Origin of the sequence: Microcoleus sp. Pol10D4 (assembly GCF_036701555.1) — a bacterium.
GTDB lineage: Bacteria > Cyanobacteriota > Cyanobacteriia > Cyanobacteriales > Microcoleaceae > Microcoleus.
Genome location: NZ_JAUBRA010000012.1, coordinates 57672 through 115342, shown reverse-complemented (window position 1 = coordinate 115342; position 57671 = coordinate 57672). Strand labels below are relative to the sequence as shown.

53 protein-coding genes (2 of these 53 cut by a window edge) are annotated in these 57671 nt (G+C 47.0%); 23 read left to right on the top strand and 30 right to left on the bottom strand.

The features are described from left to right. From QUA36_RS09570 to QUA36_RS09550, 5 genes are all read right to left on the bottom strand, one after another. Nucleotides 1-214, bottom strand: the beginning of a protein-coding gene (locus QUA36_RS09570) for a nitrate ABC transporter ATP-binding protein (protein ID WP_333082180.1). The gene continues 632 nt to the left of window position 1, outside the view; only the first 214 of its 846 coding nucleotides appear in the window; it begins with the start codon at nucleotides 212-214; its stop codon lies beyond the left edge, outside the window. A 186-nt stretch (nucleotides 215-400) separates the two neighbouring features. Continuing rightward, the gene (locus QUA36_RS09565) at nucleotides 401-2401 is read right to left on the bottom strand and encodes a nitrate ABC transporter ATP-binding protein (RefSeq protein WP_333457054.1); all 2001 of its coding nucleotides are present in this window, start codon (nucleotides 2399-2401) and stop codon (nucleotides 401-403) included. A 274-nt stretch (nucleotides 2402-2675) separates the two neighbouring features. After that, nucleotides 2676-3518, bottom strand: coding sequence for a nitrate ABC transporter permease (gene ntrB, locus QUA36_RS09560; RefSeq protein ID WP_333309946.1), 843 nt, complete (start codon nucleotides 3516-3518; stop codon nucleotides 2676-2678). Nucleotides 3519-3597: 79 nt separating this feature from the next. After that, nucleotides 3598-4983, bottom strand: coding sequence for a CmpA/NrtA family ABC transporter substrate-binding protein (locus tag QUA36_RS09555; RefSeq protein ID WP_333309944.1), 1386 nt, complete (start codon nucleotides 4981-4983; stop codon nucleotides 3598-3600). A 763-nt stretch (nucleotides 4984-5746) separates the two neighbouring features. Beyond that, entirely contained in the window at nucleotides 5747-8512 is a 2766-nt protein-coding gene (locus QUA36_RS09550; protein WP_333457051.1) for an HAD-IC family P-type ATPase, read from the bottom strand. A gap of 417 nt (nucleotides 8513-8929) precedes the next feature. Between QUA36_RS09550 and QUA36_RS09545 the strand changes: the two genes are divergently transcribed. Next, a complete protein-coding gene (locus QUA36_RS09545; RefSeq protein WP_333457049.1) occupies nucleotides 8930-9112 on the top strand; it encodes a hypothetical protein in 183 nt (60 codons plus the stop codon). A gap of 81 nt (nucleotides 9113-9193) precedes the next feature. On the opposite strand, the gene QUA36_RS09540 is transcribed toward QUA36_RS09545, so the two are convergent. Then, nucleotides 9194-10651 (bottom strand): CHASE3 domain-containing protein, encoded by a 1458-nt coding sequence (locus QUA36_RS09540; protein ID WP_333457047.1) that lies wholly within the window; start codon nucleotides 10649-10651, stop codon nucleotides 9194-9196. Between the two features lie 455 nt (nucleotides 10652-11106). Between QUA36_RS09540 and QUA36_RS09535 the strand changes: the two genes are divergently transcribed. The 6 genes from QUA36_RS09535 (at nucleotide 11107) to QUA36_RS09510 (ending at nucleotide 15586) form a co-directional block, all read left to right on the top strand. Further along, nucleotides 11107-11385 (top strand): hypothetical protein, encoded by a 279-nt coding sequence (locus QUA36_RS09535; RefSeq protein WP_333457046.1) that lies wholly within the window; start codon nucleotides 11107-11109, stop codon nucleotides 11383-11385. Nucleotides 11386-11529: 144 nt separating this feature from the next. Then, nucleotides 11530-12939: an HD domain-containing phosphohydrolase gene (locus QUA36_RS09530; protein WP_333159428.1), complete on the top strand. Its 1410-nt coding sequence runs from the start codon at nucleotides 11530-11532 to the stop codon at nucleotides 12937-12939. A 101-nt stretch (nucleotides 12940-13040) separates the two neighbouring features. Then, nucleotides 13041-13634: a pentapeptide repeat-containing protein gene (locus tag QUA36_RS09525; RefSeq protein WP_333159426.1), complete on the top strand. Its 594-nt coding sequence runs from the start codon at nucleotides 13041-13043 to the stop codon at nucleotides 13632-13634. Nucleotides 13635-13762: 128 nt separating this feature from the next. Next, the gene (locus QUA36_RS09520; protein WP_333159424.1) at nucleotides 13763-14518 is read left to right on the top strand and encodes a DUF2993 domain-containing protein; all 756 of its coding nucleotides are present in this window, start codon (nucleotides 13763-13765) and stop codon (nucleotides 14516-14518) included. 235 nt (nucleotides 14519-14753) lie between these two features. Then, on the top strand, nucleotides 14754-15044 hold the full coding sequence (locus QUA36_RS09515; protein WP_333159422.1) for a DUF1816 domain-containing protein: 291 nt from the start codon (nucleotides 14754-14756) through the stop codon (nucleotides 15042-15044). Nucleotides 15045-15310: 266 nt separating this feature from the next. Continuing rightward, entirely contained in the window at nucleotides 15311-15586 is a 276-nt protein-coding gene (locus QUA36_RS09510; RefSeq protein WP_333370602.1) for a DUF1816 domain-containing protein, read from the top strand. A gap of 171 nt (nucleotides 15587-15757) precedes the next feature. Here QUA36_RS09510 and QUA36_RS09505 read toward each other — a convergent pair whose 3' ends face one another. Next, entirely contained in the window at nucleotides 15758-16774 is a 1017-nt protein-coding gene (locus tag QUA36_RS09505) for a J domain-containing protein (RefSeq protein WP_333457043.1), read from the bottom strand. Between the two features lie 86 nt (nucleotides 16775-16860). Continuing rightward, nucleotides 16861-17088: a hypothetical protein gene (locus tag QUA36_RS09500; RefSeq protein ID WP_333457041.1), complete on the bottom strand. Its 228-nt coding sequence runs from the start codon at nucleotides 17086-17088 to the stop codon at nucleotides 16861-16863. Nucleotides 17089-17664: 576 nt separating this feature from the next. On the opposite strand from QUA36_RS09500, the gene QUA36_RS09495 reads away from it, so the two are divergent. Further along, nucleotides 17665-17868, top strand: coding sequence for a hypothetical protein (locus QUA36_RS09495; protein WP_333159416.1), 204 nt, complete (start codon nucleotides 17665-17667; stop codon nucleotides 17866-17868). Between the two features lie 224 nt (nucleotides 17869-18092). On the opposite strand, the gene QUA36_RS09490 is transcribed toward QUA36_RS09495, so the two are convergent. Beyond that, a complete protein-coding gene (locus QUA36_RS09490; protein WP_333159414.1) occupies nucleotides 18093-19382 on the bottom strand; it encodes a glucose-1-phosphate adenylyltransferase in 1290 nt (429 codons plus the stop codon). 767 nt (nucleotides 19383-20149) lie between these two features. Between QUA36_RS09490 and QUA36_RS09485 the strand changes: the two genes are divergently transcribed. Further along, nucleotides 20150-21616, top strand: coding sequence for a glycoside hydrolase family 13 protein (locus QUA36_RS09485; protein WP_333457039.1), 1467 nt, complete (start codon nucleotides 20150-20152; stop codon nucleotides 21614-21616). 189 nt (nucleotides 21617-21805) lie between these two features. Here QUA36_RS09485 and QUA36_RS09480 read toward each other — a convergent pair whose 3' ends face one another. After that, a complete protein-coding gene (locus QUA36_RS09480; protein ID WP_333457037.1) occupies nucleotides 21806-22219 on the bottom strand; it encodes a fasciclin domain-containing protein in 414 nt (137 codons plus the stop codon). Between the two features lie 165 nt (nucleotides 22220-22384). Continuing rightward, a complete protein-coding gene (locus QUA36_RS09475) occupies nucleotides 22385-22810 on the bottom strand; it encodes a DUF2358 domain-containing protein (protein WP_333457035.1) in 426 nt (141 codons plus the stop codon). 58 nt (nucleotides 22811-22868) lie between these two features. On the opposite strand from QUA36_RS09475, the gene QUA36_RS09470 reads away from it, so the two are divergent. After that, nucleotides 22869-23447: a hypothetical protein gene (locus tag QUA36_RS09470; protein ID WP_333457033.1), complete on the top strand. Its 579-nt coding sequence runs from the start codon at nucleotides 22869-22871 to the stop codon at nucleotides 23445-23447. A gap of 62 nt (nucleotides 23448-23509) precedes the next feature. On the opposite strand, the gene QUA36_RS09465 is transcribed toward QUA36_RS09470, so the two are convergent. From QUA36_RS09465 to QUA36_RS09455, 3 genes are read right to left on the bottom strand one after another with little or no spacing between them, the layout of a single operon-like run. Beyond that, entirely contained in the window at nucleotides 23510-24133 is a 624-nt protein-coding gene (locus tag QUA36_RS09465; RefSeq protein WP_333457031.1) for an Eco29kI family restriction endonuclease, read from the bottom strand. A 17-nt stretch (nucleotides 24134-24150) separates the two neighbouring features. Continuing rightward, on the bottom strand, nucleotides 24151-25362 hold the full coding sequence (locus QUA36_RS09460) for a DNA cytosine methyltransferase (RefSeq protein WP_333457029.1): 1212 nt from the start codon (nucleotides 25360-25362) through the stop codon (nucleotides 24151-24153). A gap of 36 nt (nucleotides 25363-25398) precedes the next feature. Further along, nucleotides 25399-26577, bottom strand: a complete 1179-nt coding sequence (locus QUA36_RS09455; protein ID WP_333457027.1) for a histidinol-phosphate transaminase — start codon at nucleotides 26575-26577, stop codon at nucleotides 25399-25401. Nucleotides 26578-26869: 292 nt separating this feature from the next. On the opposite strand from QUA36_RS09455, the gene QUA36_RS09450 reads away from it, so the two are divergent. Continuing rightward, nucleotides 26870-27154, top strand: coding sequence for a WGxxGxxG family protein (locus tag QUA36_RS09450; protein ID WP_333159396.1), 285 nt, complete (start codon nucleotides 26870-26872; stop codon nucleotides 27152-27154). 179 nt (nucleotides 27155-27333) lie between these two features. Here the strand turns inward: QUA36_RS09450 and QUA36_RS09445 are convergent, their stop codons facing one another. The 5 genes from QUA36_RS09445 to QUA36_RS09425 form a co-directional block, all read right to left on the bottom strand. Then, nucleotides 27334-28041: an ROK family protein gene (locus QUA36_RS09445; RefSeq protein WP_333159394.1), complete on the bottom strand. Its 708-nt coding sequence runs from the start codon at nucleotides 28039-28041 to the stop codon at nucleotides 27334-27336. A 32-nt stretch (nucleotides 28042-28073) separates the two neighbouring features. After that, entirely contained in the window at nucleotides 28074-28766 is a 693-nt protein-coding gene (locus tag QUA36_RS09440) for a YqiA/YcfP family alpha/beta fold hydrolase (protein ID WP_333159392.1), read from the bottom strand. A 500-nt stretch (nucleotides 28767-29266) separates the two neighbouring features. Further along, nucleotides 29267-29563 carry a hypothetical protein gene (locus QUA36_RS09435; RefSeq protein ID WP_333451046.1) on the bottom strand — a complete coding sequence of 99 codons (297 nt, stop codon included), beginning with the start codon at nucleotides 29561-29563 and terminating at the stop codon, nucleotides 29267-29269. Next, nucleotides 29544-29885, bottom strand: a complete 342-nt coding sequence (locus tag QUA36_RS09430; RefSeq protein WP_333451048.1) for a hypothetical protein — start codon at nucleotides 29883-29885, stop codon at nucleotides 29544-29546. Before QUA36_RS09430 ends, QUA36_RS09435 begins: the two co-directional genes overlap by 20 nt. Before the next feature lie 660 nt (nucleotides 29886-30545). Beyond that, nucleotides 30546-31160 carry a hypothetical protein gene (locus QUA36_RS09425; protein WP_333042238.1) on the bottom strand — a complete coding sequence of 205 codons (615 nt, stop codon included), beginning with the start codon at nucleotides 31158-31160 and terminating at the stop codon, nucleotides 30546-30548. 1184 nt (nucleotides 31161-32344) lie between these two features. Between QUA36_RS09425 and QUA36_RS09420 the strand changes: the two genes are divergently transcribed. The 7 genes from QUA36_RS09420 to QUA36_RS09390 all read left to right on the top strand — a co-directional run bounded on the left by QUA36_RS09420 (nucleotide 32345) and on the right by QUA36_RS09390 (nucleotide 39578). Beyond that, nucleotides 32345-33913 (top strand): serine/threonine-protein kinase, encoded by a 1569-nt coding sequence (locus tag QUA36_RS09420; RefSeq protein ID WP_333457025.1) that lies wholly within the window; start codon nucleotides 32345-32347, stop codon nucleotides 33911-33913. Between the two features lie 520 nt (nucleotides 33914-34433). After that, nucleotides 34434-34766, top strand: coding sequence for a DUF6825 family protein (locus QUA36_RS09415; RefSeq protein ID WP_333159384.1), 333 nt, complete (start codon nucleotides 34434-34436; stop codon nucleotides 34764-34766). 111 nt (nucleotides 34767-34877) lie between these two features. Further along, complete coding sequence (locus QUA36_RS09410) at nucleotides 34878-36644, top strand: AarF/ABC1/UbiB kinase family protein (RefSeq protein ID WP_333159382.1); 1767 nt, start codon at nucleotides 34878-34880, stop codon at nucleotides 36642-36644. Between the two features lie 241 nt (nucleotides 36645-36885). Next, nucleotides 36886-37083 (top strand): hypothetical protein, encoded by a 198-nt coding sequence (locus tag QUA36_RS09405; protein WP_333457023.1) that lies wholly within the window; start codon nucleotides 36886-36888, stop codon nucleotides 37081-37083. After that, complete coding sequence (locus tag QUA36_RS09400; RefSeq protein WP_333457021.1) at nucleotides 37061-37792, top strand: PP2C family serine/threonine-protein phosphatase; 732 nt, start codon at nucleotides 37061-37063, stop codon at nucleotides 37790-37792. Before QUA36_RS09405 ends, QUA36_RS09400 begins: the two co-directional genes overlap by 23 nt. Nucleotides 37793-37845: 53 nt before the next feature. Then, nucleotides 37846-39048, top strand: a complete 1203-nt coding sequence (locus QUA36_RS09395) for an anhydro-N-acetylmuramic acid kinase (RefSeq protein WP_333457019.1) — start codon at nucleotides 37846-37848, stop codon at nucleotides 39046-39048. An 80-nt stretch (nucleotides 39049-39128) separates the two neighbouring features. Then, nucleotides 39129-39578, top strand: coding sequence for a hypothetical protein (locus QUA36_RS09390; protein ID WP_242722026.1), 450 nt, complete (start codon nucleotides 39129-39131; stop codon nucleotides 39576-39578). Nucleotides 39579-39769: 191 nt separating this feature from the next. On the opposite strand, the gene QUA36_RS09385 is transcribed toward QUA36_RS09390, so the two are convergent. The 9 genes from QUA36_RS09385 to grpE all read right to left on the bottom strand — a co-directional run bounded on the left by QUA36_RS09385 (nucleotide 39770) and on the right by grpE (nucleotide 48920). Then, nucleotides 39770-39943: a hypothetical protein gene (locus QUA36_RS09385; RefSeq protein WP_333457017.1), complete on the bottom strand. Its 174-nt coding sequence runs from the start codon at nucleotides 39941-39943 to the stop codon at nucleotides 39770-39772. A 67-nt stretch (nucleotides 39944-40010) separates the two neighbouring features. Continuing rightward, complete coding sequence (locus QUA36_RS09380) at nucleotides 40011-40208, bottom strand: NblA/ycf18 family protein (protein WP_006635253.1); 198 nt, start codon at nucleotides 40206-40208, stop codon at nucleotides 40011-40013. 607 nt (nucleotides 40209-40815) lie between these two features. Next, nucleotides 40816-41544, bottom strand: coding sequence for a biopolymer transporter ExbD (locus QUA36_RS09375; RefSeq protein WP_333457015.1), 729 nt, complete (start codon nucleotides 41542-41544; stop codon nucleotides 40816-40818). 15 nt (nucleotides 41545-41559) lie between these two features. Then, nucleotides 41560-42345: a MotA/TolQ/ExbB proton channel family protein gene (locus tag QUA36_RS09370; protein WP_333159371.1), complete on the bottom strand. Its 786-nt coding sequence runs from the start codon at nucleotides 42343-42345 to the stop codon at nucleotides 41560-41562. Between the two features lie 241 nt (nucleotides 42346-42586). Beyond that, the gene (rsgA, locus tag QUA36_RS09365; RefSeq protein WP_333457013.1) at nucleotides 42587-43837 is read right to left on the bottom strand and encodes a ribosome small subunit-dependent GTPase A; all 1251 of its coding nucleotides are present in this window, start codon (nucleotides 43835-43837) and stop codon (nucleotides 42587-42589) included. Next, on the bottom strand, nucleotides 43834-44124 hold the full coding sequence (locus QUA36_RS09360) for a sulfurtransferase TusA family protein (RefSeq protein WP_333138040.1): 291 nt from the start codon (nucleotides 44122-44124) through the stop codon (nucleotides 43834-43836). Before QUA36_RS09360 ends, rsgA begins: the two co-directional genes overlap by 4 nt. 291 nt (nucleotides 44125-44415) lie before the next feature. After that, nucleotides 44416-45546 carry a molecular chaperone DnaJ gene (gene dnaJ / locus QUA36_RS09355; protein WP_333159363.1) on the bottom strand — a complete coding sequence of 377 codons (1131 nt, stop codon included), beginning with the start codon at nucleotides 45544-45546 and terminating at the stop codon, nucleotides 44416-44418. Between the two features lie 145 nt (nucleotides 45547-45691). Further along, nucleotides 45692-47833 (bottom strand): molecular chaperone DnaK, encoded by a 2142-nt coding sequence (gene dnaK / locus QUA36_RS09350; protein ID WP_333457011.1) that lies wholly within the window; start codon nucleotides 47831-47833, stop codon nucleotides 45692-45694. Nucleotides 47834-48125: 292 nt separating this feature from the next. Continuing rightward, entirely contained in the window at nucleotides 48126-48920 is a 795-nt protein-coding gene (grpE, locus tag QUA36_RS09345) for a nucleotide exchange factor GrpE (protein ID WP_333451060.1), read from the bottom strand. 1291 nt (nucleotides 48921-50211) lie between these two features. Between grpE and QUA36_RS09340 the strand changes: the two genes are divergently transcribed. The 3 genes from QUA36_RS09340 (at nucleotide 50212) to QUA36_RS09330 (ending at nucleotide 54610) form a co-directional block, all read left to right on the top strand. Then, on the top strand, nucleotides 50212-52218 hold the full coding sequence (locus QUA36_RS09340) for a GspE/PulE family protein (RefSeq protein ID WP_333159357.1): 2007 nt from the start codon (nucleotides 50212-50214) through the stop codon (nucleotides 52216-52218). Nucleotides 52219-52293: 75 nt separating this feature from the next. Beyond that, the gene (locus QUA36_RS09335) at nucleotides 52294-53388 is read left to right on the top strand and encodes a type IV pilus twitching motility protein PilT (RefSeq protein WP_190660384.1); all 1095 of its coding nucleotides are present in this window, start codon (nucleotides 52294-52296) and stop codon (nucleotides 53386-53388) included. A 94-nt stretch (nucleotides 53389-53482) separates the two neighbouring features. Further along, the gene (locus QUA36_RS09330; protein ID WP_333457009.1) at nucleotides 53483-54610 is read left to right on the top strand and encodes a type II secretion system F family protein; all 1128 of its coding nucleotides are present in this window, start codon (nucleotides 53483-53485) and stop codon (nucleotides 54608-54610) included. Between the two features lie 709 nt (nucleotides 54611-55319). On the opposite strand, the gene QUA36_RS31320 is transcribed toward QUA36_RS09330, so the two are convergent. Next, entirely contained in the window at nucleotides 55320-55439 is a 120-nt protein-coding gene (locus QUA36_RS31320; protein ID WP_445251274.1) for a hypothetical protein, read from the bottom strand. Nucleotides 55440-55649: 210 nt separating this feature from the next. Between QUA36_RS31320 and QUA36_RS09325 the strand changes: the two genes are divergently transcribed. Further along, the gene (locus QUA36_RS09325) at nucleotides 55650-56771 is read left to right on the top strand and encodes a glycosyltransferase family 4 protein (protein ID WP_333457007.1); all 1122 of its coding nucleotides are present in this window, start codon (nucleotides 55650-55652) and stop codon (nucleotides 56769-56771) included. 11 nt (nucleotides 56772-56782) lie between these two features. Continuing rightward, nucleotides 56783-57016, top strand: coding sequence for a hypothetical protein (locus QUA36_RS09320; protein ID WP_333457005.1), 234 nt, complete (start codon nucleotides 56783-56785; stop codon nucleotides 57014-57016). 123 nt (nucleotides 57017-57139) lie between these two features. On the opposite strand, the gene QUA36_RS09315 is transcribed toward QUA36_RS09320, so the two are convergent. Continuing rightward, nucleotides 57140-57671, bottom strand: partial view of an exopolyphosphatase gene (locus tag QUA36_RS09315; RefSeq protein WP_333159348.1) — the 3' portion only. It continues 404 nt past the right edge of the window; only the last 532 of its 936 coding nucleotides appear in the window; its start codon lies off the right edge, out of view — the gene reads right to left on this strand; it ends in the stop codon at nucleotides 57140-57142.

Here is a 57671-nt window from a genome sequence, read left to right as displayed (position 1 = left end):
CCATATTTAACAGTGTTGATTTGCCACAGCCCGAGTGTCCAATCAGAGTAATAAACTCTCCCTCAGCTACATTCAGATTGACGTTTTCTAAAGCCCTGTAACCGTTTGGGTATACTTTATAAACATTGTCCATCACCAAAAAAGGTTGGCGGCGGCCTTTTCCCGGCTGGATTTGAGTTTTGGTGTTCGTCTGGTTTTTAGTGGTGTTGAGCATGGGTTTAGGAAATTGTGATTGGGTGATTTGCGAGGAAAGTTCGGCAACGGATTATGTAACGGATGTAACGGATGTAACGGATATAACGGAGGTCATGAAGAGGGAATTGCTCACTAGCAATTAGCACTTAAAAACTAACAACTAACAATTAGCAATTACCCTGTTTTTATCTAACTAAAAACCGCTCTAAGCAGCTCGGCGGCCGGAATCGAGTACAACTTCCGCCATCGTGAAATCGCGTTTAATCGCCAGATTGTTGAGATAGCCGATCGGATCGTCAGCATTAAACACCGAGCCGTCAAACAAGCTGAGAGAACCGCGAGTATAAGTAATATCAGCCATCCCCAGCTCTCGCGCAGCCGTGCTGAACGCACCGACTCGCACCACCCGCTCCAGAACTTCCACCCAGTTGCGCGGGAACACAGTATCGCCCCAGCGCGCCATCTGCACCATGTGCCAGAGTTGTTCGGTGCGGCTTGGGCGATTCACCCCATCTCCAGAAAACAAGTGGTGGGCGTATTCCCGCATCGGAGTATCGAGGTTGCAAGCAACAGATCTCGGGTCGCCTAGTTGGATGTAACTCTTATCAGTAGCGACGTACTCCCTTCCCGCGACAATTTCCGAAACCTCGGCGGCGTGATTTGGATCGGCGCAGTAGTGACAAGCTTCCAGCAAAGCTTTGACTAGAGCAATGTGAGTGTTGGGATAAGCATTTGCCCAGTCTTCCCGAACTCCGAGAATTTTGCCGGGGTGTCCGGGCCACAGTTCCAAATCTGTAGCCACTGTAAAGCCGACTCCTTCCATCGATGCCCGCAAGTTCCAAGGTTCGCCGACGCAGAAACCGTCAATAGTGCCGCCCTGCAAGTCAACGATCATTTGAGCTGGTGGGATATTTTTCAGCAACACATCGCGATCCGGGTCAATGCCACCGGAAGCCAGCCAGTAACGCAGCAACAGGTTGTGCATCGAAGAAGGGTGAACGATGCCCATACGGTGGGTTTGCGCGGGCGTTCTCTGGAGCATTTTTTTAAAGTCTGCCAGAGTGTAGATCCCTTGGTCGTAAAAGCGCCTCGCGAGGGTAATTCCGTTACCATTGCGGCTCATGGTGAGGGCTGTAACCGTCGGAATCGGCTGCTCTTGGTGGCCCCCCAAGCTCAACCACATCGCCATCCCAGAGGGCATTTGGGCTGCGTCTAAGTAACCTGCGGCGATGCCGTCTACGATGCCGCGCCAGCTTGTTTCCCGCACGAGGTGGACTTCATCGAGACCGTGCTTGGCAAAAAAGCCTTTTTCTTTAGCGACAGCGAGGGGAGCACAGGCTGCCAGAGGAATAAAGCCGAGTTCGAGGTTGACTTTTTCTAGGCCGTGGCGGGCGATCGCGGGTACTTTCCGCGCCCGCAGTTTTTTGACGCGCTTCTGCTGGTTGAGGAAGTAAATCATTTCGCTACGTAGAGCGTAGTAGCTGGGGTGTGAGACGACTTCCATCCGTTTGCGGGGGCGGGGGATGTCTACTTCGAGAATCCCGCCAATCTTCGATTCTGGGCCGTTGGTGAGCATGACAATGCGATCGCTCAGCAACACCGCCTCATCCACGTCGTGAGTCACCATCAGAGCACTAATTTCGTACTCTTGGCAAATTTCCATCAACTTTTCTTGCAAGTTGCCGCGAGTCAAAGCATCCAAAGCGCCGAAGGGTTCGTCTAAGAGTAACAGTTTGGGGCGCAGGGCCAGAGCACGGGCGATCGCCACCCGCTGTTTTTGTCCGCCTGATAGCAGTGCGGGTTGCTTCTCGGCGTGGGGCGTCAAGCCCACCATATCGATGTGTTTTTGAATGATTTCGAGGCGTTCGGCTTTGGGTAAGCCGCTCATTACCGAGTCTACGGCTAGGGTAATATTTTCTCTGACCGTCCGCCAAGGTAGCAGCGAATAGTTTTGGAATACTACCATGCGATCGGGGCCTGGCTGGGTGATTCTTTGTCCGTCGATCGTCACCAATCCTTCTGTGGGTAGATCCAAACCTGCCACCATATTTAATAGCGTAGATTTACCGCAGCCGGAGTGTCCGATTAAGGAGATAAATTCTCCTTTTTTAATTTCTAAGTCGATGCCTTTGAGGGCTATGTATGTGCCACCGTCTGTTAAATTAAATACTTTTCCGACTTGTTCTACTGCAATCAAAACAGACATGATTTTCTTGCCTTTTTTGTAAGTTTGTTATTTGACTGTTGACTGTTGACTGTTGACTGTTGACTGTTCGCTGTTGATATATAACAGCTAATAGTTAATATATGACTGGAGACAGCAACCTGTTTCTTAAATCAACCAAAAAACTTTTTTTAATCCATTAACAACAGTTAAAAAAAAAGGTTTCTCAGCCAGGGAGTTCGTAATTGCTGTAACCGTGAACCGTCAACAGTCAACTGTGAACAGTCAACTGTGAACAGTCAACATATCTAATTAGCTACTTTCCTTGAGAAGGAGCAATCTTTTGCTGCAACCAAGCCATCATGCGATCGAGCAATAAACCAACAGCCCCAATGTAGAACACCGCTAACAGAATTTCGCTGATGTAGTTTTGCTGGTAAGCATTCCAAATAAAGAAGCCGATACCCGTAATCCCAGACATCACGATTTCCGCAGCAATAATCGCCAGCCAAGCCAAACCGATCGCAATTCTCAATCCTGTGAAGATGTAAGGAAGCGCCGACGGAAACAAAATATTCATGTAATATTCCTGACGAGAAAGTTGCAGCACTTTCGCCACGTTGTTGTAATCGTCGGGAATTTGGCGAACACCTTCAGCCGTGTTGATTAAAATCGGCCAAACTGAAGTGATAAAAATCACGAACAAAGCAGCAGGTTCGTTTTGTTGCAGTGCAGCCAGGGCAATGGGTACCCAAGCCAAAGGAGCCACCATCCGCAAAAACTGAAAAAGCGGATCTAAAGCGCGGTTTAGAAAAGGATTTGTACCTACCAAAACACCCGTACCAATTCCCACAATGGCCGCGAGAGTGTAGCCTTTTGCCACCCGTTCCAAACTCGCCAAAGTCTGCCAAAATAATCCAATTCCGTAGGTTTTGGAGTTCATGAAAGGATACAGCAACAAAATCCGCGTCCGTTCGTCCGTCCAAATGCTGATCGGCCCCGGCAGTTTGATCAGTCCCGTACTTGACAAGAATTGCCAAACCAACAGAAAGCCCAAAACTCCTAAAATTGGCGGCAAGATATTTGGGGAATTCTTCTTCCAAAATTCGCCAAATGCTCCTTGTGCATTGCCGCCTCTCCGACTTGTACTTACAGCCATGCTGCTAATCTCCTATGTCTGGTGCTGTGTATTTTCGAGACTAAACTTTGAGAGTAAATTATGGGAAGCTAAGACCCCATCACACTTTTTTAATTGCCAAACTCTTGAGATAAGCTTCTGGATTTTCCGGGTTGAATTCTGTGCCGTCAAAGAACTTCTCAACACCCCGAGACGTACTTTTCGGAATGTCAGCATCAGCAACTCCGGCTAATTTGGCTGCGGCTTTCCACAAATCTTCTCGGTTGACTTTATCGATGATTGTCTTAGAATCGGCCAAGGTGTTAGTTGGCAAGAAACCCCAGCGCACGCTTTCGGTTAAGAACCACAAATCGTGACTCTTGTAGGGATAAGAAACGTTGCCGAGGTCGTCTTTCCAGTACAGCGGACTCATCTTGAAATCGTCGATCGCTGGTTGGCCGTCACCCATGAGGTACTTGCCTTGGTAGGGAGGTGTCAAAACTGCCGGAGCTACGTCAAAGTAGTTTCTGCCAGAAGTAATGGCTACTAATTCTGGGCGATTTTCTGGTTTGTCGCACCACTGCTGCGCTTCGATCAGTCCTGCTAGCAGGGCTTCTGTGGCCTTGGGGTGTTTGTCTACCCAGTCGCCACGAATAGCGAGATATTCCTCTGGGTGATCTTTCCAGATTTGGCCAGTCAGGGCGGACATGAAGCCGATGTCCTCTGTGACGATCCGCAGGGGCCAGGGGTCGCCGGTACTGAAACCGTCCATGCTGCCGGTTTTCATGTTGGCTACGGTTTGCGCTGACGGTACTGTTAGCAACTCGGCTTCTGTGTCGGGATCGATGCCGTTAGCTGCTAGCCAGTAGCGAATCCAAAAGTCTTGATTGGCTTTGGGAAAGGTGTAGGCTGCTTTGAAGGGCGTGCCTGCTTTTTTGAGGCCTTTCATGTAGTCTTGGGCCGCTTGGTCTAGTTTAAGCCCGATGCCTTTGCCTCGGTGTTTGGCTGCGATCGCAATTCCATTTCCTTGAGTGTTCAACTGGGCTAGAACATACATGGGGATTTGGACGCTGTTTTTGGTAATCAACCCTTTACTAATTTGATAAGGCATCGGCATTTGCCACTGGCCACCGTCAATGCCGCCGCCTGCCGATCCAATTTCTAGGTTATCTCTGGCAGAACCCCAGTTGGCTTGCTTAGCAACTGTTACCTCAGTCATGCCGTATTTGGCAAAAAAGCCTTTTTCTTGGGCAATGATTAAAGGTGCTGCTTCGACGATCGGGATGTATCCCAATGTGATTTTAGTGCTTTCAATTCCTTCGACTCTTTTCTCGTTGGCAACAGCCATTACTGAGGTAGCTGCGGGTATCGCGCCGTCAGCACCAGCAGTGGCACCGGGTTCTGGAGGATTTCCCAAACAGCCTTTGAGCAGTATTGAACTGACAGCAGATGCACCTGCTGTAACGATAAATTTACGCCGAGAAAATTGCTCTGAAAATTTTGTCATAGTCTAGCCTCGCTGCAATTCATAATCTTCTGTAACGACATCACTGAAGTTTATCAATGCGCTTTTTTTCTGTTCGTTAATGGAATTTAGCGAACTGTTTTGGGCGCTGGTTCGCAGGAGGGATCAAAAGATTTATAGCTAGCATAAGTCTTTAAACTATCCCTGCTGATTTTACACTTTTGATTAACTCAATATCTCGACGATCGGCCGAGCGGTGCGATCTCCCAAAAAGCGAGCAGCACATTTTCTTGGCTTGATAATTAACTCTACCGTACTATTGCAGAAATTCTAAAACAATTATTAAATTTGATTGATAAGTAAATCTTTTAGGATCACGCTATCGATAACGAACCGTTGGAAAGGGCGAGCTGGTTGGCTTATCAAAACTGCTTCAAACTAAGACTTGCTGGGTAAAGGTTGTAACGAAGGCCGATCGGGCAGCCTTCAACTCTATTGTCAATAAGTTGCCAACATCGCAGCTACCGCACATTTACTTTGTTAATATATGTCTATTTTTCTTCAGAGCTATTGTAGTCTTTTATACAGAAAAAATTAACATTGTACGATTCGCCTATTTTCAAAGGGTTAACTGGTTTTCAGTGGTGGACTAAAATTGGCGCTTAATCGTAAGTAATTTACCGGATATGATATGACGTGGGCTTTCAGTTGCGATTTCTGTAAAACAGAGAAACCGGGTTTCTTCAAGAAACCCGGTTTCTAAGCACCCGAAATTACTAATCGGTCGCAGTACCTACAAGTTCGATTAGTTCGGTGGATCAAAGCGGTTGACGGAGAGAGCAACACCGATCATTGGCAGAGCGACACCGAAGCAAATCAGCCACTGATCCAGATTCATCGGAGCCGTCTCAAATATGCGATTGACAAAGGGAGAGTTAGCAAAGATAATCTGCAAAATTATCGCCAGAACAATTCCCACACCGAGGGCGGGGGCGCCACTAACTTCTTCCTTAGAACCGCTAAATTTAGCAATCAAAGAAGGCAACAACTGGCTGAGACTCAACAGGTAAAAAATTCTCCCCATTACCAAAGCTTGAATCGCCATCGTGCGGGCCAGTTCCAAGGTTCCCCAAGGAGCTTGGCGTACCCATTCAAACATTCCGAAAATCAGAGTCCAGTTGTAAAGAGAAATAGCGATGATCCGCTTGATCCGATTTTGAGTCAGGAAAGGTTCGTTTACCGGTCGGGGCTGCTGTTTCATGACTCCCGCTGACTTGGGCTCGAAAGCCAGAGGCACTGTCATGGTGATCGAGTTGAGCATATTCAGCCAGAGAATTTGTAGCGACAAAATCGGCAATTCTCGACCTAGGAGGGTGCTGAGCAAAATTGTCATTGATTCTCCGCCGTTGACTGGGAGAATGAAGCTGATTGCTTTGAGCAGATTTTTGTAAACCGAGCGCCCTTCTTCGACAGCAGATTCGATCGACGCAAAGTTATCATCGGTAAGAATCATGTCGGCGGCTTCCTTAGAAACCTCAGTACCGCTGCCCATCGCAATACCGATATCCGCTTGTTTCAGCGCCGGCGCGTCGTTAACGCCGTCTCCCGTCATCGCCACAATTTCGCCTTTTTGCTGCAAAGCTTCTACCAGGCGGAGTTTTTGTTCGGGGGCGACGCGGGCAAAAACTGAGCCGGCTTCTACGGCTTCGCCGAGTTCCTGCTTGCTCATTGCTGCGAGTTGAGCGCCGGTGTAGGCTACAAGTTCTCTGTGGTGTTTAGTTTTGCGGAATCCCATGCGGCGGGCGATCGCCTTGGCTGTAGCGATGTGGTCGCCGGTAATCATTTTGACTTGGATGCCGGCGGTTTGACAAGCTTGGACGGCTGCGATCGCTTCTGCGCGCGGCGGGTCAATCATGCCTTGGAGTCCCAAGAAAACCAGCCCTGACTCCAAATCCGAGTGATCGACGGAATTTTGGCTTTCGGGTACTGGCTTTTTCGCTAAAGCCAAGACGCGCAAGCCTTGCTTTGCCATTTCATCGACTTGGTGGTGGATTTGTTCGCGATCGACTTCTACCGGATTTCCTTGGGTATCGAGACTGGAACCGCAGCGGCCGAGAATTGATTCTACGGAACCTTTGACGTACAAAATTTTGCCAGTGGGAGTTCGGTGCAGCGTCGCCATGTATTGAAACTGAGATTCAAAGGGAATTGAATCCAACCGCTGCATTGACTTGGACAAAATTTGCTGGCTCAAATCAGCTTTTTTGCCTGCAGCAATTAACGCTCCCTCTGTCGGATCTCCGACGACTATCCAATTATCGTCTTTGAATTCCAGATGAGAGTCGTTGCAAAGGAGTCCAGCTTGTAAACATTCTTGCAAAGTTGGAGCTTGGCTGACAGTAATTGGCAGTTGGTTGAGTTGAATTTCACCTTCGGGGCTGTATCCCGTACCCGTAACCGAGTAGGATTCGCCGCCAGAATAGATTTCTTGCACCGTCATTTGGTTTTCCGTCAAGGTTCCGGTTTTGTCGGAACAGATGACTGTAGCGCCGCCGAGGGTTTCCACTGCGGGCAATTTGCGGACGATCGCGTGGCGATTTGCCATCCGGGAAACGCCTACGGCTAGGGTGACGGTAATGACGGCGGGTAAGCCTTCGGGAATTGCGCCGACAATCAGCGCGACAGCGGGTTCGACTGCTTCTTTAAAGGCTGAAACTCCCTCTGGGACAGGTCTGCCCAATCTGACGGCGAAGGTCAAGGTTGCCATTCCCAACACGAATAACAGCCAGTTTTGACTGAATTGGTTGAATTTGCGGGTTAAGGGGGTGGTGAGGTCGATGTGCCGATCTAATAGTTGGGAGATTTTGCCGGTTTCGGTTTTATTGGCGATCGCAATTACGATGCCGCTAGCTTGGCCAAATGTGACAAAACTGCCGGCATAGGCCATGTTATCCCGTTCTGCTAGTGGCGTTTCTTTTGGCAGAACTATGTCTCCAGACTGTCCTAATTCTTTTTCGACAGCAACTGATTCCCCGGTGAGTCCCGATTCGTCGATTTGCAAGTCGCGGACTTTCATTAAGCGCAAGTCTGCCGGTACTTTGTCGCCGGAAGTCAGGGTTACTAAGTCGCCGACAACGAGTTCTTTGGAGGGAATTTTTAATTTTTTGCCGCCCCGAATAACTGTGGCTTCAGTGGTGACAGCTTGGGCTAGGGCTTCAATTTTTTTCTCTGCTCCAGCTTCTTGGATGAAACTAATAGTAGCGTTGGTGGTGGTTACGCCCCAAATTACACTAGCGTTTAGCCATTCTCCGATCACTGCTTTGATTAAACCTGCACTCAACAAGATGATCAGGAGGGGTTGATTAAATTGCAGGAGAAATTTTAACCAGGCTGGTTTCCCTGCTTTAACGGTTAGTTCGTTGGACCCGAATTTCTGTTGGCGATGGTTGGCTTCTGTTGGTTCTAAACCGCTTTCCAGGTTGGTTTCTAAGATTGTTGCAACCTTGGATATTTCTAGGTAGTGCCAATATTGCTCTGCTACGTCTACATCGTTGGCGGATCTTGATGGCATGATTCTTCCTGAATATTTGGGGTGTGTGAGGAGCTTCGATCGCTCATTAATAGGCACGCTCAATACAACTCAGCGCTCGTTGGAGCGTGAATATATTGAGCGGCTTAATTTTTGGTTGATTACTTTAACGGGCTGTGACTTACATCTATAATACAACGGATGTGGCCGTTTGTGGCAAGATATTTGGGGGATTTTTTCCGGCGCTAAATCTTGTTTGGGACTTGGTGGCTAAGGTGGGGAAAAGTCGATCGAATCCCTTGACATTTTGCAAATTTTAGGTGTGGTTGAAGACAGAGGGAAGAAGGCAGAAGGCAAAAGAAAAATGCTGCCATTCCCCCACTCTCTCCTCCTCCTCCGCTGCCCCACGGACGATCGCATAAATGTTACAACCTAGTTAAGCGACCATATTCTGAACTTATGGAAATAGTAGTGACGCTGGTGCTGGGTTCGGTGCTGTTAGTCTGGGGAATGCGCTTCGGGCGGGTGTTAGTTCGATCGTCCGTTACAGAAGAGGATTTGTTTAAAGGCAGAAATTCGATCGCCCTGGCTTTCGCTATGCCCTCGCCTGCGATCGTTTTGACTTGGATGCCGACTGTTTGACAAGCTTGGACTGCCGCGAGATCAATTCATGACTCAATGCTATAAATTGCTAATCTGCTAGCCCAAAAGATTGAGCGCCCTTTAGACAATTGAATTGAGATTTTGGGCTGCCTCGTTCAATTGTTGAGTGCCTAATTTGGTTTGAGTAATACCACTAGCGGTTTCTTTTGCCGCTAGGTTGAGGCTGTTCATCGCCTCCACTACTTGTTTAATAGCAACTGCTTGTTGTTGAGCAGTTAGAGAAATTTGTTGATTGTTCAATACCACATTGTTAACAGCATTTGCTACTTCCGAGAAAGCTGCTGCTGTTTCTTGACTGATTTTGGTTCCTTTTTCTACTGTTTTAGTACCTTCCTTTGTCACCGTTACGGTGGAATTTATCGCTGTCTTGATATCATCGACAAGTCGATTAATTTTCTCGGCTGATTTCTTACTTTGGTCTGCTAGTTTGCGGATTTCTGTGGCTATGACAGTAAAACCTTTGGCGTTTTCACCCGCTCGGACTGCTTCTACTGAGGCATTTAGTGCCAGCATATTTGTTTGATTTGCTAAATCTGTGACATCAGTAGAGATATTGCCAATTTGATCGGTTTGTTCGCTCAATTTCAGAATTTGGGCCGCCATTGCCCCGACATTTTCTTTCAATATTATCATCGATTCCAGGGTTTGCTCCACTGCTAGGGTTCCCCTTTCAGTGCTCTTTAAAGCTTGCCGTGCAGATTCCGCACCAGCTTGGGCTTGCTGGGCTGATTGTTGGGAAGCCGCGCCCAACTCATCCATTGTGATTGTAGTTTGATTTACAGAGCTCGATTGCTGTGCGGCTGTGCGTTCCTGCTGTTCTACTGTGGCCGCAATTTCTGTGGAAGAACTGGCGATCGTATTTGCTACCTGATTGATTGGTCGGATAATTTTATTAAAAATAAATAATACAATAAATGAACCCAATACTACAGCAACAACCGTACCTCCTATAGAAACAATCACCGCTAATTGCTCCGACTGTTTTGCTAATTTTGTTCGTTGAACCAGTAAAGCATCTTCTACCTTAAGCATTTCTCCCAGCTTATCCCTAATTTCATCCATTAACATCCTGCCTTTACCTGAAATCACCAATGCTCTTAGCTCTGCTTCTTTACCAGCCCTTTTCAGGGATATAGTTTCCGCTAATTCATCGAGTTTTTGCTGACCCAAATTTTCAACTTCCTCCAAAGTTTTAACTTGTTTAGGGATATCTTTTACTAAGTATTTGGTCTCATTTACTGTTTTATAAAAAGCGACTGTCCCCTTTTTGTAAGGTTCTAAAAATTCTTCCTTTCCAGCGAATATAAACCCTCGCTGTCCTGTTTCAGCATCCAATAAAGTTTTTTCTAGGGCTTGCAAATTTGTCTGGACTACATAAGTGTGCGTTTGCCACTCAATAGCTTTTGCTAACTTATCCATACTCAATTTAGTGGCAAATCCGATGCTAATCATTAACAAAAAAATGGAGCCGAAGCCCAAGGGAACTACTTTACTAAGCCGAATAATATTTTGCCACATATCACTTTTACTCCTTGATTCGTTGTTGACTTTTGTGGGGAAATTTACAGCATCAATAATTTGCTGATCTTTTTTACCAAAGTAGTTATTTAATCCCTAATACTAATTCATAATTAATGCCAGTTTTTTCGTAAAAAAATCCAGCGCTTCTTTTTGCTTTCTTTGCTTTACCAACTCAACCATTGACTCAGACTCATCAATAAAAATCTGGCAAAACTTAATGTCAAGCAAGCGATGCAGGTCAAGCCTTTAGGATTAAGAGTTGTTTGGCCTGCTTGGATTTGGGATAAATCCTGTTTATTCGATTGTAGCGGGAAATTCAGGAACGAAACCCAAACATCGTCAACTTCTCTCCCCCACTCTTCCTCTCTCTCATTATTGATTGGGGTTCAAGTCGATCGCATAAATGTTAAAACCTAGTTAAGCGACCATATTCTGAACTTATAGAAATAGTAGTGACGCTGCTGCTGGGTTCGCTGCTGTTAGTCTGGGGAATGCGGTTCGGGCGGGTGTTAGTTCGATCGCCCGTTACACAAGAGGATTTGTTTAAGGGCAGAAATTCGATCGCCTTGGCTTTGGCGATGCCATCGCCTGCGATCGTTTTGACCGACAGCATCCAGGATACAAGCCCCCGGATTCATTCCTTCGGAGACTCAGGACCCAGAAATAAAAAACCTGTATCCGATAAAAAAGTCGCCGAATTTATCGGTGGGGTCAATGCTTCAATTATTTAATCTAAAATCTAAAATCTAAAATCTAAAATCGATTGACTCGGTGGCGAAGCGGTGAAAAATCAAAAACTCGGATTTTTGCCAAAAGTCTTTTCGAGAAGTTCGATCGCCCGCTACAATAAGTAAGAGCCGGCACCGCTTTTTGCAATGAATTCAGAATCAACTCTCGCTAGACTACAAGCTACACTTCCCGACGGAAAACTGCCTTCTAGCTACGGGGTATACTTCAAAAACACCCTAGTAGCCCTATGTCACGCCCTAGAAGACCACATTTTGCAAACCAGTGGCGGGGACAAAAGCGAACTCCAACCCTTAGTTTTGGTAACGTTTCAGCAGGGTAAATGGTATTTACAGGAAGCCGATCGCTACCTAGATATTGCTAATGCCTCTCGGCGCGTTGTCATCGGTGCAGTAGCCGACAGCGGTTTCGCTACCCACAAAACCGGGCAATTAGAAAATGTATCTTTAATAAATCTCGATGAGATCGACCCCTTAATCCAAGAATGGAATTTAATCATCCTCGCCCCGACATACAAAGCAATGGTGCTTTGCCGCGAACTTTCAGACCAGGAATACTTGCCAGAAGGCAAGCCGGAAGTAGATACAGAACGAAAGTTCTACGGTTTGTGGTCGTTTGACCAGTCTTTGGTGTCGGCTGCTGCAGAAATTTTTATAGAACAGACGCGACATTACAACTCCCCCCTGGCCGACAGTTTGCTGGAAATGTACCACGAAATCCTGGCTACCAAAGGCCCGCCCTTGGCAGACATTAGTGGCGTGGTATCGCGGATAGTCACTTACCTGCAAAGTTCTCAGCAGCAAATGGTAGCAATTAACCGCCAAACCCGCGAGTTGTGGGAATTGGAAGGTCAAGCTTTGCGCGTCAGCCGCAATTTGAACGCTAACAAACTTCAAGCTTTTCTGCGGATGGCCCAGCGCGTGGACGAACGCGATACCGCAAATCCTACAGCGTCTTTGCAGGTGGCGGCTTTGTCGGAAACTTTGGGTCAACTGCTGGATTTGCCGGCTTTGCAGTTGCGGAGGCTGCGGCTGGCTGGATTGCTATTTCGAGTCGGCTTAGTTTCTGCCCCGAATGAGGTGTTCGATCGCACTCCCGATGCTTTTGACCAAGCAACTTTCTCATTTTGGCGCGATCGCAGTTTCATCGGTTCCCAACTGCTGCAAGCAATGCCGGAGTTAGCACCTGTTGCCGAAATTGTCAAGTACAAACTTGAATATTGGGACGGCAGCGGCAGGCCAGAGGGTTTGCGAGCGGAAGCGATACCGATTGCTTCGCGGATTTTGGGGTTGGTCGCTTATTTTCAAGAACTGACTCAACCGCGTGGCGATCGTGCGGCTTTGAGTTTGAGCGAAGCTTTGGAAGAGTGCCGCGAACTGTGCGGCACTCGCTTCGATCCGGCTTTGGTGGAAACTCTGGGCAACGTCGTCAGGCTGGCAGAAATGGGTTTGATGGAGTTACCAACTCGCCCAAGCCAACTGCCTAACGTGTGGTTGGAGGAGGGCGATCGAACGACCTCGGCCGCTCCGGCATTATAAAATAACTCGACTGTTGACTGTTGACTGTTGACTGTTGACTGTTGACTGTTGACTGTTGACTGTTAACCAACAACTGACAACCAACAACTGACAACTGACTAATGACTAATGACCTCGAAGCCATACGCAAAGGCAAAATTTTGATGTTGGCCGGCGCTGATTTAGCCGGCAAAGACTTAGCGGGAGCCGATCTCGCCGGTGCTAACTTGTCTCAAGCCAACTTGAGTGGAGCTAATCTCGCCGGCGCTAACTTGCAGCGGGCCGTATTGCGAGCCAACCTCCGAGGTGCTGACTTGAGCGGTGCTGACTTGCGAGGCGCAGATTTTCGCAATGCCGATTTGCGGGGCGCTTCCTTCGCTAACGCTTTAGTCCGCGACGCAAGTTTTGGGGGTGCTTTTTTGACGGCGGCATCCATCGGCAATTTGGATTTGAGCGGTGTCGATTTGCGCGGTGCCGATTTGCGGGGCGCTGCTTTGGCTAGGGCAATTTTGCTTGGTGCCGATTTGAGCCATGCCAATTTGTCCGGCGCTGATTTGTCGGGAGCTGACTTGGAAGAAGCGATCCTGAATGGAGCCGTACTGCGGGGCGCTAACCTGACAGGGGCTAATTTGCTTTGCGCCAGGATCGAACAAACCCTTTGGGATGGAGCGTTGCTCGATCGCGCTTGTCTCGAAGGCACCCCCCTGAGCCTTTAAATTTCAACAATGTTGTTTTGAAGACAGACAAAAAAACAAGATCTGCTTATAGAGTGAATAAGCACAAGCGATTTTTACATTTCTTAATATAGGGTTATAATGGCGACTGTAGATGAGCAAACGAATAAATGGTAGCAGCTTTGTTTAGCGGTACATCCTTTCAAGGTCAAAGTGGCGATCGCCTTGTTAGTAAAGTAGCAGGAGCTGCGATCGCAGCCTTATTCAAGCGTTCTGAAAAGGCCGAGGCCAACATCCGAGTCGAACCAGTAGCCAAACTCTTGCAGGGAAGCATCGACGGTTTCGACTTTGTTGGCAAAGGTATGTTGATGTACAACGGCCTCCGCATAGAAGTGATGGAACTCTATCTGCAAGCAGTCTCAATTGATTTTGGGGCGATTTTTGCAGGTCAAGTGAAATTGCGGCAGCCTACCCAGGCAAATATGCGAGTAGTCTTAAGTCGATCGGATTTAACCACCTCATTCAATACACCTTTTGTAGTTGAAAAACTCCAGAAGCTGAAGTACCAAGAGCAATCTCTGCACTTTCAAAACACTGAAGTCAGCTTCGGAACCGACAAATCAATTCGGCTTCAGTCCGAAATTACCGTAGGCGATGCCAGCGAACCGGTCACAATAGATATTACAGCTCAGTTGCAAGTAGAAGACAGACGCAAAATCCAATTTGTCAGCGTTACTTACGGCGGTGACGAGCAAGCAGTAGACTTGGGCCAAGCTATAATTGCCCACGTAAATAACTTGCTAGACTTAGACAAATTTGCCTTAGAAGGCACTCAACTGCGAGTAGACCGCTGCCGAGTTCAGAACGACGAGCTGGTTTTCTACGGTTGGGCTGGTATCGAACAGTTCCCCAAAGGCAAGCGCTAAACCTCAGCAGGCTGAGGTTTGCCCAGCCATCTAGTTTGGAAAAAGAGCATTTTTCAGTTAGCAAACAACCCGCACCGGCGGGTTTTGCTTTAGATTTTAGATGGGAAGAAAAATCTCAGATCTAAAATCTCACATCTAAAGTCGATCGACGCAAAATCAGCACTGAGGTTGATTCGGTCGGGCAAATTATTTTGATATATTTAAATAATAAATTAAACCACCCTCAAGAATAAAGATGCTCGGATTTTATTTATTTTGTATCTACGTCGCAGTCTTGTCCGTATTTGCCGGGTCGAACCACCGCCGGTCTGAGAAATGGTGGGTAGAAATTGTCACCGATTTGCCCCACTGTACCTACTATTTTGGCCCCTTCGACACCGACAAAGAAGCTTCCAGCAATACTCCCGGCTACATAGAAGACTTGGAAAGCGAGGGAGCCAAAAGGCTTAGCATCCGCATCAAACGCTGTCAGCCTTCGCATCTTACCATTTGCGAAGAAGAATTCTCAGAAACTGTAGCGATTTAAGGATGTTGAGTTTTGAGTTAACTCAAACCTCAACAATAATATAAACACACTCTTCTTCTACTCCTTACCTTGCCGACTTTGTATGTCTAGCAGTCACTTACAGCCACCCAGTCTAAAACTCTTCTCCACCGAAATGCTGATTTTAGACAGCACCAACTCTCAAAAATTACCTGCGTCAAATCAGCACTAAGGACGAGCCGATCGAGTTATTTGCCCGGATAAGTTGAGAAGAGTAAACACTGCTTAACTTGTTGCAGAGGTGAATTATGTTTGAAATTTATATGTTCGGTATGTTCCTGGCGGCGGTTTCGATACTGACTCAACCGATGGCCAGCGGTAGAGGTCGCGAGTGGTGGGTGGAAGTTGACACAGATTCGCCCAAGCACACCTATTACTTTGGCCCCTACGACAGCAAGGATGAAGCTTCTAATAACACTAACGCCTACATCACAGACTTGGAAAAGAAAGGAGCTAAAAACATTAGCATCAACATCAAGCAAGGTCGCCAACCAAGTCAGCTAAAAGCTAGCGAAGAGTCTTGAGAAAGTGGAATGCTCAACTATGAATAGGTTTATCAACCTAAATCTCCTCGGGCGCGGGTTCACCAATAATATCGATGAGTTCAGAGCCAGGATATTTGTAAACCCGCCTAAACCCAAGGGATGATTCGCTCCTCTTCCTAATTTTGTTTTGTACGAGCAATGCAAGTTTTTTCAAAGTAGCGCTTGGTTTAAATTGCTCCGGGGATTAAAAGTGCGATTGGCTTTGATTTTTTCATAGCATTCGCGTTCTACAGTGCTAATTTCTTTCGGTGTCACGATCGCAATTTTTACTAACAAATCAGTCCGCTCGTCTTTCTTCGGTTTCGGCCATCCTTTGCCCCGCAATCGCAAAGACTGACCCGAACGAATCCCGGCTGGAAATTTCACAGTGATCATACCTTCAGGCGCCGGCACTTCAATGGAAGCTCCCAACACCGCTTCGTCGGGAGTTATCGGCACTTCGCAGACCAAATTCTCTCCCTCAAACTGGAAGAAAGCGTGAGGCAACACTTCTAATTTTAGGTACAAATCTCCCTGTTGCTTGGTGTACGGGTCAACTTGGCCTTTGCCTTTTACCCGAATTTTACTGCCGGTTTTCACTCCGGCTGGAATCGAAACTTCGCCCGTGGCGACTCGCTTAGAAGTTCCCCGAAATGCTTCCCCTAGAGTCAGGGAAATGGCGACCTCGGTGTCGAGAGAGCTTCCGGCGGTGCGGTTTTCGTACCCCGCGAAATCTTCAAATCCGCCAAACCCGGTGGGCCCGCCGCTGCTAGTGCGGTAGTTACTGTAATTCCACTTACCGTTGCGACCACCACTAGCGCCCGGGCTACCTGCGCGGCCGAGCAAGGCATTGATAAATTCGTCAAAACTGCCGTACTCGCTGAAGTCAACCCCGCCAAAGTCTACAGTCGTACCGCCCCCGCCTGGTGGCCATCCGCCTGGAGTTGTGGCAGCTTGCTTCCAGTATTGACCGTATTGGTCGTATTTTTTGCGTTTTTCAGGGTCAGAGAGCACTTCGTAAGCTTCGTTTACTTCTTTAAAACGAGCTTCGGCTTCTTTGTTGCCGGGGTTCATGTCCGGGTGATATTTGCGGGCTAGTTTGCGGAAAGTTTTTTTAATTTCGTCAGAACTGGCACTTTTGTTGAGTCCCAAAATAGCGTAATAGTCTTTAAAATCTGTTGCAGACATTAACCAATCCCCTCTTTATTAGTTGTTATTTGTTAGTTGTTAGTTGTTAGAAAGAATAAATCCCAAATTAGCCGCAGGATGGCGCATTAGTATAATGTCAGGAGCCGAAGTGCCTGCGGCATCTCATTCAAATTATAGGTTATCAAAGGTTTGGACTCGATCGAGTTCGGTTGTTGCTTGGCGTTCGATCGCAATTTCCGCACTCCGCTGCTGTTTAAGATTTTATAGCATTCGGCTCTCTCATGCACAAGGGAGCCGGAGCAGCCGCTTCTAGAAATGCTTTTGGCATTCGACAGCAAAAACAATGCTTTCATCAATTAAGAACGTCCTTACCATCTGGGCCGTTGCTATACCTGTGACCTTTGAGACGGTGAAACTCCTGCGGCGCCAACTTTTGGGGAGTTATGAGGTTTAGGGCTTTCGGGAGGCGGCAGCCCGATTGAGGTGAGGCGGGGAAAGCTGCTGCTGTTGCGGGCGCGAGCCCAGGATGGTTAACTGGCGCGGACGATCGAGCTTTTTTTGGTCTTTTTTTCCGGGGCGCGTTGCGATGGCTACGCCCCGGCTTACGCCTACGAACTTCTCGATATGAGTTGATCACCCAATCCCAATCTTAGCAGGTTTTCATCAGCAAGTTCGGTCAAATCTGGTGTCTGAATTGTGACTATATAATACCCTAAATTGCGCCGTTCTTCCACAAAATTTCTAGATATTTTTTATTCACCCCAGACCCGTGCTATAAAATTTTATTTTTACAACCTCTGAAGAGATTTAAATCCAAGTAATATAACATAATTTCTCCCCTGTCTGTTAGCTACATCACACACTTTTATAAAACACTAAGATAGGATAGTAGAGCGATAAGCTTTTAACTGTACCAGGGTCATAACATTATGAATTATTTGCTAAGTTGGCCTTGCGGCTGCTGCGACGATTGGAAAGATAGTTCCGAGAGTTCGGTTGTACTCAGAAACGGGCAGCGCATTTGTCAGTCGTGCTACCAGCGCAAATACAAGAATCAGAAGCTATTCGCCAGACGCAGGCGATCGGACATATCTATATCACGGCAGACAGTAACAGAGACTGTCGCTTATTGATAATGCGCGAGCCTTTAAACAAAGCCAACTATTTCGACAACCTCGCATCAGCGGTGAAAATTAATAATCAACAAAAAAAGAATGAATTTCGTCATCAGTCATCAGTCATCGGTCATTGGTGATCTGTCACTAATTTACTTATTTATCATCAGTCACTTGCTGAGAGGTAACAGATTTTAACTTAAAAAACTAATGACTGACGACTAATGACTAATGACTAATAACTAAATGATAGTTCCATCAGGAATCGTGGCATTTTTCAGAACTACGATAATGCCGCTGCGGATGTAAAAACCTTGGTTTTCGCGGTTGGCTTCTTCCACTCCGTCTTTATTAATTATTTGAACATTGCGGCCGATGCGGGCATTTTTATCCACAATCGCGCGCCGAATTGTAGTATCTGCACCGATACCCAGGGCGACGCCGCCGCTGTCCAAACTCGAATGCCGTTCGGCGTCGGGTTCGTAGAAGTCAGAACCCATTACCAGGGTGTCTTGAATCGTACATCCAGCTTCAATCCGCGATCGAACTCCCAACACAGAATGGTCAATCCGGCACTGTTTCAGAATGCAGCCTTCAGCAATAATCGATTCCGTCACGTGAGTATCTAAAAGCTTAGTCGGCGGCAAGAAACGCGGGCGAGTATAAATCGGCGCATTTTCATCGTAGAAACTGAAAGGTGGCTTAGGCTGTTTTGTCAGAGCCAAGTTAGCATCGTAAAAAGCCTCAATGGTTCCGATATCTTCCCAGTAATCGTCAAACAAATAAGCTTGAACGTTGTGGTCTTTTGCATTATTCGGAATAATCTCTTTACCAAAATCTGTTTGGTTGGGAGATTCCTTCAGGAGTTTAATCAGAACTTCTTTTTTGAAGACATAAATCCCCATCGAAGCAATGTAAGGACTTTCCTGAGCCTGCTGCGGTGTCAGTCCCAGTTTAGTAGTATCCACCTGCATTTGTTTGAGCGCATCGCCTTTTGGCTTTTCGCTGAATGAAATAATGCGACCGTTGTCGTCGATTTTCGTCAAACCAAAATCCGAGGCCCGCTTCTCGTCCATTGGCAAAACCGAGAGGGTGATATCGGCGTTGGTTTCGCGGTGTCTCTGCACAAACTTTTGGTAGTCCATGCGGTAGAGGTGATCGCCCGAAAGAATCAAGTATTCGTCAACGTCCCACTCTTCTAGCAGCCAGAGATATTGGCGAACTGCGTCGGCTGTCCCTTGAAACCAGTTGGGGTTTTCCTGAGTTTGCTGGGCAGCAAGCACCTCGGCAAATCCCTCGGTGAAGCCGGAAAACTGGTAGGTGCGAGCGATGTGACGGTTGAGGGATGCCGAGTTGAATTGCGTGAGGACGTAGATTTTGACTATTTCCGAGTTGATGCAGTTGCTGACAGGAATATCGATGAGGCGATATTTGCCTGCGAGGGGAACTGCGGGTTTGGCTCGCAGTTTGGTTAGGGGGTAAAGGCGGGTGCCTACACCGCCACCGAGGATGATGGCTAAAACTTTTTTCAAGGAACTTTCTCCCTAGGGTCGATTAACTCTCCAAGTACAGTGTCGGATGGTGAGGGCTTCTTGACAAGGGGGGGGAGCAAGGAAGTTTTGAGTTTTGAGTTATGAGTTGAGTCGCTTACCCACAAACCGGGTTGTTTAATCCAAATACTTCTTCGCACCCTCAATAAGAGTTAAAAAAAACCGGTTTAGAAGAGTTGGAGTGTGTCCGGGGCTGGAGTTATGGCTTTTGAGTTGTGAGTTAAAATACCCCTCAATCAATAATTGATTTTAAAAAAAATTGGGAGGTGTGAGTTAAAACACCCCTGAATAAATAAGGGCAGTTTAACAAAAGAATAAGGTTCGGGGTTTGGGCTGTTAATTACAAGTTTTTTGGGTAAATTCCCCGTTTTGGCAATTTCTCGATCGAGGCTCATGGCGGTATTGTTCTTTTTCAAGGCAGGTTGATGATCGCACCGCCACGCCCGCTGACACTCTGTATGGGCCCTTCTTCGCACTCTGGTTCTGCTGGAATTTGATCCGGTTCTTTTGGCTGGCGCTCCTGTTATCTGAGTTGGTCCGACTCCACACCAGTCAGAAAGCACCGCCCGCCGGGACGATAAATTTTTAGGTAGAGTCAGTTTTCCATCTTAGATTGAGTGCAAATTTGTGTAATTTTTTACAATTTGTCGATCGACAAAATGGGATAAAGTGTCTATTCTCTACCAAAAGTTAGATCCCCTAGAAACCTCTGCTACTGTAGCCTAAGCCGTAAAAGCTAGAAAAAGTGTATGCAAATTCAAACGCCGGACTGGGTTAAAAACGCAGTATTCTACCAAATATTCCCCGATCGCTTCGCCAAAAGCAAACAGCCCCGCAAACGCATGCTGCAAAACTTCATGTGGGAAGAATGGCACGCAATCCCCACCCTGCAAGGCTACAAAGGTGGCGACTTGTGGGGCGTGATGGAACAGCTAGACTACTTGCAAGACTTAGGCATTAACGCAATTTATTTCACCCCCATATTTCAGTCGGCCAGCAATCACCGCTACCACACCCACGACTACTATCAAGTCGATCCGATGTTGGGTGGCAATCCAGCTTTTAAAGAGCTTCTAGACGCAGCTCACGATCGCAATATCAAAATCGTCCTAGACGGCGTATTCAACCACGCCAGCCGCGGCTTTTTCTTCTTCCACGACATCCTCGAAAACGGCCCCGGTTCTCCTTGGCTCGATTGGTTTAAAATTGAAGGCTGGCCGTTATCTGCCTACGACGGCAATTTTCCTGCTAATTATGCCGGTTGGGATGGGAATCGAGCCCTTCCTGTATTCAATCACGAGAATCCAGAAGTGCGAGAATACATCATGGAAATCGCCGAATATTGGATTAAATTCGGCGTCGATGGCTGGCGCCTGGACGTTCCTTTTGAAATTAAAACCCCGGGATTTTGGCAGGAATTTCGAGACCGAGTTAAAGCAGTTAATCCCGAAGCTTACATTGTGGGCGAAGTTTGGGAAGATGCGAGAGAATGGCTCGACGGCACTCAATTTGACGGGGTAATGAATTATCTTTTTGCTGCACCGACTATTGCTTTTGCAGCGGGAGACCGGGTAGATTTAACTCAAATTGAAGGCCGTGCTTACCATCCCTATCCGCCACTTTTTGCTAAAGAGTACGGCGACAAAATTCAGCAGGTTTTGGAACTGTACCCGTGGCCAATACAGCTAACTCAACTTAATTTGTTAGCCAGTCACGATACTGCGAGGTTGTTAACAATTGCAGGAGGCGATAGAGCTAGTGTCGAACTCGCAACTTTGCTGCTGTTAACTTTTCCCGGAGCTCCTAGCATTTACTACGGCGATGAAGTTGGTTTGCCCGGTGCTCTCGATCCCGATTCTCGTCGCAGTTTTCCCTTACAAGGTCAGTGGGAACTTGATGTTTTAGATTATCACAAGCAGTTGATAGCTTTGCGGCACAAATACGCTGCCCTCCGCACTGGTTCGTACCAAGTTCTGTTTGCTGAGGGAACGGTTTACGTTTTTGCCAGAATTTTGGGGGATGAGGAAATAGTTGTTGCTGTCAATGTCGCGACCGAAGAAGCTAATATTAGCTTTGAGCCAGCTAGTTTGAAATCTCCTCACGATAAATTGCTGTTCGGTAAAGGCGAGTTTGTTTGGAAAGGTGACGGGGAAACTCGCCTTTTAGAATTGATGCTGCCGGCGCGATCGGGATTGATTTTAGGTTCGGATAATTAGTTCAGCAATTATGCAAGTGTCACGATCCAATTGACTTGTAGGGTGCGTCAGACCGAGTTATGGACGGATGATCGATGGCTTGGGATCTGACCCACCTTACTAATTGTGACACTTGCGTAATTTCTCTAGTTTAAAATGTAAGGTGCGCCCATAAGCACCCTAATAAATTTAGAGAGGCCGCAAGTTTGATTATGCTGCCACCAATGCTGGTATTAGCACCGCATCAATGATATGGATGACCCCATTGTCGGCAAGAATATCTGGAGTGATAACTTTAGCCTCATTCACTTTAATGCCGTCAGAAGTATCAATTCCCACCACAGAACCTTCCACTGTTTCAGCAGAACTTAACTCAAGCAAGTTCTCAGTTAGTACCTCGCCAAACAGAATGTGATAAGTCAGAATTTTCTTGAGCTTGGGTATGTCTTCCAGCCAAGAGGCAATAGTGTTCGTAGGAATTTTGGCAAATGCCTCATCAGTTGGTGCTAAGACGGTGTAGGGGCCCGGACTTTGCAATAAATCTAACAAAGCAGCCGCTTCAATAACAGTCACGAGGGTTTTGAAAGAACCGGCATTTGTGGCAGTCTCAACAATATCAGCCATGATGTTTTTCAGGAGTGCAAATAGCAGAAAATGAATCAGAGGCGACAATCATTTTAGCAATTTACAAATAGCAGAAAATGAATCGGAGGGATGATGATTATTTTAGTCATTATAAGTTAACTCGGTTGCCGACCCTGATGCCTCGGCCCGATCGACCTTTTTGGCTTATACTTGGGTCCCCTCCTCCCCTTTGCGGAAAAACTGCTTTAAAATCTCTCCGGGTTCTCTGTCCCAGGTGTCGATATGTTCGTAAATTAAGCCGTCTTTATCCAGTTTATAAGTAGAGTAGCCGTTAAAAAAAATCCGAGCTTTCCAGGGAACCCGCAGGGTCCCGCGAACAGTCCAATTTGCCACAATAGTATCAGGGGCTGTCTGACCTACGTCGTGCAGGTCGAAGTAAATCTCGTTAAAGAATAGCTGCCCGTGAAATCGCAGAGTCCAAAAGATAATGCGATAGTTGATTTTTCCTTTAAATTTGTTAACAGGGTCTTGAAAATAAACATCTTTTGTGTAGATGTCGTAGGAGATGTCTTTCTCAAAAAGCGTCGGGAGCTCCGCTTTCAGGGTATCTACTGCTTGTTCTACCTGCATTTGATATTCGCTCGCGCTCAAACTACCACCTTGTGACAGTATTAATTTATAACTTTAAATGAATAATCTCGATCGGCAGCGGGAGGAGAAAAAAATTGATACTTCATCCAGCTCTAATCTTACCTCTAATTATATTGTCCCCCTCGGCCTTTCTGCTGACCCGGACTTGCGACATCGAAACCTTGGCACAGATTTGACAGAACACCCCCACTCCTCTGACATTCTCGCAGAAATCAACAGCGGCAAGCTGTTGATGGTAGATAGCCGTCGCCGGAACGGCCTAATTCTGATTAAACGCTTCCACGCGGAGTTTGCCGGGCCTGGGGCTGCCGTTGGGGGCGCTTTTGAGGTTGACTCTCACCAGGCTATTCCCGTGGGCGATTTTTGTTTGGTTTGCCCTCAATCTCCCGAAGAAATACAGAAAGCTTTTGGAATTCGGCGGCAGTGGGTGCGGTTAATGGAACAGTTAACGGCCAAGCCGGCAGCTTTGGAACGCGCACAAATGGTTTTAACTCAGTTTGAACAATATTTGGATTCGGAAACGGTGGCACAAATTTCCGATGAAGCTTTGGCACTTTTAGTAGGCGTATTTCCTCAAACCATTCGCGCGGCACGGCAAGCAAACGATCGAGGATGAAAATATTTTATCTATTTCCCAATTCTAGCCTGTGGCTGCAAACTATCAAATCAGATGCCAAATTAAGGACACCCTAACTCTTCTATCATCCGCTGACAATGCTGTGTTATACTAACCGACAAAGCATCCATATCGAGCGGAGTATTCCCTACAGGAAGCTTGGTGGCAAAAGTGCGACCGAGGTGCAATCTATCCCATACAGAACGTTTTTGCCCTGCTCGCCCACTTCCAGGGTCATGTATCCCGAATCCCGATATTTCTCTATTCCAAACAGGGCTGAAGTGACGGATCAACACTGCTTCTCCCCATGAAACTAAATCAATTTCCATCGGCGCGACTTTGAACGCAAAATCCTCAATTTTTAGATTGTCTACAGCTTCAATAGATTTTCTATGCTCTGACAAGCGTCCGTAAATAGTGTTGCCAATAGTTGTACGCCCCGTCCGACGACCGCCCGGAGCTGCTTTACCTACATAAATTGGCAGACAGCACTTACTCAAGTTTGCCTGTTTAATAAGGTTATACATTGAGAAGTCGCCCTGGTAGTACAGCAAATATGCTCCGCAATATTGGATCAAATCCTCCCTGACACGATCGAGTTCCTGAAGATTATAACAATTTTGCCTGCCACAGAAAGCGATTAAGTTTTCTTGTAAATCTGGCGGGACTCTAAATACTTCGAGCATAGAGTAAATTCTCAAATCTAAAATCTCAAATTCATTGAATACACTCTCGCTGTTCTAACTGTCTCCAGTCGCGATCTAATGCTAGAGGCAATAACTTCTGCCAAACCGACTGGTACAGCATTCCCCAACTGCTTCATAGTTTCTGTCCAACTGTGAGGAAAGAAGTATTCGTCAGGGAAAGTTTGCAGTCTAGCAGCTTCGCGAAGCGTAAAGTAACGCACCTGTCCCGTGGGATCAACTAACATATTTTCTCCTCCAGGGACCCCGTGAACTCCTGCTTTTAAAGTTTTAGCTGGTTCATCTAACAAGCTGCCTGTATGGCCTGGATACTTTCTGGCTCCTGGTATAAAAATGTGATTTAGTACGCTGTTTTGGCTTTCTTTATTGCCTTCTTGTGGTAAGTCCGAAATGGCATCCCGCACAGTGCGCCAAGGCTGTTTTTGAGGTGGAAACAGATTGAACTGAAGATTGAAGATGCGCGAGGAAAGCTTGCTAGGTATGTCTGGACGATCGCTGTTAGAGATTTGATTGCGCTCCCAATAATTGCCAGTCACCCATTGCTCCCAATGCAAGGCTTCCTGAGAACAAGTTGGTTCAGGAAAAGACCACTCTAATCCTAAATCCGAGCGAAAACCTACAATAAAAACCCTTTCGCGCTTTTGGGGAATGCCGTAGTCTGCCGCGTTGAGTAAGCGAAACACTACACGGTATGATAGTCCCTCACCGCGACCGGCGGTATGATGCTGTTCTAACCGGGACAGGTGATGGGGCCAATCCTCATCCAGTCTTTGTACCACTTCTGGATAAGTGAGTTGTAGGACAATATACTCAAAATATTTAGTGAAGGAGGAACGTAATAAACCTTTAACATTTTCGATAACAAATGCCTTGGGTTTGAGTTCTCGCACGGCGCGAAAAAAGTGCGGAAACATATTTCGCTCGTCTTCACTTCCGCAGTGTTTTCCTCCTACAGAAAAAGGCTGACACGGCGGCCCTCCAGTTAGGAGGTCTACCCCACCTTTGACTTCTAGGGATGTAAAATCGAATTTAGCGATATCTGTCTCAAAAACAGACCAGTTGGCGAGCACTTTTACACCCCGCCGCTGATTTTCGCGAATTGTCTCGCAGGCGTTTTTGTCCAGATCGATAACTGCTTTGTGACAAAAGCCTGCTTTTGATACGCCTATTGCTAAGCCTCCTGCTCCGCTGAATAGTTCTACAGAGTTCATTATTAGCATTGTATTGAGCAACGGTGGATATTAATTTTAATCGAAAATCGCTCCAATTCGATCGACTGTCCGCTGATTTTCCTCCGGGCTACCCACCGTAATTCGCAAACCTCCGCCAGTATGCCTAATTAAAGTACCTCCCTCTTTTAGCTGCTGCATGATTTGTTTGTGTTCAGTTTCGGCTAAATTACGATCGCCGGCTTTCACCTGCAGGTAAACGAAGTTAGCCGCACTCGGCCAAACTTGCAATTTTTGATGCTGAGTTAGCGCAGCAATTAATTTGGTTCGCTCTGCTATAATTTCGGGAATGGTTGCTAGCAATAACTGCCGCTGCGCTAGAGCTAACTCGGCTGCAGTTTGCGAGAAACTGGGAAGGTTGTAGGGGAGGCGGATTTTTTCTAAGGTGGCTGTGAGTTCGGGATGGGCGATCGCATATCCGACTCTCATTGAGGCTAGTCGAAATGCTTTGGAAAATGTGCGTAAAATTATCCAATTCGGGTGATAGTGCAATTGGTCTGCTAACGTATTTTGGCTGAATTCAAAATAGGCTTCGTCAATTACTACTAATATCTCTTCGGGTAAAGTTGACAACCATTCTATTTCATCGGTTGTCAAAGCATTGGCTGTGGGGGAATTGGGATGAACGACGAAGACGGCGCGCACGGGGGGATTTTGATTTTGGAAGATCGCCCTTTTAGCAGCCTCGATATCGATTTCAAAATTCTCCTCTTTCCGCTGAACACTCACAACGGGAATTCCGAGGGTTTGGGCGATTATTCCATACATCGAAAAGGTGGGATTCGCAACGAAAATAGAGCCGCCACCGCCCAAACAAGTAGCTATTAAGATGGATCGAATTAGTTCGTCGGAACCGTTGCCCACAGAAATATTGTCGGCTGTAATGGAGGTTTTTGGTAGTGTACCGCCCCCACTCCCCTGGTTAAGCGGGGGGACATTTAGGGATTCATTGACGTATTCGGCGATCGCCTCTTTGAGCGCTGCGTGGCCTCCGTCGGGATAACGATTTGTCTCAATTAATTGCTGGTAAGTCCAAGCTAGCTTTTTTTTTAATTCTTCTGGCAAGTCGTAGGGGCATTCATTGGTATCGAGGCGATCGAGTACACTTTCCGAGTGCGCTGATTCTCCTGACGCGCCCCCCGGATGGGGAGTGTATGCGGTAAGTTCGGCTAAGTCTTTTCGGATAAAGGGAAGCATGGTATGATTTTAAACTTTTGATTTAGATTGTCACCTTAGAAAGCAAGGCTGAAGGCAAAAGTCAAGAAAAATTACGAAGGCAAAAATTTTCATTTTTTACCTCCCTGCTGAAATTTCTGCCTAATGCCGACTTACGAATGCTGTATCAAAGGCGTCTAAACTTAGGATATAGCCTTTTCTATCTCGAAAGCAACAGAAGAGAGGGAAGTAAGTTTCTGTCGCTCGATTGATGTGTCGGTTGTCGCCAATTGATTATTCTTATAAAGTAACTCCTGATATTTGGAAACCGAGTATGAAAGTCAAGCCTTCCGATATATCTAAAAATACCGCCGCTACCCTCATAGCTTTGAGTTTGGCTGTTCTCCCTTCAGCTATGCCTGCCTCAGCTCAAACGGAGTCAGCTCCGGCACAGAATAATACTGATTCTAATGGAGTTGTTCTAGACAGAACTCCATTTCAAGAAAGCAGACGCGACAACAATCATTGGGGTGCTTTGGGTTTGTTGGGCATCCTCGGTTTGGCGAATCTGTTTCGCAAGGATGAACCCAAACGCTACCGCGATCCGATGGGCGAATAATTTTTTAAACGGCTATTCTCTTCGAGGGCTGCGCTAACGCACAAGCCAAAAACCAAATCAACCCTCATGGATTCAGAAACCGGTTTTTTTACCGAAAGACTGGATTATTGCCTTTAATCCGAGCAAAAAATCCGGTTTCTTTGGTATTGATAGCCATTTTTGCCACAAACAAAGTTTATTCAATCGCGCCACAAAGCAATCCCGCCCAATAAACCGCTCACATTTGGTACTATTTTAACCTGTGGCGGTAACTCAAAAACTATCTTTTTAGTATTGCCACCACCGATGTAAATGCGATCGCAGTTAAAGAGATTTTGCACAGAGGTGAGCGCTTTTTCCAGACGGCGATTCCATCTTTTGGAACCGACTGTATCTAATGCCGATCGCCCTAATTGCTGTTCGTAACTTTCCCCTTTACGAAAAGGGTGATGTCCTAACTCTAGATTTGGCACCAAGACACCATCGACAAATAAGGCAGAACCGAAACCGGTGCCAAGGGTAATTACTAATTCTACCCCCGTCCCAGCAATTGCTCCCAATCCTTGAATATCGGCATCGTTAGCCACTCGCACAGGTTTCCCCAAGCGATCTTTGAGGGTAGTTTCTAGGTCAAAATCTATCCAAGACGGATCTAAATTCACTGCAGTTTTGATGACACCTAGACGCACAACGCCGGGAAAACCGACAGATACTCGGTCAAATTCCCCTTGTCCGCTGGCTAAAGAGGCGATCGCCTCTAGTACGGGTTCGGGTTTCGGGGGTTGAGGAGTTTCTACACGGCTGCGTTCCGTTTGGGGTTCGCCTTCATTGTCCAAAACCATAACTTTGATGCCACTTCCGCCAATGTCAACGGCTAAGGTGCGAGTCGATCGATCTTGTTCAGTCATTTGATTGTTAAGACTTGCAAGTTGGTCAAATTTTAATTTTTGAATGGGCAAAACTTTTGAATCGCTTCCCACATTTCCGCTAGGACATTTCCCAAAGAATGATCGTCTTCTAATTCGATTAATTGCACCCAGGGACGGTTAGCGGCAAAATCTCTGCTAGCTTGAATCGGTATTATTGTATCATGGTTGCCGTGAAGAATTAACGTAGGCACTGAACGCATTAATTTTTCTTCAGGGTATTGAGCCATATCTGCCACAAACTGATAATTCAGCGGCAGATAACCTTGTTCGCCGTAGTGGTAAACGGGCAAATATTTCTCAGACTGCCATTTTTCTAACTGTTGTTGTCCCAACAGTGGTAGCCAGTGGGAGATAAAGTCAAAAGCCGGTGCTAACAAAACTATTTGCTTTACTGACAATTGTCGCTGGGCCAACCAAGCTGCTGTCAGTCCCCCAAAACTAGACCCAATTATAGTGACTCCCCCTATATCTCTTACATTTTCTGTTGGAGATTGGGAGGATTCGCTTGACAAAAAGTCTGTTTCTATTTGATTTAATTGGCGGGTGAGAGTGATCCCCGAAAAATCGTTTTGATTGAGATCGGGAGTTTTTAGGTCAATTCCTAGGTAAGAAAAGCGATCTCGGAAATATTTAGCCTTCGCTGAATCGGGACTTGAAGCAAATCCATGTAAATAAATGTAACTCGAATCGTTTTGTAGATTCATCCAGAAAATTTTATGAGACTTCCCAACTAATTATTTTAACTTAATATGAGTCATCAACTAAACTAAAAAACTTAAGACACTAACTCAAAGAAAGTATATACTGATATTTGGCAGAGATTAAGGAGTCGCATGGATTTAAATTATATGCTTTTAGACAATAGTCCGGCCAGCTTTTAAGCAGCCAGAGTACCATCAGACAAGACTGAAGGAAGGTTAGGGTGATTTAAAATAAAATCCGGGTCTAAATCTAACTTGCCAACAAAGGTACAAAGTAGGTTTTTATTGAATTCCAGACGTTTATAAGAGGTCATTGAAAACACAAACGACTTGGCCGATTAATGACAACTATAAAGTTGATTTTTGGCTACATTTAAAGCAATAAGACTGGCATTAAAATGAAAATCAAGCCGTACCCAATGACGAGCTTAACAATCAGACAATTCCGTAAATTGCTTGGTCTCACGAAAAATAGATTCAATCTGGAAATGAGCCTAATAATATTATTCACAAATTTGCTCAGGGAGTAAATGAATATTAATGCTAAATAATAAAGCATTTTTGATTTTACTATTGGCTTGATCCTCAGAGATACAAGCGAAACTAATTGGGCAATTCAAACAAAAACGACCCACCTCCAATGTATATAATGAAACTCCCGATTTTATCTCTTTAACAAAATTCAGACGACTCAAATCATGGCAGTCAACCTTACCATCATATTTACGAGGGGTTCCCAGTTTCTTTTGTTCACCGGTATAGAGATAGCGTAAGTTAGCATCAACTCGCTCGCTTTCCAATAAAGTCTAAATTCCACTCCCGCACAGCATCCCAGAATTTAGAGCGGTAGTAATAGCCATCAGCCACCAAATAACGTACAGAACTTGGGAAGAAATAACGAGTATTCTTCAAATGTTGTGCATAGTCCTCGACTCTTGTAATGCCAGGTTTTGAGCTGTGAGACTCCGGTTTTTTGCGAGATTTTTTTGAACCAGCTATTATTCGATTTTGGGGCATTTTTTTCACGGGCTTTATTTGAGGGCGTGATGGAGTTTGTTGTATGCTTAAGCTATAAGATAAACGACTCTCAATTTCGACAATAGAAATCACAGAAATTTCCAACCCCTGTTCCGATTTACCCGCTACACCATTATAAAAGTAAGCCTTACCGTCAGTTTTTTTTTCCAGTTTTCCTTAAAAAAGAACAATCAATAACAGCAATGACCGTGTGTTCAGGATTTAAGGCTTTTTTGAAGATATATTGATTAACTTTTGGAAAGTTAAAGCTTTTGAGAAAGTGACGCCGGTAGGTTTTTCGCTCAAATAACTATAACGACTGAGATTCGTGAAGTTTATCTTGCCTTCTTACTAGCAAAATGGTTAAGAATAAAGTGATTAAAAACTTCTTTTGGGGTTAACTAATCCCGGCTATTTTTTGTAAAATGGAGCGCATAATATTCATAATGTAATCTGTTAACCTTGTGTGTTTTTATAGCTTATTTTTATAGCTTAAATTAAAAGAGAGCCTTTTTTTCTGTTTGTTTTGGTTTCAGATTGCACTCATTTTTTTCACTTCTCTGCTGTATTTCGTAAGCGAAGCTTGCCGAAGGCATCGCAGCCCTAATTTTAAAACTGTCCGGAGTATTGTCAACACTTGATGTCATTATTTTATATATTTTTTATTTTCATTAGGTTTTTAATTGTATTTTTAGCATACTAGGTGATGAAAAAAAATCTACTTTTTTTCAAGTAATAGGATGGCTATGTGCGATCGCACATAGCCTACAAATCAAAACTCTCTTCACCAATACTTCCCAGTTCCCCGCTACCCAGAAACTCTTCTTCCTCTACTTCCTCACTCCCAGACTCGAAACTTTCCACCACAAACGGCAAACCAGCCGCCATCAAACCCCGTTGAATCAGTTCCGGCGTTTCCTCAAACAAAACAAATAGCGGATGAACAGCCTCCGCTTCATCGCTGTAAATATGTCTGTAGCGCTGCGGCATCACCCATTCGTAACCTTTATCCAGCCAAACTTGAGACTGCCGCCAGCGGCCAAGCAACTCAGAAAACTCTTCGCCCGGACGATGAATGAAAATCAAAATTTCCACTCCAATTTTAACTTTCCATTCAGGATCACACATCAAAATCGCCAAATCGCAGGGCAAACAAACTGCCTGCCCGGGCGATATGCTAGTGCCGCTGCTTCCCGCATAAGAAACCCCGTCCCGCAAGCGGGCAATAGGCAAAGGAATTGTGATTAAACTCTCATGAGCGCGGCGGATACTCGGAATCATTTCCATGTAAACCCGATATTTTTTCAGCAGGGCGATCGCGGCAGAAGATTCGCTGTACTCTGCTAGTAAAGTCTCGTAATGTGATTGTTTAACAGACATTTTCAAACCAAAAAATAAGTAATTACTAATTTGCTAATTGCTAATTGATCGCTTCTCGTTACTAGGAAGACCCCATTGGTGGCAACTTAAGCTCAAGTTCCCCGAAGGGGAGAACTTGAGCTTGCCTCCAGGCCTTGCTGTGTAACGCGAACAGCGATTGAAGCATTGATGGCTATGGGCTACAAATGTCTGGAGAATGCTTACAGCCTTTTTATTTACAAGGTTTTAGCCGCAGTCTCAAGATTAAGCCCGATACGATGCCTCTTTGTCATTTTATGCCGCTCGCCTGAACTTCATCTGAGCCAAAAAGGTAATCAGGTCTGTAAGGTGTGACTCTGGGAGCAACATCAGACCTGAGAGTGTCAATTCCCCAAGCTCAAGATCGCCATCCGGCAATCTTATAACTCATAAGATTGATCATAAGTCAACATAAAACCTAAATCTTTACAAAAATCGACTGATTTTAAAGACTTGCTAAAGCAATGAGGGGTTGTACCCCCCATAAGTTAGAGTCAGATATTATAGATGCACCCTGATGGCTTTCCCGTTCCACAAGAGCGGGATTTTTATTATGGGAAAGCCGGAGGGTTAAGTTTCACAATACCTACTACAGTTGACACTCTCCGTCTATCAAGTCCGGAGATTCTTAATTCAGCGACTGACCTTTAGGCACCATATCCCTTGCAGGCAATTCTCAAACCTTTCAACCGTGAAAAAACACCAATTGACGAGTCTGACTTACAGCAACCCCAGAGGGTCTATCTCCAAAAGCGTACTAGGATACGACCTAGAGTTCGGGCGTGCCCCGCCCTACTGGATTGATTGAACCGAATTAGGGATTTTCTGGTATTGAGAATTCGTTGACTCTCTAGCTGTGTTTTACAAGGTTTTCGCTACCCTTCTTTGTGCTTTTAAAGAGCTTTCAGGTTCGAGGGTGCCGACTAAAAGTCGCTTCACAACCGCCCACCTTGGGGATTTCAACCATCTCTACTTTAATCCAAAGCCGTGCTAGAAGCACGGGGTTTTAGACCCATTTTTTCGATAAAATGACGTGGGGATGCCAAGATTAAAGATATAGCAGAGCTAAAGCTCAAACTAGGGCGCTGATCGATCAAACCTCACCCCTAACTCTGCGAAATAACCCAAAGGCGGTAGCATAGTTTGGGAAACGGCATCAACTGAAGATGAACTTAGCGCCAGCAACAGTCCTGCAACAGGGCAAATACAAAATTAACGCGACTTTAGGGATAGGAGGGTTCGGCATCACTTACCGAGCTATCCACACCCATTTAAACCAAACCGTCGTACTCAAAACCCTCAACGAAAGTCTGCGCCAACACCCAGAATCTGACCAATTTCAGCAGCAGTTTATTGCCGAAGCCCAACGCCTGTCGCGGTGTCAGCATTCCAACATAGTCAGGGTAATTGACTTTTTTGAAGAAGCCGGACAGTCTTTTATTGCAATGGACTACATTCCGGGCCAAACTCTCGCCCAAATAGTCGAAACCGATCAGCCGCTGCCAGAAGCCCAGGCCCTGCACTATATTCGGCAAATAGCCTCAGCCGTAAGTACAGTTCACCACAGCGGATTGCTGCACGGAGATATCAAGCCAGAAAATATTATCCGGCGAGCCGATTCTCACGTAGTAATGTTAATAGATTTCGGAATTGCCCGTGGCTTTACCGCCGGCACCAAACAAACCCACACTAACTTGCTCTCCCCCGGGTACGCGCCGATCGAACAATACCTCTATGAGGGTAAATGTACACCGGCCACTGACATCTACGCGATCGCAGCCACCCTCTACTACTTACTCTCCGGCGTGGCGCCCGTAGCAGCACCCCTGCGCGATCGCATTCCCTTGACTGAGTTACGGCAATTTCAGCCCAACCTCAGCCCAGGAATCGAGCGAGCCATCCTTCAGGGACTCGAAATCGACCCCCACAACCGCCCTCAAACAGTCGAAAATTGGCTCACCATGCTGCAAGAAACAGAGCGAGTATCAGTAAAAAGAAAAGGCAAGCAAAGTCTAAGATTGCCCGCACCTCCCCCGCCACAGTTGACTTTTGTGGCGTTTGTGGTAACGGCTGTAATTGCAGGCTGGATGGGTTTTGACCTAGCATCCCACTACAACAGCACCACTATCAGTAATCGGTCCAAAAGTGAGTCCTTCCCATCTCTGGAAGATTTGCTCAAATCCCGCGATTTGTCAGGGCCAATGTTCGGGCAGCCGTCTGTCGAAAGCAGCCCTCTCTACCCGATCGAACTCAACAAGCGTCCCAAACCCCCCTTAGAAAGCAGCAACATTCCCGAACAGATAGAGCCCTCAGAAACTAGCGCCGAACCTTCTGAGTCCCCAAACCAGGAAACTCCCGCCCCATATCCCGAAGCCGAACCGGAGCCCTCCCCGACGCCTGAACCCGCAGAGGAGCCTTCTGAGTCCCCCATTCCAGAGCCTCAAACCGAAATCGAGCCAGAGCCCCAACCAGAAGCCGCACCAGTACCAGAAGTTGCGCCCCTGCCTGCAGAACCGCCCGCCGCACCCGCCCCGCCTGCCCCTGAGAGTGCTAGCGCAGAAACCCTGCCGTCGTCGGAATCCCCGTCGCCAGTAATAGCGTCGCCGATCGAGCGATCGCCTGAGCCTGCGATACCAAGTCCCAGTGGCAGCAATTCAGATAGTTCGATCGTACCTGATTCACCACCCCCTGTGGCATATCCCACGATGCCTTTTCCCGAACCTGCGACAAATTAGTATGGTTTTTGTTGGTTAAAAGTGCGGACAAATACTTGGTTTTATAAGTCAGCAAATATCCGCTCAGTAGTTGAGATAATAAGACCATACCTAGCCAACGACTATCTTCCAAAAACTTCCGTCGAATCTGAAAATCCCAACAGTCGCCGTCTGAGTTTATCGAATATTTCCTATTCCCTCTGCAATCCAAATGCCCGCAAAAAAATGCAGGACTGTTTTCTATTTTGATTTAAATTATGTTAGAATATGTGCGCGGCGCTGAGGTGGTGTGATGTCGCGTATTAATACTGCCAAGCTGCAAATATTTTGGTACAAAACAACCCCAACCTCGAATTTGAGCCAGTGTAAGCGAGGCTTTTGGGCTAAGCGGTGGCGCGTTAGGCTGTTCTAACTCTCAACAATCCCATCCCCGACACTCGGGGTGGGAGTGTCAATTCCCCCAAACTTCCTTCCTTTGGGAGCAAGCATCATCGGGGACAAGCAAGTTATAATTTGTTGCGGAAGCGCACAGAGATTTTTTATGAGTAAACCCCCAGTTCATGCTTTTTTTGTAGGCAGAGCACTTGCCGAAGCCCTGTACGAGCAATTAGAAAGCGCGGCAACCAACGCTTTCTCTGAAATCGGCAAATTTGACGCAGAACAAAGAGAACGCCTGCGGCAGTTCACAGATCGAGTTGTGGAACGGGCAAATCGAGCTTCGGATGAGGCGATGCAGACCAGAACTGGCACTGCAAGCACCACCACCATTCAAGACATCCATCCCGCCGATTTGCAAGCGACTATTGATGATCTGCGCGCCGAAGTGGCTCTGGTGCGATCGGAATTGCAGCGTTACCGCAGCAGTTTGCCCTAGCGATCGATTCGACCACAACTATTATTTACTACGTGAGCGCATTGCTTTGCGCTCCTGCGCTCCTACTTCCAATCAAAGCAACAACATAAAATAAGCAATTTGGGAACCCAAGTGTCTGCTCTCCTTGATGACTCTGTTAATCGCCAGCGCTCCCCCAAGCACACTGGCGAAGCCGATGAGCAAAAAACTGCTAGTAAATCCTACAAAAGTAAAGCTTATCGCTGGAATCGCGAAAAATACTCCCGGAAGCGGCGCTTCTTCGACATTTGGGCCTTTGTTTTGCTCTGGCTGGCTTCCCTGTGGCTCGACAGCAAAAATTGGAGCTACTGGGGAGGCGTGACTGAAGAAAAGAAAGTTGCCAGACGCCGCTTTCAAGCTATCTGGGTTCGAGAAACACTCTTGGATTTGGGGCCAACTTTCATTAAAGTGGGGCAGTTATTTTCTACCCGCGCCGATTTGTTCCCGGCAGAGTTTGTCGAGGAACTTTCTAAGCTGCAAGATAAAGTGCCTGCTTTCAGCTACCAGCAGTTAGAGGTAATTGTTGAGCAAGATTTGGGCAAGACAGTTCAAGAACTCTACCGCAGCTTTGACCCGGTACCCCTGGCCGCTGCAAGTCTGGGTCAGGTACACAAAGCTCAACTGCATTCGGGCCCAGAAGTGGTCGTCAAGGTGCAGCGGCCGGGACTGCGGAAGCTGTTCGAGATCGATTTGCAAATTCTTAAGGGAATTGCCCGCTACTTTCAAAACCATCCTAAGTGGGGCCGCGGCCGCGATTGGATGGGGATTTATGAGGAATGCTGTCGCATTCTGTGGCTGGAAATTGACTATCTCCATGAAGGCCGCAATGCTGATACTTTTCGCCGCAATTTTAGCAACTGTGACTGGGTGCGGGTGCCGAGGGTTTATTGGCGGTACGCGGCTCCGCGAGTGCTGACTTTGGAATACCTGCCGGGGATAAAAATCAGCCACTACGAAGCTTTGGAAGCGGCCGGTATTGATCGTAAATTAATCGCTCAGTTGGGCGCAAAAGCTTATTTGCGACAGTTGCTCAACGACGGCTTTTTCCACGCTGACCCACACCCCGGCAACATCGCTGTTAGTGCTGATGGTTGTCTGATTTTCTACGATTTTGGCATGATGGGGCAAATCCAGTCGAACGTCCGCGAAGGACTGATGGAGACTCTCTACGGCATTGCTTCCAAGGATGGACAGCGGATTATGGATTCTCTGATCAATTTGGGAGCTTTGGTGCCTACGGGTGATATGAGTCCCGTGCGCCGCAGCATCCAGTATATGCTGGATAACTTCATGGACAAGCCTTTTGAAAATCAGTCGGTGAGCGCGATTACCGACGACCTTTACGATATTGCCTACAACCAACCTTTTCGCTTCCCAGCTACTTTTACTTTTGTAATGCGAGCTTTTTCTACCATCGAAGGGGTGGGCCGAGGTTTAGATCCCGAGTTCAACTTTATGGAGGTGGCACAACCTTTTGCCATGCAGCTTATGACTAATGGAAATGGCCATGATACAAGTAGCAGCATTTTTAACGAAATCGGCCGTCAGGCGGCTCAGGTGAGTTCGAGTGCTTTGGGTTTGCCCCGCCGGATTGAGGAGACTATTGATAAACTCGAACAGGGAGATTTGCGGATTCGCGTCCGTTCTGCCGAAACAGAGCGCTTGCTTCGTCGCATGAGCAGCGCTCAAATGGGCACGAATTATGCTTTGCTGATGAGTGCTTTTACTTTGTCGGCGACAATTTTGTTTGTCAGCAATCAAGTCTGGCCGGCTGTCGCTGTTGCCGTGCTGGCGGCGGGTGCAGGGTTTGCTATGCTGCGTTTGTTCAAGCGGATCGATCGTTTAGACAGAATGTCATAATTGTGCAATTTAGGACTGGAAATTTCAGGTTTGAGATTTCTCGCCAGCCAAAATTTGACATCGAATGTTAAGTTTTGGCTGGCTGACCACAGATTGCTGAAATTTACAACACTTACACGCTTTGAGGCTAAAAACCCCTTTGCTGCCTAGATTTCTCGCCAGCCACACCTCTAATTTTGGGTATAAATCCAGTTTTTTTTGCAGGTGCTGCTTAATTTACAGGATTTACGGAAATTTTAAGATGGGATTACCATCATACGATCTACAATATGAGGTCAAGGTAGTGCAATTTTTCCAAAACTCGCGATCGCCGGGTGCAGAAATTTCAACTCCCGTTCGGGGTTTAGGTTTTGGGAGAAAGCATCGCACCCAATTAAATCAAGCTTTCAAGTTCGATGAGTCCAATCACCCAATCTATGAAACGCTCTTTCGCAGGTAAGACAGACACAGGGTTAGTTCGTTCCGTAAATCAGGATGCGTACTACATAGACTCTGACGGGCGATTTTTCATAGTGGCCGATGGAATGGGAGGACACGCCGGAGGTCAAGAAGCCAGCCGGATAGCGACTCAGGCGATTCAATCTTATTTGCTCGAACATTGGGAAGGGCCTGAGGATTCTCCGCTGTTGTTGGAAAAGGCTTTTTTAATTGCCAATCAAGCAATTTTGACGGATCAGCTCGACCACCCCGAACGTGCTGATATGGGCACTACGGCGGTGGTTCTAATGTTTAGGGATGAGGACCGACCCTGGTGCGCTAATATCGGTGACTCTCGCTTGTATCGGCTACACGGCTCTCGCTTGGAGCAGATTACTGAAGACCAGACTTGGGTGGCTCAGGCTGTGAAAAGAAAGGCCCTAACTCCTGACCAGGCTCGCAGTCATCCTTGGCGTCACGTTTTGTCCCAGTGTTTGGGCCGCGATGATTTGCGGGAAATAGATATTTTGCCGGTGGACGTGCAGCCTGGGGATCGCTTGCTACTCTGCAGCGATGGCTTGACTGAAGAACTTTCCGATCCTTTGATTGCTTCGCCTCTGAAGTCGATTCGCGCTTGCGAGGGCGCTGCAAATGCTTTAATTCAAGCAGCTAAGGATAAAGGTGGACGCGATAATATTACTGTGGTGATCGTGACGATCGACCTCAAATAAATCGGGCAACCCCCCGGAAAATCTAAAATCTAAAATCTAAAATCTAAAATTGAATGACCCGCGTTATCGGTTTGATCAGCGGCACGTCGGTGGATGGCATTGATGCTGCTTTGGTGGATGTGGTCGGTTCCCAAACAGACTTGAAAGTGCAATTGGTAGCCGGCAAGACTTTCTCTTATCCTGCTAATTTGCGATCGCAAATTCTCTCGGTTTGCAGTGGATCAGCTTTGTCAATGGCTGAACTAGCCCAATTAGATGATGCCATCGCCCAAGAATTTGCCACGGCGGCATTGACAATTCAAGCAGAATATGATAATGCCGAATTAATCGGCTCTCACGGTCAAACTGTCTACCACCGACCTGCTGGGAAATCCCAGAAAGACAGCGCCGGTGGGTTAATGGGGTACAGCTTGCAACTCGGGCGGGGCGCGCTAATTGCGGAATTGACAGGAATTACTACTGTGAGTAACTTTCGCTCTGCAGACATTGCTGCAGGGGGTCAAGGAGCACCCTTAGTGTCAATAGTTGATGCCTGCCTGCTGGCGGAACCCAACATCAGCCTCTGCATCCAAAATCTGGGGGGAATTGGCAATGTTACCTATCTGCCGGCCAGAGGAAAAGGGGGAAACAATGACGAGTCTGAGATTTTCAGTCTTGGGGATGGCATATCGGGCTGGGATACAGGCCCGGCCAATTCCCTGTTAGATTTGGCAGTACAGCACTTCTCAGGTGGCGCTCAGACGATCGACGAAGGTGGAGCTTGGGCGGCATCGGGCACTCCCTGTCAAGCTTTAGTCGAGAATTGGCTCGCATCAGAGTTCTTCCGCCAAGCACCGCCGAAATCAACGGGGCGAGAGCTATTTGGTGTAGACTATTTTGACAGGTGTTTGGTCGAGGCCGAAGGTTACAACCTCAGTCCTGCTGACGTGCTGGCTACTCTGACAGAACTGACTGTTGCCTCGATCGTTCACAGTTACCAAACTTTTTTACCGGCTATGCCCGATCGAGTTTTACTATGCGGGGGCGGCAGCCACAATCTCTACTTAAAACGCCGATTGCAATCTCAATTGCATCCAGTGCAAGTGTTGACTACTTCTGAGGCAGGCTTGAATGTAGATTTTAAAGAGGCGATCGCTTTCGCGGTTTTAGCCGCATGGCGGGTTGGGGGCATTCCCGGCAATCTACCTCAAGTCACTGGTGCCCGGACACCGGTACTTTTAGGGGAAATTAACTCTTGTTGGCACAGTTGGGCGTGATAGCATAGAGTCTGAGGGACAACGGCTGTGCGTTGTTGCACCAGCATTGTAGCCAGCAGCAAAAGCATAGGAACAGCACTGTGGCTCACACGTTTTTAATGGAATCTGGCCAATGGACGCTCGAAGGAAGCTGGATTGAGCGCAATGGCGTGCCAATTACGGTTAAAGGCAAAACTTTAGTGAGCTGGAACCGAACAGATTGGTTCAGTATGGTGACAAAGCTTGTATTTCCTGGAGGCGATCGCGAAGAGATTATTTTGCAATACCGAGGACACCTCAACAGCGATGAACGGCAGTATACTTTTGTACTCCAACACAGCGAACTCGCCCGCGTCGAGGGCGAAGGTTGGATTGCTCCGCAGTCGATCGTCCAGCGTTATTGGGTATTGGGAGACGAACGCCAGCGGCGGACGGGTTTTGATACCCTGCACCGGGTTGATGACAACCGCTACTACCAATCTAGTGGCATCATGTCTGGTCATTACTTGACGAGTACAATGGAAGCAACTCTCGAACGTCAGGGGGAATAACTCTTTCTAGAGTCCACAGTTGCGAGTTCTAGGGATTAAGGTGAAAAGTGAAGGTTTTGCTAGTCGGAGGTCGCGCTCAGATGTCCGACTAGCGCCATTGCTGTCAAACCTCATCCGCTGCAACTAAAGACAAATATATTGAATTGTTAAAAATTTTAATGGGTTAAAAAATTAACACTTATTATTAAGAGTTATCCAATTTTCGAGTCGAGGCGCGATAAATTATCTTGACCCTGTCCGGTGGTGTCGATAGACAAACTGCTTACCTCGACTTCCACATTCAGTGAAATCCACAAAGGAATTGTCAAATTTTCCTCACGTCTGTACAGATGCCTTCTACCTTCTGCCTTCGAGTGACGCCCCATCACCCCCAACTCCTTTCCGCCTGAGGGAAGAGAGTAAGAGACGGAGGTCGCCGACTGCGACTCTTTGCTACTCAACACCTGGGTTAGGTTCTAAACCCCAATGGTGTTTCAGAAAATGGCGGTACATCGTTTCCCGCAGCATCATTTGCTCGTAAAGCTTGACCAAAAACTCCTGAGCTTGTTCGCGGCTCATGTCACTTACCTGTGTTTTGAAGGAACACAGGCTAAATTGCTGTTCCAAAGACAATTCTGCTGGTTGGCTCATGACTTTGACTCCTCTGTAAGTAAAGGTGACTTAAAAGTGAACACCTGGATTAACCAGATTTGTAAGTTGTTTCAGCGATCGACAGTTGGTTTCGGGATGCCCGATGGCCCATCTGGCTTTAGTCTATATTACAAAAGGTAACAATTATTTGACAAAATTACCATCTGTCCTAGGAAATAACTTACTTAGCGATAGAGATGGCGAGATGTCTGCAAAAGTTCCTTCCGCAGGCACATACAAGTGTATCTACTTGTCAAGAGAAAAAAGGCTCAGTACGAACCAAAAGAATTGAAGCCCTTTATACCAAATCCGGCGGAGATTCTCTCCGCGAAGGGGAGATGGGGAGAGGGGGAGAGGGGGAGATGGGGAGATGGGGAGAGGGGGAGATGAGGAGATGAGGAGATGAGGAGAGGGGAAGAGCGGGAGAGGGGGAGATGAGGAGATGAGGAGAGTGGAAGATGAGGAGAGTGGAAGATGAGGAGAGTGGAAGATGGGGACAGTGGAAGATGGGGAGAGTGGGAGAATTTCTATTTCTCTGTTCTCCCTTCTTCCTTCTTCCTTCTTCCTTCTTCCTTCTTCCTTCTCCCTTCTCCCTTCTTCCTTCTGACTAATTCGAGGGCCCGCCATCCTGCGGTGGAGTGGCGATTCCAGGTCTGATATTGGGAGCAGCGGGTGCAGGCGAAACAGGAGGAATACCCTGATTTGCCCCAGAGTTGCTAGGCTGCCCAGCAGCCGGGAGAGGGGATTGAAACTGATTCGGATTGAACTGCTGCTGCCCAGGAGCGGGGAGAGGGGATTGAAACTGATTGGGGTTGAACTGTTGCTGCCCCGGAGGCACAGGAGACGGCAGAGGTTGACCGGAATTGCCGATCGCAGGTGCCGCAGGAATGCCAGAATTGGGAACCGAGGGATTGGGCAATGGGGAGGAAGCCGAACTAGGAAGAGTTGCCAGAGCAACTCGATCGCCCCCTACCTCTCTCAATTTGTCTAAAACCTCGACAACTTTGGCATATCTCGCATTTTGAGGAGCGTACAGCACCATCAACCCCGTAGGATTTTGGCTTTGGAAACTCTTTAAAACTCGATCGAGCTGTTGGTAATTAACAGGCAATTGATCGATATAAGTTTGCCCGAAATCGTCAATGCTGACAATCAGCATCTCTCGCATCTGCGTTTGTCCAGTCTTCGCTTTAGGCAAATCGACATTAATTGCTTGCTGGCGAGTCAGTTGCAAAGCCGCCAGGAGAAAAAACGTCAGAATGCAAAAGATCACGTCAATTAAAGGCACCAGTTCAATCCGAGCCTCTTCAGCAGGAGTATCTAGATTAATCTTCATCAGTTCTCAGGAGTTTTAATTATTAGAAGGGGAATCTTCAGCCGGATCGGAACCTTTCAATTTCGGCTCCCGATTCCGTTCTCCCGATTCTTGAGAATTGAGAGAACGCCTGTTCAAACCATCTGCACCAAAAGAAGAATTGCTGTATTCTGCACCGGGTGCTCGACCCTTAGCATTAGCGGCAGGCCAGTATTGCCTGTAAAGCAATTCCAGTTCATTTCCAGCTTTGCGAAATATTTTTGCCTGGTTGAACAAAAAAGCTTGAAATATGCGATAAAACACCAAGGTAAAAATTGCTACTACCATCCCAGTAGCAGTAGTAATCAGCGATTCGCCAATGCCCGATGTCACGCCACTCGTGGCCGCCGTGCCAATGTCGCCCAGACGGATGGAACTGAGCGAGTTAATCAAGCCCAAAACTGTTCCCAGCAAGCCCAGCAAAGGCGCGAGAGCGATCGTAGCTTCTAAGATTTTGTCGCCGCGGCGCATCGAAGCCAACTCTTCATCGGCGGAGGCTTCGAGAGCGAGTCGAAATAAATCTGGTTCGGGATTGTAGAGCCGCAGGGGTGCAGAAAGAAATCGCCCGATCGGCTGTCGGTTAGCTTGTCTGGCCATCTCGTTAGCCACCCCCCAATCGCTGCGAGCCGCTTCAAGAATGCGGTTAACTATCTGCTTTTCTTTGCTCAGGAGGCTCGCCCAAAACCACAAGCGCTCGATAATTGTACTCAAAGATAAAATCGATAACACCAACAGGGGCCACATGGCGGGGCCACCTTTTTCAAACAGTTCTTGAATATTCACAATATTTTTGCTCCTGCAGTACCCACTAACTTTTGCTTCTGTTCTACTTTTTTTAACAAATCTAAGGCCATTTAATTTTAGCTATTAATGTACTCAGGACTTACGCACTCGCGACTAAAGAAAGCCGGTTTTGCGAAGGGGGCGTCCGGGTGCAACGAAGTATTTTCGTTGAGGAAACCCGGTTCCTGGGTAAGTCTTGGTAATGTTTTCTAGTGCTTACGGGTGATGGGCGGCGACTTCCTCACAATTCCTCTAAGTCTTGACACATATCTTGGAGTGACTGGTGTTGAAGGCGGCGGGAAGAGCGGCGATATTTTTTAGTTTGCAGCTTCGGTTCGTAATGCTGCGTACCATCCGACTTGGTTTGCTGTTTCAAACTCGCCTCGGCACTGCTGGAGTTTTGCTCTTGTTGCTGGCGGACGATCGCCTCTTCGAGAAACTGCAAGTAATAATCGTAGCGCTCCCAACCGCCGCGCACGACACAGTTAGGCTCATCTCGGTGCGAACAGTCGCTAAACTGGCAGCTACCCAAAGCCAGCCTCTGGCGGGCTTCTGGGAAATATTCAGCTAACTCGGACGGATCGCATTCGAGAGCCGGCTGATTAAAGCCCGGAGTATCGGCCAAAAGTCCGCCACCGGGGAGTTCAAATAGTTCTACGTGGCGAGTCGTGTGGCGCCCGCGGCCGAGTTTGCCGGAAACAGCGTTCACTCGTAGGTTTAGCGCCGGGATCAGTTGGTTGATCAAGCTGGACTTGCCAACCCCAGAAGGGCCACAAATTACCGTTGTTTTTCCTTGCAGGTGGTCTAGAAGCAAGTTAGGCAACGGGCTATGTACGGAGTTTGACGGATGTAACGGCTTGATATAATTTGGAGTATGGAGGTTATCCTCAGAACTCAGCAGAGATGGCTCTATTTTCTCTACTAAGTCATAGAAATGCGCTTCCCAGGCAGAAACTTCATTTTGATCATTAGCAAGGGCTTGCTGAACTCCTGCGCCGCTGCGGACGCTAATAAACATTGGTTCGTAGCCCCAGCCTGAAAGCCGATCGCGCCACTGTTCCAACTCCTGGGGCGTGACCAAATCGCATTTGTTCAGGCACAAACTCACCTCTAAACCTGTTGATTCTGCCTTGACTAAAAACCGAGTTAATGATGCGGGATCTAAGTCGGGTTCAGCAAGGGCAAAAACGAGGAGAATGCGATCGGCATTAGCTACAGGCGGGCGGTTGAGTTCTGTTTGGCGCGGGAAGACTTCAGAAATTGCACCCCGGCGGTCAGTCCAGTCCGGTTCGTCTACCACCACGCGATCGCCCACCATCACCTGTTGGCCAATTTTTTTCAGTCGAGTGCGACGAGTGCACAGGAGAATCGGAGAATCAGCGAGGGGAGCATTTTGCCCGTCAATGGAGACTTCTGGATCTAACCTCACTTGGTAGAAGTTAGCCTGAACAGCAATTACAGTACCCACAATCGAGGCTGAATTCAGGCTCATCCTGCTTCCTTGTCTTCTGGGCGCTGCACTTTCATTGAAAAAAAGCCCGACTCCGGCTCATCCGCGACAAATTGGGTTTCCAGAATCTGGTAGCCTTCCATTTTGAGACTATCGGGCACTTGTTCGATCGGCTCCCCAGCATCCAGCCACACCTCCAAAACAGCACCCGGTGCCATTTGCTCCAAGCGCAGTTTAGTGCGAACAAAATTCAGAGGACAGGGTGTACCCCGCAGATCGATTTTGGCATCTGGGGATTTGGGACTTTCAATTTTCGATGTTGAATTCATAATGCTTTTTGCAATCTCCAATCCTGAAAGCCTTAGTTTTTTAAACAAGTTGCCTGGACACTGGAGAATCTAAAATTTTGTGTCCAATTGGACACAGACTATTATTCTTTCTGAAAAAAGTGAGCGCAATTGCGTTCACTTTTTTCAGCGCTGCTGAAACCGAATGCCCAGCAACAGGCCCACCTGCCATTTTTGTGAGCAATTGCACACAATTTTTTGACAGATACTAAAACAAATTGCCGGGGAATCCTCAAACAGGAAATTTTGACACCAATTGGTGTCAAAAATTGCTTATTTCTGAAACAAATTGCCCAGAAACCCTTCTATACCGCCTTTACCGGTACGATCGCCCTTCAGCTTAGCAAGCTGCATCAGCAATTCCCGTTCCTCAGCCGTCACCTTAGTCGGAATGTCAATAGACACCGTAATCAAATGATCGCCCCGACTGACTGGATTTCCCAACCGAGGCACCCCTTTTTTCTCCAAAGTCAAAACAGTATTTGCCTGAGTTCCGCTAGGAATCAACAATTCCGTCGGCCCGTCTACGGTTTCCACTTCCAACCGGCACCCTAAAATTGCTTGCAAATAACTAATCTTAACTTCCGAGCTAACGTTAGTGCCGTCGCGTTTAAATAGCGGGTCTTCATTCACCGCCAAGAACACGTAAAGATCCCCGGGCGGGCCACCCAGTTTGCCGGCATCCCCTTCATTGGAAACGCGCAAGCGAGTACCGTTGTCAACCCCAGCCGGAATTGTGATTTTCAGCTTTTTCATCACTTCTTTCTGTCCCCGGCCGCCACAAGTTTCGCACTTATCCTCAATCACTTGCCCGGTGCCGTTGCAGGTGGGGCAAACAGAAACTTGAGTAAAGCTGCCGAAAGGAGTGCGGGTAGCGCGTCGGACTTGACCGCTGCCGGTACAAGTCGAGCAGGTTTGTGGTCTGGTTCCCGGTTTCGCGCCAGTCCCGGTGCAAGTTTCGCAGGTTTCTAGATGCTTGATGCGGAGTTCTTTTTCCCCACCAAACACTGCTTCCCGAAAATCTAGCCGCAAATCGAGGCGCAAATCGTCTCCCCGCACCGGCCCGCTGCGCCTGCGACCTTGCTGTTGTGGGCCACCAACGCCTCCCTGAAAGCCCTGAAAGAAGCTTTCAAAAATATCGGCAAAGCTGTCACCAAAGTCTTGGAACCCAGGTGCGCCTGCACCGCTGACGCCTGCTTCGCCGAACCGGTCGAAACGGGCGCGGGTTTCTGGTTCTGAGAGTACCTCGTAGGCGCGGTTAATTTCTTTAAACCGCTCCTCGGCACCGGATTCTTTGTTGACATCTGGATGGTACTTGCGAGCTAGGCGGCGGTAAGCACGCTTAATTTCTTCTTTGTCTGCGCTGCGAGAAACGCCTAATATTTCATAGTAATCACCGGCCATAGAGCTGCTTGCCTGGAGGTAAATAACAAAAAGTGTACGAAAAAGAAACACGAAAAAGAAACGGGCGACCTTTCCTGAAATTACAGATTAAAAATCAAAAATTCTTATTGTTAATTTTTAACTTTTAATTTTTAGCTTTTCAGTTTTAAAGGAAAGGATTCATATCATCAACTTCTGGTTCGGGAACCTTCTGTTTTTGTTTTGACTGTGGACTTGACTGTGGATTTGACTGTCGTTTTGACTGTCGCTCCGGCTTTGGTTCCGGCTTTGGTTCCGGCTTTGATTCGAGCTTTGGTTCCGGCTTTGGTTCCGGCTTTGGTTCCGGCTTTGGTTCCGGCGGAGCTTGGGGAGCCACCAGCAGCTCTTCTTTCAGCAAAATGCTGTCGTCGTCCGCTTTAACCTCTTCTGGTTCTGATGATTCTACTTCTGACATCATCTCGCTTTCAACAACAGCTCCTGACGGGGCTACCCCGCTGCGGGCTTGGTCGTAGACTGCTGTCCCCAGCGAGTATAGCAGTTGCTTGAAAGATTCGATTGCGGGGGTGAGTTCCTCGAGTGTGATATCGGGGTTAGTCATCGCTGCCCGCAAGGCTGCTGCGGCTGTTTCCGCTTCGGCCTTGAGCTCGTCACTCAGCAGTTGCGCGTTGGTTTTTAAAGTTACACCACAATTATAGACGAGGGAGTCAGCTTGATTTTTGAGTTCGACGAGTAGAGCACGCTTGATGTCCTCGTCGGCGTAAAGTTCGGCTTCTTGTCGCATCCGCTCGACTTCTGTTTCGCTCAATCCACCTGTATTGGAAATTTGGATGCTTTGTTCTTTTCCGGTTCCTTTGTCTTCAGCAGCCACTTTGAGAATTCCGTTGGCATCGATTTCAAAGGTAACTTCGATTTGAGGGACGCCACGAGGGGCTGGGGGAATGCCTTTGAGCAGGAACTTGCCGAGACTTTTATTGTCTTTAACCAATGCCCGCTCGCCTTGGAGCACGTGAATTTCTACCGAGGTTTGCCCGTCTGCCGCCGTGCTGTACATTTGCGATCGGCTGGTGGGAATAGTTGTATTTCGCTCGATTACTTTGGTGAACACCCCGCCCAAGGTTTCGAGCCCCAGGGAGAGCGGCGTCACATCGAGCAGCAGCAAGTCTTTGACTTCACCGCCCAAAACCCCGGCTTGAATTGCCGCGCCTACCGCTACAGCTTCGTCGGGATTGACCGATTTATCGGGAGAAACGCCCCCAAAATACTTGCTAATTGCCTTTTGAACTGCAGGAACCCGGGTTGATCCTCCCACTAAAATAATCCTGTCTATGTCTTTGGGGGTCAAACTTGCGTCTTTGAGGGCTTGAGTCACCGGATCGATCGTCGCTTGCACCAAATGAGCCACCAGTTTTTCAAACTGAGCTTTGGAGAGTTCCATTTCCAAATGCTTCGGCCCTTTCTCGTCAGAAGAGATGAAGGGTAGATTGATTGAGGTGGATTCCCGATTGGAGAGTTCGATTTTCGCTTTTTCCGCAGCTTCTCTGAGTCGCTGCAAGGCCATTTTGTCTTGTGAGAGGTCACTGCCTTCTTGAGTGCGGAAAGCTTCTACCAGCCACTGTACAATGCAGTCGTCAAAGTCATCTCCTCCGAGATGGTTGTTACCGGATGTAGCGTTGACTTCAAAAATTCCGTCTCCCAGTTGCAGGATCGAAACGTCGAAAGTACCGCCGCCTAGGTCAAAGACCAAGATTTTCTGTTCTATATTTTGCTTGTCTAGCCCGTAGGAAAGCGCTGCCGCTGTCGGTTCGTTGACTATCCGAAGGACTTCTAGGCCAGCGATCGTACCGGCGTCTTTAGTCGCTTGCCGTTGGGCGTCTGTGAAGTAGGCTGGCACTGTAATCACGGCTTGGGTAACAGGTTGTCCCAAATAAGCTTCAGCATCTTGCTTGAGCTTTTGGAGTACCATTGCCGAGATTTCTTGAGGAGTGTGAACCTTGTTCCGAATTTGGACGTTAACGGTATCGTCTTTGCCTTTTATGCAGGTATAGGGAGTCCGCGCTCGTTCTTCTTCCGTGTCGTCCCACCGCCGTCCGATAAATCGTTTGATACTGTAGACAGTATTTACAGCATTAGTTACAGCTTGCCGCTTGGCCAATTGACCTACTAAGCGATCACCCGCCTTGCCGAATCCTACTATACTCGGAGTTGTGCGACCGCCCTCGGAATTGGCGATCACGACGGGTTTACCGCCTTCTAACACAGCTACGCAACTGTTAGTTGTGCCTAAGTCAATTCCAATAATTTTTCCCATAGCGCCTCATAAAACTTTGTGGGATGTTGGAAACCTCCAACTACAGGTTGGGGGACGAAAAACGACTCAGCTTGTTCAAACAAGCATCACCCGACTAGATTTGTAGGAAATAAACTTGATGTCCTAAAGCAATATCAAAGACGGGTAAAAACATTTTTCAGAATTTTTGGAGAAAGCGCTGACCTGCTTTTAGTCATCTTTAATTAAGAAGTTGGTGAGTCTGCCACCTGGGAACCCCCGAATTCTATTCGGGGGTCAGTGACTTTGAGGAATGCAGTAGCTTGTATCCCGATTAACCTTCCGAACTATCGGGATTTTCATCTGAGGCTACCACAGATAGCCCAGCCGCTGCAACTTTCACTTTGGCGTGCCGCAAAACGCGATCGCCCAGAATGTAGCCGCGTTCTAGTTCTTGGATAATTGTTCCTTCCTCGTGTTCGTCAGTTGGCTCGCTCAGCAGAGCTTCGTGGAGGTTGGGGTCAAACTGTTCACCTTCGGGGCGCATCGGAGAAACCCCGATTTGCTTGAGGCTATCTACCATTTGCTTGTAAACGCTTTGGTAGCTTTTGTGAATGTTCATTTCGCCGTCGGTTTGCGGCTTGATGTGCGATCGAGCGCGCTCGAAATTGTCAATTACTGGCAACAGGGGTTTGATCGTCAGACACCTTGCCTGTAAATCTAGCTCTTCTTTTTCCTTTTGGGTACGCCTGCGGAAGTTATCAAAATCTGCTGCTAGGCGGAGATTTTGATTTTTCAGTTCTTCTAGTTGAGCGGAGGCGACTTGCAACTGAGTTTTTAAAGCCTCTTTTTCCTCGGTTACCTGGGCCAGTTCCTTCTTCCAAGGCTCCGCCGCGTCTGCAGTCGGACTGTTGGTTGAACTGCCGGTGACGGTAGGCCCCGATGCGTTTGCTGGGGTGCGATCGCCTTGAGCACTTTGATAAGCTCGAGCAAGTTCGAGCTCCCAATCCGCCGATTCGTTCGAGTTTCCTGATGCCGCCGAATTTTCGCTTGCCATTGGCGAACCTTCTGGGGTGGTTTCCCCAGTTGAGTTAGGATCTTGATCTTGCTGTTTTTCCTCGTCAATCATAAAAGCTGCGCGACAGAACCCTATCAATTCTAGCAGATACAGTTAACCCGGTAAATCTAGAGGACTCGAATTTACTTTGTATGGCACAATGTGAAAAGAGGAAATCTCGCCCGATCTGGAGACATTGCTCAAAGCTTTCCATAAAATATTCAAAGGCCCGTTTAGATATTTACGTATAATGTGGCAGCAATGGGGCAAACCCAAGGTTTGTTTGTTCCTCATTTTTCATTAACGCTATCGCCTTAACAACAATTTTTATAAGTATATTTTGCTGTTAAGTCTACTACCACATTTCCCACTTAGGAGGCTTGATGTTCCAAGGTTTACTTTAAACGATAGTGACTTAAAGTTATCATCGCTCAGGCTGTTTTAGTTGCAAGCTGACGCTGGCATTCTTTACCCTTTGCGGAGTTTCCAAAGTCGGGAGAAAGAGGAATTTGTATTGAGTGACTAAGTAGTTATCTGTGTGCTTTTGTAACTCAGATACTATGTTGTTACTCTTGATGCGAATTGGGGCTGTGTTTTTTCTGATTCAATACCGCCGAATTCGCTGGAAGTCTCGAATTTTTTCCAGCCAAATGAGAGAGATTAGTTGGTTTGGCTGCGATGCTCATCTGTAAATACGATTGATATCTAATGGTCTCTTTCCAACATTTCTGAACGGTCAAGCTTACGTCACAAAGGTTCGGACACCAGGGTAGAATCAAAGTAATATTTACTGACCCAAAACTAGAGTTGCTCAAAATTTGCCCTGGGGGCTCATGCAGCCGACGATCGGGCAGTAACAGGTCGCAGATAATTAATCAAAATATATTTCAAAAGGGCGATCGAGGCTTTCGTAAAAGCTATCATCACAGAACATAGCTCATCTTTAATTTAGTACAGCTAACCGCGCCACCACGGGCGCTGTAATTTGAGCAAACAATTTGGGAAAATAGAATTAGCCTGGGAAGGGGACACACCCCGCCCCGCTTTTCTCTCCCGGTACGGGGAACCCCCAAGTGATGTGCCCTGACGCTATAACGAGAGTATCCCGCCAGTTGATCAGGTAAGTAAGCAACTTAGCACTCAACGAACAAGATTTGATTGCAAGCACAGGCAAATCCTTCCAAGGTCTCGTCAATTGGTGGACGAAGCTTAGAGGGGGCTGCGAGCTTACACTTGAGAGATAGGGATTGAGCAACAACATGATAGCTGATCCATAAGCAAAGAATACGGGGGTTAAAACCCCGCGTTGGTTTTCCTCTCAGCACTCTTTGTGACTGAGTTTCCCACCTATTGAGTGTTTTTTATGACTAGCACATCCCCGGTTCGCTCCACATCCTTAGTTTCTGTGAGCCAATTTCCTCCGGCTCTCACCAAGATGATTCTGTCGGGTTACGTCAACGGCGAGCAAGTTAAGCAAGCTCAAATTGAAAGCCAGAAGTCGGGCAAGCGTTTGACGGAGGTATTAGAAGCACTTACCGGGCAGCCGTTACCCCCAGAATTGCTGCGACTTTACAAGAAGCAGCAGATGTTTGAACGGAAGATAGTCTACGGCGTTGAAGCATTTGACCCGGAGATGAGCGAAATGTCTAACGAGCAACTCGGAGTTATGCTCGATGCGTTGAAGATTTCGATCGACATTTGTCACCAAGGTCGGTTTTTACCCGTAGCGAAGACTGAAACTGAGCCGGCGGCGGTTTTAGTGGCAATGGTAGATCCCGACAACCTCAACGCCATAGAAGATTTGCGGCGGATTTTACAGCCTCACGGCTTGGCTTTGCAGCGACGGGTGATTACGCCAGACGACTATCAGGACATAACATCGGCCTATCAAGACGACCAAGTTAAGAGGGAAGCTAAAAAAGCTGAAATCGAAAAGCAGAGAAAGATGGATCTAGGGGAGGGAGATTTTGGCGAGCTCTCGCTAGAAGAGGATACTGCCGATCAAGAAGACCTCGCTAACACATTGGACGATGCTGAGGCGGCTCCCGTAATTAAGGCCGTCAATATCATTTTGGCTAAAGCTTTGTCGGAAAAGGTGTCTGACATCCACGTAGAACCTCAAGAAGAGTTCATGCGGATTCGGATGCGGAAAGACGGGGTGCTGCAAGAGTATTTCCGGTTTCCCAAGCAGGTAGTCGCCTCGATTACCGCTCGTTTCAAGATTATTTCCAACATGGATATTGCCGAACGCCGACAAGCGCAAGACGGCCGCATCCGCCGGGTGTTTGAGGGACGCACGGTGGATTTCCGGGTGAACTGCTTGCCTTCGCGGTACGGCGAAAAAATCGTGCTGCGGATTTTGGACAGTTCCAGCACTCAGTTGGGTTTGGGTTTGTTAATCTCCGACGAAGAAACTCTGGCTTTAGTGCGAGAGAGTGCTAGCCGTCCGTTCGGACTGATTTTGGTGACGGGGCCGACGGGTTCGGGCAAGTCAACTACTCTCTACTCGATTCTGGCGGAACGCAACGATCCGGGGGTTAATATCAGTACGGCGGAAGACCCGATCGAATATGCTTTGCCAGGAATTACGCAATGTCAAGTAATTCGGGAAAAAGACTTGACTTTTTCCAACATTCTGCGGGCATTTTTGCGGCAAGACCCTGACGTGATGCTGGTGGGGGAAACGCGGGACAGGGAAACAGCCAAAACTGCTCTGGAAGCGGCTTTGACGGGACACTTGGTGCTGACGACGCTGCACACGAACGACGCGGCTGGGGCAGTGGCGCGTTTGGCAGAAATGGGCGTAGAACCGTTCATGGTTTCGGCCGCTCTGTTGGGCGTGTTGGCTCAGCGTCTGATGCGGCGCGTTTGCGACAAATGCTGCATTCCTTACCAGCCTACTGCCACAGAACTCGGCAAGTACGGTCTGTCGGCTTCTCAAGAAATTGATCTAACTGTTTACAAAGCCAACACCGTACCGGTGGAGGAAAGGAAGGAACTGGCAGAACGCGAGCAACTTTGTCGGAAGTGCGGCGGCCTAGGTTACAAAGGACGGGTAGGGGTTTACGAGTACCTGAAAAATACTGAGCGGCTTCAAACTCTGATCACTCAAGGAGCTCCCACAGAGCAAATTAAGGAAGCAGCAGTAGAAGAAGGGATGAAAACGTTGTTGGCTTACAGCTTGCAGTTGGTGCGAGAAGGCGCGACTACTTTTGAAGAAGTCGAACGGGTGACGTTTACTGACTCGGGCCTGGAGGCGGAAATGAAAGCCAAACGGAAGCAGGGACTTACCTGCAAAACTTGTCAGGCGGAATTGAAGCCGGAGATGCTGGATTGTCCGTACTGCTTGACGCCACGCTTTGTGGATTGATTCAGCAGTTAACTGTTGACTGTTAACTGAGCTAGATTGGTCAATAACTATCAATTCGATCAAGGAGAGGTATCTATGGGTCTGATGATTGAAGACGTACTGGAGTCCCTGGTAGAGCAAGGGGGTTCGGACATACACATCCAAGCGGGCGCGCCTATATTCTTCCGAGTCAGCGGTAAACTAACTCCTCAGACGCAATACGGCGACATTCTGTCTGCTGAGGAAGTGCAGATCCTAATTTTCCAAATGCTCAACAATATGCAGCGCAAGCAGTTGGAAATGGAGTGGGAACTCGACTGCGCTTACGGGGTTCGGGGATTGGCTCGGTTCCGCGTCAATGTCTACCGGGAGCGGGGTGCTTGGGCTGCTTGTATGCGGGCTCTGGCTTCTAAGATTCCTAATGCAGATGCTTTAGGCGTGCCGCAGATTTTGCGGGATCTGACGGAAAGACCCAGGGGTATGCTGTTGGTGACGGGACAAACGGGTTCCGGGAAAACTACTACGATGGCGGCGTTGTTGGATCTGGTCAACCGGACGCGGGCGGAACACATTCTAACAGTTGAAGATCCGATCGAATATGTGTTTCCTAATATCAAGAGTTTGTTTCACCAGCGCCAAAAGGGCGAAGATACTAAGAGCTTTGCTAATGCGCTGAAAGCTGCTTTGCGCGAAGATCCTGATGTAATTCTCGTGGGGGAAATGCGGGACTTGGAAACGATCGGTCTGGCAATTTCGGCGGCTGAAACGGGTCACATGGTGATGGGAACGCTGCACACTAATTCGGCGGCTGCAACGATCGATCGGATTTTGGACGTGTTCCCGCCCATTCAACAACCCCAAGTTCGCGCCCAGGTGTCTAACTCTTTGGTGGGAATTTGCAGCCAAAATTTGGTAATCAAAGTTGGGGGCGGCCGCTGCTGCGCTATGGAAATCATGGTAAATACTCCAGCTATGGCTAACTTGATCCGGGAGGGCAAAACTCCCATGATTTACTCCCAAATCCAAATGGGGGCAAAATTGGGTATGAGGACGATGGAAATGGCCCTCGCTGAACTTTACAAGAGCGGTAAAGTCACTTGGGAATCGGCAATGGCCAAGGCTTCTAAGGCTGACGAACTCGAACGCTTGATTGGTCCAGCACCTGTTGGCGCCAAGGTAGGAGCTCATTAATTCAGTCGGCAGTCATTAGTCAGGAGTTAGCAGACTGAATTAATGACTGATGACTGATGAGTCATAAATTTTAATAAATTTTCAGAGGTGAGCTGTGGCTACCAACGTTATCCGCCAAAAACCGAAAGGTGGCTTTGATTTCAGTAAGATTCAGGAGCAAATTGAATATAACCTTACCAGCCTTACTGTTAAGGATATGGCTATTTTTGCTCGTCAGTTTGCGGCTATGTTTAATGCAGGGGTGGCGATCGTGAGATGCCTTTCCGTGCTGCACGAGCAGTGTTCTAATGCTAAGCTGAAGCGAGCGCTCAGGAGCATGAATGCTGACGTGCAGGAAGGGATAAACTTGGCGGAGGCGATGGCTAAGTTTCCTGATGTTTTTGACCAACTGTTTATCAGTATGGTGGCGGCGGGAGAAGTCGGGGGGGTGCTAGATGAAACTCTAGACCGTCTGGCGGTGATGATGGAAAAAAATCACAAGACGGAGGCTGAAATTAATTCGGCCATGTCTTATCCGAAGACTGTGTTCTTTATTGCGATCGTGATTTTTTTCGCAATGACCATATTCTTGCTACCAACTTTCGCTAAGATATTTAAGGATATTGGTGCAGATTTGCCGACTTTTACGCTGATAATGTTGGGAATTAGTGCATTTTGTACGGCTTGGCCTCCGATCCAACAGATAACAGTTATTGGGGTAATTATAGCGCTCAAAATTGCCTTCGATATGTACTACAAAACTCCAATAGGTCACCTACAAATTGATAGGATTGCGATGAAATTGCCTATTTTTGGCGATTTGATCGAAAAATCGGCTGTGGCTCGGTTTTGCGTAATATTTGGGTCGCTGACGCGATCGGGCGTGCCGATTCTCAATTCTTTGGAAATTGTGCGAGATGTGGCGGGGAATCAGGCGATATCTAATGCGATTGAATATGCGAGACAGGAAATTCAAAACGGTGGCATGATCAGTATTGCTTTGCAAGAACAAGCTGTTTTCCCGTCTTTGGCTATTCAAATGATGGCAATTGGCGAGGAAACTGGGGAACTTGACAAGATGCTGATGAAAGTTGGCGCTTTCTACGAAACGGAAGTGGAAGAAGCAGTAAAAGGACTTACCAGTATGCTAGAACCTCTGATGATTGTTGTCGTCGGTGGTATCGTAGGTTCGATTTTGCTGTCGATGTATCTGCCGATGTTCGCAGTGTTCCAGAAGTTGTAAAAAAGGGCGAATTAGTTATTAGTTATTAGTTAGTAGCAATTAACGTAACGCATAACCAATCACTACTTCAATCGTCCCCAGGCTCTTCTTTGGCAGACTTTTGGAGGAGGCACATCCTCGATTAAAAGGAGAAAACAATTTGGAGGCTCTGCCTCCAAATCTTCCTTACCAGGGTCTTCCCATTGGTGAAAAATTACGAAAATGCCACAAAAGTCAAGTAGGATAGGCAGACAGATTTAACTGCTGCCTAATCCTGGCTTTAGGCTCCAGGGTAAACGCATCTTAATTGGAACCCAAAATATGCTACAGTTAAATCAGAGTAAATTTCAATGTAGTTATTGTAGTTAATGGGTGCTATCAATGGCAAAAGGTTTTACTCTAACTTTAAATCACCAACAAAACAAACAGATTCATTGACTTCGGTGAATATATTAAATGCCAGTTTTTTAGAAAAATTTTCCAATTTGAAGGCTCCCAGAAGATAAAAAATAAAAAAATATTCAGAGATATTACAGGGGAATCGCATCTTAATTAAGGTATAATGGTGAGGGAAATTTTTCAAACATTTGACAGCATCATTCAAGCGCAGCTCGTAAACTAAGGAATGAAAATTGAGTGTGATGCTGATAGCCAGCTAAGCACGCTCGCTGGGGTTCCACCTAGTTAATTTATCTCCATCAGGTGTTCTTGCCTAGGGCTTGTTTTCAAACTATAACCACAACAGAATGCAGGCGATCGTAATCATGGCTGTATAATTGGCAGGCAGCTTCTCATATCGAATAGCACTCCGACTCCATTGCTTGAGTTGGTTGAGAGTACGTTCAACTATGTTCCGTTGCCGCTAGATTTCACGGCAGCCTTTTTCCATCTGCCTCAGTGAGGGATACCTGCCGGAAGTCCATTCCCAGTTTAACTGCTTGTTGGTCGCCGATACCGTCTCCACCGCAGCCCTGCCAGAGGCAGGTGCATTTTCGGTCATTTGTCAAGTACGATTTATACCAAATTAGATGCGATTACCCTACACTCATAACCAATAAATATGGTTCACTTTAACGTTGCCTTTCAACACTTTAACTCCTTTACCGATATTACCCTATCCCTGGCGAAAACTTTACACGAATTGGGAATTCCTATTTCTGTCGAACCTTCAACAATAGCCTCTCATCTCAGCCGCAATTCGACAGCGGAAGAAAACGACCTGCTAGAGAAGTGGATGAACACCACACCCTCAGATTTATTTCATATCAAATGGTCTCATTACTGGAAACCTTATTTTTTAAAAGAACTCAACGGACATCTCAACTTAGAACTTTTTGCGATTAATTACGAATTCGCCAAAAACACTGATGATTATGATTACTGGATTTACGATGCTGTTAACACTTCATCTCACAAACTAGCCGTCAGCCAGTATTCTAAGAACGTTTTAATAAAAGCTGGATGTCCGGCAGCCAACGTATCAGTCATGCCTCTAGGTTTCAATCCTTTAATCTCGCAACTCTATTTGCCCAGACCGCAAAAAACCCAAAAAGATGTAAAGTATATTCTGCACATGACCAATTCTTTTGATTTGTATAGATTTGGCACGGATCTGGCAATTCAAGCTTTTTGTCAAGAGTTTAAAGATGATTCTAACGTAGAGTTAATTATCAAAGATGGTGGCAAAAATCCTGATGTTATAGTTGAACACCTCGTAAATATCGAAAAACAATTCGGCAAGTTCAAGTCAAAAGTTCAGGTAAAGCCTAAATTTTGTACTAAAGCAGAACTAGCTGATTTATACTTGTCAGCCGATGCTTTTTTAGCTCCGTTTCGCGGCGAGGGTTTTGCGATTAAAATTTTGGATGCCTTTGCAGCAGGTTTGCCCGTTGCTATGACTATGTACGGCGGCCCGACTGAGTACGCCAATGCTGATAACTGCTATCCCATTGCTTACGATCTAATTCCCGTGGGAAAGTGTTACGATACTGAGTATCTAAAAATCAGAAATGCTCCTCATTGGGCCGAGCCAAATCTTCAGTCTGTTCGCGAACAGTTGCGAAAAATTGTTGAAGACCCGATGCGTTTTCAGGTAGCTCACAAAGCTAAAGAGACGGCGGATTTATTTAATTGGGAAGCTGCTGCTCAAAAATTGCTAAGATTAATGCGAAAGTTGTTTTAGGAGCAGAAATTATGGGACTCGAACGCAAAATGTTTAGGGGAATGTTTTCACCCGGGGAGGTGGTGCGGTTGAAACAGCCTTGTTTTACTCCCGGGCGATTGTTTGAGCCAGGAAAATATAACGCTGATGAGTTGCCGGATATCGCTTTTGATATGGGTTTGGTAGACCATTTGCCACAAGTCAAAGGCAACAGTTCAGAAAATCTCACTGTTCAGAACCCGCCAGCTAAAAACCTTGAGGACTAAAATCCCGTTTGCAGTAAGGAGTTCCGTCCTAAAAATCCCCGTTTGTAGTAAGGACTTTAGTGCTGAAAATTAAAATAAATAATCAAAGACTCAAGTCCTGACTGCAAAAAAGATAAAGCCAATTTAACCATTTTGCTCTATCTGGGCAATTAACTCTTTCAAAACTTGACTAGCTTTATCGTTCTCAATCTGACAAGTTCCGGCATTCTGGTGTCCACCACCGCCATATCTTAACATTAACTCCCCAATATTAGTTTTAGAAGTTTTGTTAAAGATTGACTTGCCAACTGCGAAAACAGTATTTTGTTGTTTCAGTCCCCAAAGTACGTGAATCGATATATTGCATTCGGGGAACAAAGCATAAATTACAAAACGATTTCCCGCATAAATCACCTCTTCGTTACGCAAATCCAAAACAACTAAATTATTATAAACTTTGGCGCATCGCTGTATTTGCTCTTTAAATTTTTCTTCTTGCTCGAAGTAGAGGTCTACTCTTTCTTTTACATCAGGAAGCTGCAAGATTTCGTCGATGGTATGATTTTTGCAGTAATCGATTAACTGCATCATTAACTGATAATTGGAAACCGTAAAATCTTTAAACCTTCCCAAGCCGGTTCGGGCGTCCATTATGAAGTTTAACAGCACCCATTCT

Coding starts and splice junctions, on each gene's coding strand:
- QUA36_RS09565 (WP_333457054.1), bottom strand. CDS start 2,401: ATGTCTGTTTTGATTGCAGTAGAACAAGTCGGAAAAGTATTTAATTTA.
- ntrB (WP_333309946.1), bottom strand. CDS start 3,518: ATGGCTGTAAGTACAAGTCGGAGAGGCGGCAATGCACAAGGAGCATTT.
- QUA36_RS09555 (WP_333309944.1), bottom strand. CDS start 4,983: ATGACAAAATTTTCAGAGCAATTTTCTCGGCGTAAATTTATCGTTACA.
- QUA36_RS09550 (WP_333457051.1), bottom strand. CDS start 8,512: ATGCCATCAAGATCCGCCAACGATGTAGACGTAGCAGAGCAATATTGG.
- QUA36_RS09545 (WP_333457049.1), top strand. CDS start 8,930: ATGGAAATAGTAGTGACGCTGGTGCTGGGTTCGGTGCTGTTAGTCTGG.
- QUA36_RS09540 (WP_333457047.1), bottom strand. CDS start 10,651: ATGTGGCAAAATATTATTCGGCTTAGTAAAGTAGTTCCCTTGGGCTTC.
- QUA36_RS09530 (WP_333159428.1), top strand. CDS start 11,530: ATGAATTCAGAATCAACTCTCGCTAGACTACAAGCTACACTTCCCGAC.
- QUA36_RS09525 (WP_333159426.1), top strand. CDS start 13,041: ATGACTAATGACCTCGAAGCCATACGCAAAGGCAAAATTTTGATGTTG.
- QUA36_RS09520 (WP_333159424.1), top strand. CDS start 13,763: ATGGTAGCAGCTTTGTTTAGCGGTACATCCTTTCAAGGTCAAAGTGGC.
- QUA36_RS09515 (WP_333159422.1), top strand. CDS start 14,754: ATGCTCGGATTTTATTTATTTTGTATCTACGTCGCAGTCTTGTCCGTA.
- QUA36_RS09510 (WP_333370602.1), top strand. CDS start 15,311: ATGTTTGAAATTTATATGTTCGGTATGTTCCTGGCGGCGGTTTCGATA.
- QUA36_RS09505 (WP_333457043.1), bottom strand. CDS start 16,774: ATGTCTGCAACAGATTTTAAAGACTATTACGCTATTTTGGGACTCAAC.
- QUA36_RS09500 (WP_333457041.1), bottom strand. CDS start 17,088: ATGAAAGCATTGTTTTTGCTGTCGAATGCCAAAAGCATTTCTAGAAGC.
- QUA36_RS09495 (WP_333159416.1), top strand. CDS start 17,665: ATGAATTATTTGCTAAGTTGGCCTTGCGGCTGCTGCGACGATTGGAAA.
- QUA36_RS09485 (WP_333457039.1), top strand. CDS start 20,150: ATGCAAATTCAAACGCCGGACTGGGTTAAAAACGCAGTATTCTACCAA.
- QUA36_RS09480 (WP_333457037.1), bottom strand. CDS start 22,219: ATGGCTGATATTGTTGAGACTGCCACAAATGCCGGTTCTTTCAAAACC.
- QUA36_RS09475 (WP_333457035.1), bottom strand. CDS start 22,810: ATGCAGGTAGAACAAGCAGTAGATACCCTGAAAGCGGAGCTCCCGACG.
- QUA36_RS09470 (WP_333457033.1), top strand. CDS start 22,869: ATGAATAATCTCGATCGGCAGCGGGAGGAGAAAAAAATTGATACTTCA.
- QUA36_RS09465 (WP_333457031.1), bottom strand. CDS start 24,133: ATGCTCGAAGTATTTAGAGTCCCGCCAGATTTACAAGAAAACTTAATC.
- QUA36_RS09460 (WP_333457029.1), bottom strand. CDS start 25,362: ATGAACTCTGTAGAACTATTCAGCGGAGCAGGAGGCTTAGCAATAGGC.
- QUA36_RS09455 (WP_333457027.1), bottom strand. CDS start 26,577: ATGCTTCCCTTTATCCGAAAAGACTTAGCCGAACTTACCGCATACACT.
- QUA36_RS09450 (WP_333159396.1), top strand. CDS start 26,870: ATGAAAGTCAAGCCTTCCGATATATCTAAAAATACCGCCGCTACCCTC.
- QUA36_RS09445 (WP_333159394.1), bottom strand. CDS start 28,041: ATGACTGAACAAGATCGATCGACTCGCACCTTAGCCGTTGACATTGGC.
- QUA36_RS09440 (WP_333159392.1), bottom strand. CDS start 28,766: ATGAATCTACAAAACGATTCGAGTTACATTTATTTACATGGATTTGCT.
- QUA36_RS09425 (WP_333042238.1), bottom strand. CDS start 31,160: ATGTCTGTTAAACAATCACATTACGAGACTTTACTAGCAGAGTACAGC.
- QUA36_RS09420 (WP_333457025.1), top strand. CDS start 32,345: ATGAACTTAGCGCCAGCAACAGTCCTGCAACAGGGCAAATACAAAATT.
- QUA36_RS09415 (WP_333159384.1), top strand. CDS start 34,434: ATGAGTAAACCCCCAGTTCATGCTTTTTTTGTAGGCAGAGCACTTGCC.
- QUA36_RS09405 (WP_333457023.1), top strand. CDS start 36,886: ATGGGATTACCATCATACGATCTACAATATGAGGTCAAGGTAGTGCAA.
- QUA36_RS09400 (WP_333457021.1), top strand. CDS start 37,061: ATGAAACGCTCTTTCGCAGGTAAGACAGACACAGGGTTAGTTCGTTCC.
- QUA36_RS09395 (WP_333457019.1), top strand. CDS start 37,846: ATGACCCGCGTTATCGGTTTGATCAGCGGCACGTCGGTGGATGGCATT.
- QUA36_RS09385 (WP_333457017.1), bottom strand. CDS start 39,943: ATGGGGCGTCACTCGAAGGCAGAAGGTAGAAGGCATCTGTACAGACGT.
- QUA36_RS09380 (WP_006635253.1), bottom strand. CDS start 40,208: ATGAGCCAACCAGCAGAATTGTCTTTGGAACAGCAATTTAGCCTGTGT.
- QUA36_RS09375 (WP_333457015.1), bottom strand. CDS start 41,544: ATGAAGATTAATCTAGATACTCCTGCTGAAGAGGCTCGGATTGAACTG.
- rsgA (WP_333457013.1), bottom strand. CDS start 43,837: ATGAGCCTGAATTCAGCCTCGATTGTGGGTACTGTAATTGCTGTTCAG.
- QUA36_RS09360 (WP_333138040.1), bottom strand. CDS start 44,124: ATGAATTCAACATCGAAAATTGAAAGTCCCAAATCCCCAGATGCCAAA.
- dnaJ (WP_333159363.1), bottom strand. CDS start 45,546: ATGGCCGGTGATTACTATGAAATATTAGGCGTTTCTCGCAGCGCAGAC.
- dnaK (WP_333457011.1), bottom strand. CDS start 47,833: ATGGGAAAAATTATTGGAATTGACTTAGGCACAACTAACAGTTGCGTA.
- grpE (WP_333451060.1), bottom strand. CDS start 48,920: ATGATTGACGAGGAAAAACAGCAAGATCAAGATCCTAACTCAACTGGG.
- QUA36_RS09340 (WP_333159357.1), top strand. CDS start 50,212: ATGACTAGCACATCCCCGGTTCGCTCCACATCCTTAGTTTCTGTGAGC.
- QUA36_RS09335 (WP_190660384.1), top strand. CDS start 52,294: ATGGGTCTGATGATTGAAGACGTACTGGAGTCCCTGGTAGAGCAAGGG.
- QUA36_RS09325 (WP_333457007.1), top strand. CDS start 55,650: ATGGTTCACTTTAACGTTGCCTTTCAACACTTTAACTCCTTTACCGAT.
- QUA36_RS09320 (WP_333457005.1), top strand. CDS start 56,783: ATGGGACTCGAACGCAAAATGTTTAGGGGAATGTTTTCACCCGGGGAG.